The organism is Stenotrophomonas sp. YJH_SMC_20, from assembly GCF_059367845.1.
In genome coordinates this window covers 1-55,568 of the sequence record NZ_JCAFRG010000001.1, presented here as the reverse complement: position 1 = coordinate 55,568, position 55,568 = coordinate 1, and the positions used below count along the sequence as shown (strand labels likewise).

General features: G+C 67.1%; 53 protein-coding genes and 1 pseudogene (1 of these 54 running past the window's edge). 26 read left to right on the top strand and 28 right to left on the bottom strand.

Going from position 1 to position 55,568, the window contains the following annotated elements:
- Positions 1-39, top strand: partial view of a sulfurtransferase gene (locus AC5P6A_RS00270; RefSeq protein ID WP_346714699.1) — the 3' end only. It extends 864 nt beyond the left edge of the window; only the last 39 of its 903 coding nucleotides appear in the window; its start codon lies off the left edge, out of view; the stop codon is at positions 37-39.
- Positions 40-484: 445 nt separating this feature from the next.
- Here the strand turns inward: AC5P6A_RS00270 and AC5P6A_RS00265 are convergent, their stop codons facing one another.
- Complete coding sequence (locus tag AC5P6A_RS00265; RefSeq protein WP_021203541.1) at positions 485-1,051, bottom strand: N-acetylmuramoyl-L-alanine amidase; 567 nt, start codon at positions 1,049-1,051, stop codon at positions 485-487.
- 72 nt (positions 1,052-1,123) lie between these two features.
- Between AC5P6A_RS00265 and AC5P6A_RS00260 the strand changes: the two genes are divergently transcribed.
- Positions 1,124-1,651 (top strand): alpha/beta hydrolase, encoded by a 528-nt coding sequence (locus AC5P6A_RS00260; RefSeq protein WP_019659068.1) that lies wholly within the window; start codon positions 1,124-1,126, stop codon positions 1,649-1,651.
- Positions 1,652-1,796: 145 nt separating this feature from the next.
- On the top strand, positions 1,797-3,935 hold the full coding sequence (gene rlmKL, locus AC5P6A_RS00255; RefSeq protein ID WP_019659067.1) for a bifunctional 23S rRNA (guanine(2069)-N(7))-methyltransferase RlmK/23S rRNA (guanine(2445)-N(2))-methyltransferase RlmL: 2,139 nt from the start codon (positions 1,797-1,799) through the stop codon (positions 3,933-3,935).
- Positions 3,936-4,090: 155 nt separating this feature from the next.
- Here the strand turns inward: rlmKL and AC5P6A_RS00250 are convergent, their stop codons facing one another.
- The 7 genes from AC5P6A_RS00250 to aptA form a co-directional block, all read right to left on the bottom strand.
- Positions 4,091-4,420, bottom strand: coding sequence for a DUF3325 domain-containing protein (locus tag AC5P6A_RS00250; RefSeq protein ID WP_019659066.1), 330 nt, complete (start codon positions 4,418-4,420; stop codon positions 4,091-4,093).
- Positions 4,417-6,045 (bottom strand): PepSY domain-containing protein, encoded by a 1,629-nt coding sequence (locus AC5P6A_RS00245; RefSeq protein ID WP_206621759.1) that lies wholly within the window; start codon positions 6,043-6,045, stop codon positions 4,417-4,419. Before AC5P6A_RS00245 ends, AC5P6A_RS00250 begins: the two co-directional genes overlap by 4 nt.
- Positions 6,042-6,356 carry a DUF3649 domain-containing protein gene (locus tag AC5P6A_RS00240; protein WP_010486186.1) on the bottom strand — a complete coding sequence of 105 codons (315 nt, stop codon included), beginning with the start codon at positions 6,354-6,356 and terminating at the stop codon, positions 6,042-6,044. Before AC5P6A_RS00240 ends, AC5P6A_RS00245 begins: the two co-directional genes overlap by 4 nt.
- Before the next feature lie 106 nt (positions 6,357-6,462).
- Positions 6,463-8,661 carry a TonB-dependent siderophore receptor gene (locus AC5P6A_RS00235; RefSeq protein ID WP_346474587.1) on the bottom strand — a complete coding sequence of 733 codons (2,199 nt, stop codon included), beginning with the start codon at positions 8,659-8,661 and terminating at the stop codon, positions 6,463-6,465.
- A 271-nt stretch (positions 8,662-8,932) separates the two neighbouring features.
- Complete coding sequence (locus AC5P6A_RS00230) at positions 8,933-10,219, bottom strand: DUF445 family protein (RefSeq protein WP_171952246.1); 1,287 nt, start codon at positions 10,217-10,219, stop codon at positions 8,933-8,935.
- A 123-nt stretch (positions 10,220-10,342) separates the two neighbouring features.
- On the bottom strand, positions 10,343-11,221 hold the full coding sequence (locus tag AC5P6A_RS00225; protein WP_019659062.1) for a hypothetical protein: 879 nt from the start codon (positions 11,219-11,221) through the stop codon (positions 10,343-10,345).
- A gap of 63 nt (positions 11,222-11,284) precedes the next feature.
- Positions 11,285-12,637 (bottom strand): omega-aminotransferase AptA, encoded by a 1,353-nt coding sequence (aptA, locus tag AC5P6A_RS00220; protein ID WP_180877518.1) that lies wholly within the window; start codon positions 12,635-12,637, stop codon positions 11,285-11,287.
- Between the two features lie 103 nt (positions 12,638-12,740).
- Here aptA and AC5P6A_RS00215 point away from each other — a divergent pair, with 103 nt between their 5' ends.
- On the top strand, positions 12,741-14,237 hold the full coding sequence (locus AC5P6A_RS00215; protein WP_180877519.1) for an aldehyde dehydrogenase family protein: 1,497 nt from the start codon (positions 12,741-12,743) through the stop codon (positions 14,235-14,237).
- A gap of 170 nt (positions 14,238-14,407) precedes the next feature.
- On the opposite strand, the pseudogene AC5P6A_RS00210 reads toward AC5P6A_RS00215, so the two are convergent.
- Positions 14,408-15,048, bottom strand: a pseudogene (locus AC5P6A_RS00210) (hypothetical protein).
- A 156-nt stretch (positions 15,049-15,204) separates the two neighbouring features.
- Between AC5P6A_RS00210 and AC5P6A_RS00205 the strand changes: the two are divergent.
- Positions 15,205-16,497, top strand: coding sequence for an MFS transporter (locus tag AC5P6A_RS00205; protein WP_180832791.1), 1,293 nt, complete (start codon positions 15,205-15,207; stop codon positions 16,495-16,497).
- Here the strand turns inward: AC5P6A_RS00205 and AC5P6A_RS00200 are convergent.
- Both AC5P6A_RS00200 and AC5P6A_RS00195 read right to left on the bottom strand, forming a co-directional pair.
- Positions 16,478-16,939, bottom strand: a complete 462-nt coding sequence (locus tag AC5P6A_RS00200; protein ID WP_019659057.1) for a bacteriohemerythrin — start codon at positions 16,937-16,939, stop codon at positions 16,478-16,480. The two genes, AC5P6A_RS00205 and AC5P6A_RS00200, sit on opposite strands and share 20 nt — an antisense overlap.
- 86 nt (positions 16,940-17,025) lie before the next feature.
- The gene (locus tag AC5P6A_RS00195) at positions 17,026-18,369 is read right to left on the bottom strand and encodes a diguanylate cyclase (RefSeq protein WP_026346917.1); all 1,344 of its coding nucleotides are present in this window, start codon (positions 18,367-18,369) and stop codon (positions 17,026-17,028) included.
- Between the two features lie 201 nt (positions 18,370-18,570).
- Here AC5P6A_RS00195 and AC5P6A_RS00190 point away from each other — a divergent pair, with 201 nt between their 5' ends.
- Positions 18,571-18,957 (top strand): hypothetical protein, encoded by a 387-nt coding sequence (locus AC5P6A_RS00190; protein WP_478428019.1) that lies wholly within the window; start codon positions 18,571-18,573, stop codon positions 18,955-18,957.
- A gap of 111 nt (positions 18,958-19,068) precedes the next feature.
- On the opposite strand, the gene AC5P6A_RS00185 is transcribed toward AC5P6A_RS00190, so the two are convergent.
- Positions 19,069-20,679: an MASE1 domain-containing protein gene (locus tag AC5P6A_RS00185; RefSeq protein WP_495222194.1), complete on the bottom strand. Its 1,611-nt coding sequence runs from the start codon at positions 20,677-20,679 to the stop codon at positions 19,069-19,071.
- A gap of 213 nt (positions 20,680-20,892) precedes the next feature.
- Positions 20,893-22,170, bottom strand: a complete 1,278-nt coding sequence (locus AC5P6A_RS00180) for an NAD(P)/FAD-dependent oxidoreductase (RefSeq protein ID WP_495222193.1) — start codon at positions 22,168-22,170, stop codon at positions 20,893-20,895.
- A 161-nt stretch (positions 22,171-22,331) separates the two neighbouring features.
- Here AC5P6A_RS00180 and AC5P6A_RS00175 point away from each other — a divergent pair, with 161 nt between their 5' ends.
- From AC5P6A_RS00175 to AC5P6A_RS00165, 3 genes are all read left to right on the top strand, one after another.
- On the top strand, positions 22,332-23,093 hold the full coding sequence (locus tag AC5P6A_RS00175; protein ID WP_180832775.1) for a gamma-glutamyl-gamma-aminobutyrate hydrolase family protein: 762 nt from the start codon (positions 22,332-22,334) through the stop codon (positions 23,091-23,093).
- Complete coding sequence (locus tag AC5P6A_RS00170; RefSeq protein ID WP_019659051.1) at positions 23,090-24,487, top strand: glutamine synthetase family protein; 1,398 nt, start codon at positions 23,090-23,092, stop codon at positions 24,485-24,487. The genes AC5P6A_RS00175 and AC5P6A_RS00170 overlap by 4 nt, the downstream gene beginning before the upstream one ends.
- A 91-nt stretch (positions 24,488-24,578) precedes the next feature.
- Positions 24,579-25,688, top strand: a complete 1,110-nt coding sequence (locus AC5P6A_RS00165; protein ID WP_227843960.1) for a polyamine ABC transporter substrate-binding protein — start codon at positions 24,579-24,581, stop codon at positions 25,686-25,688.
- Between the two features lie 38 nt (positions 25,689-25,726).
- Here the strand turns inward: AC5P6A_RS00165 and AC5P6A_RS00160 are convergent, their stop codons facing one another.
- A complete protein-coding gene (locus tag AC5P6A_RS00160; RefSeq protein WP_346714701.1) occupies positions 25,727-27,109 on the bottom strand; it encodes a flavin-containing monooxygenase in 1,383 nt (460 codons plus the stop codon).
- A 291-nt stretch (positions 27,110-27,400) separates the two neighbouring features.
- Between AC5P6A_RS00160 and AC5P6A_RS00155 the strand changes: the two genes are divergently transcribed.
- The 4 genes from AC5P6A_RS00155 (at position 27,401) to AC5P6A_RS00140 (ending at position 31,753) form a co-directional block, all read left to right on the top strand.
- Positions 27,401-28,537, top strand: a complete 1,137-nt coding sequence (locus tag AC5P6A_RS00155; RefSeq protein WP_227843959.1) for an ABC transporter ATP-binding protein — start codon at positions 27,401-27,403, stop codon at positions 28,535-28,537.
- Positions 28,534-29,466: an ABC transporter permease subunit gene (locus AC5P6A_RS00150; RefSeq protein WP_111097890.1), complete on the top strand. Its 933-nt coding sequence runs from the start codon at positions 28,534-28,536 to the stop codon at positions 29,464-29,466. The genes AC5P6A_RS00155 and AC5P6A_RS00150 overlap by 4 nt, the downstream gene beginning before the upstream one ends.
- Complete coding sequence (locus tag AC5P6A_RS00145; protein WP_021203562.1) at positions 29,463-30,305, top strand: ABC transporter permease subunit; 843 nt, start codon at positions 29,463-29,465, stop codon at positions 30,303-30,305. The genes AC5P6A_RS00150 and AC5P6A_RS00145 overlap by 4 nt, the downstream gene beginning before the upstream one ends.
- Positions 30,306-30,388: 83 nt before the next feature.
- Entirely contained in the window at positions 30,389-31,753 is a 1,365-nt protein-coding gene (locus AC5P6A_RS00140) for an aldehyde dehydrogenase family protein (RefSeq protein WP_164144371.1), read from the top strand.
- A gap of 167 nt (positions 31,754-31,920) precedes the next feature.
- Here the strand turns inward: AC5P6A_RS00140 and AC5P6A_RS00135 are convergent, their stop codons facing one another.
- From AC5P6A_RS00135 to AC5P6A_RS00100, 8 genes are all read right to left on the bottom strand, one after another.
- Positions 31,921-32,943: a magnesium and cobalt transport protein CorA gene (locus AC5P6A_RS00135; RefSeq protein WP_134734922.1), complete on the bottom strand. Its 1,023-nt coding sequence runs from the start codon at positions 32,941-32,943 to the stop codon at positions 31,921-31,923.
- A 6-nt stretch (positions 32,944-32,949) separates the two neighbouring features.
- Complete coding sequence (locus AC5P6A_RS00130; protein WP_019659044.1) at positions 32,950-34,200, bottom strand: lipoprotein N-acyltransferase Lnb domain-containing protein; 1,251 nt, start codon at positions 34,198-34,200, stop codon at positions 32,950-32,952.
- Positions 34,197-35,078, bottom strand: coding sequence for a CorC family transporter (locus AC5P6A_RS00125; RefSeq protein WP_019659043.1), 882 nt, complete (start codon positions 35,076-35,078; stop codon positions 34,197-34,199). Before AC5P6A_RS00125 ends, AC5P6A_RS00130 begins: the two co-directional genes overlap by 4 nt.
- A 64-nt stretch (positions 35,079-35,142) precedes the next feature.
- On the bottom strand, positions 35,143-35,730 hold the full coding sequence (locus AC5P6A_RS00120; protein ID WP_021203565.1) for a hypothetical protein: 588 nt from the start codon (positions 35,728-35,730) through the stop codon (positions 35,143-35,145).
- Positions 35,730-36,338 carry a hypothetical protein gene (locus tag AC5P6A_RS00115; RefSeq protein WP_111102039.1) on the bottom strand — a complete coding sequence of 203 codons (609 nt, stop codon included), beginning with the start codon at positions 36,336-36,338 and terminating at the stop codon, positions 35,730-35,732. The genes AC5P6A_RS00120 and AC5P6A_RS00115 overlap by 1 nt, the downstream gene beginning before the upstream one ends.
- Positions 36,339-36,416: 78 nt before the next feature.
- On the bottom strand, positions 36,417-37,022 hold the full coding sequence (locus AC5P6A_RS00110) for a hypothetical protein (RefSeq protein ID WP_329841626.1): 606 nt from the start codon (positions 37,020-37,022) through the stop codon (positions 36,417-36,419).
- Positions 37,023-37,069: 47 nt separating this feature from the next.
- Positions 37,070-37,555, bottom strand: a complete 486-nt coding sequence (gene ybeY, locus AC5P6A_RS00105; RefSeq protein WP_019659039.1) for an rRNA maturation RNase YbeY — start codon at positions 37,553-37,555, stop codon at positions 37,070-37,072.
- Positions 37,552-38,538 (bottom strand): PhoH family protein, encoded by a 987-nt coding sequence (locus AC5P6A_RS00100; protein WP_019659038.1) that lies wholly within the window; start codon positions 38,536-38,538, stop codon positions 37,552-37,554. Before AC5P6A_RS00100 ends, ybeY begins: the two co-directional genes overlap by 4 nt.
- A gap of 441 nt (positions 38,539-38,979) precedes the next feature.
- Here AC5P6A_RS00100 and AC5P6A_RS00095 point away from each other — a divergent pair, with 441 nt between their 5' ends.
- From AC5P6A_RS00095 to AC5P6A_RS00085, 3 genes are read left to right on the top strand one after another with little or no spacing between them, the layout of a single operon-like run.
- Positions 38,980-39,939: an HlyD family secretion protein gene (locus AC5P6A_RS00095; RefSeq protein WP_495222192.1), complete on the top strand. Its 960-nt coding sequence runs from the start codon at positions 38,980-38,982 to the stop codon at positions 39,937-39,939.
- A 20-nt stretch (positions 39,940-39,959) separates the two neighbouring features.
- The gene (locus AC5P6A_RS00090) at positions 39,960-40,883 is read left to right on the top strand and encodes an ABC transporter ATP-binding protein (protein WP_346714703.1); all 924 of its coding nucleotides are present in this window, start codon (positions 39,960-39,962) and stop codon (positions 40,881-40,883) included.
- On the top strand, positions 40,880-41,992 hold the full coding sequence (locus tag AC5P6A_RS00085; RefSeq protein WP_346714704.1) for an ABC transporter permease: 1,113 nt from the start codon (positions 40,880-40,882) through the stop codon (positions 41,990-41,992). Before AC5P6A_RS00090 ends, AC5P6A_RS00085 begins: the two co-directional genes overlap by 4 nt.
- A 73-nt stretch (positions 41,993-42,065) precedes the next feature.
- Here AC5P6A_RS00085 and miaB read toward each other — a convergent pair whose 3' ends face one another.
- Together miaB and AC5P6A_RS00075 are read right to left on the bottom strand one after the other, a co-directional pair.
- Positions 42,066-43,484 (bottom strand): tRNA (N6-isopentenyl adenosine(37)-C2)-methylthiotransferase MiaB, encoded by a 1,419-nt coding sequence (miaB, locus tag AC5P6A_RS00080; protein ID WP_346714705.1) that lies wholly within the window; start codon positions 43,482-43,484, stop codon positions 42,066-42,068.
- Positions 43,485-43,690: 206 nt separating this feature from the next.
- Positions 43,691-44,311, bottom strand: a complete 621-nt coding sequence (locus AC5P6A_RS00075; RefSeq protein WP_058979542.1) for a glutathione S-transferase family protein — start codon at positions 44,309-44,311, stop codon at positions 43,691-43,693.
- An 80-nt stretch (positions 44,312-44,391) separates the two neighbouring features.
- On the opposite strand from AC5P6A_RS00075, the gene AC5P6A_RS00070 reads away from it, so the two are divergent.
- The 7 genes from AC5P6A_RS00070 (at position 44,392) to AC5P6A_RS00040 (ending at position 50,455) form a co-directional block, all read left to right on the top strand.
- A complete protein-coding gene (locus tag AC5P6A_RS00070) occupies positions 44,392-45,360 on the top strand; it encodes a helix-turn-helix transcriptional regulator (protein ID WP_346714706.1) in 969 nt (322 codons plus the stop codon).
- 45 nt (positions 45,361-45,405) lie between these two features.
- On the top strand, positions 45,406-46,326 hold the full coding sequence (locus AC5P6A_RS00065; RefSeq protein ID WP_171952236.1) for a lytic transglycosylase domain-containing protein: 921 nt from the start codon (positions 45,406-45,408) through the stop codon (positions 46,324-46,326).
- 201 nt (positions 46,327-46,527) lie between these two features.
- Positions 46,528-47,148, top strand: coding sequence for a ubiquinol-cytochrome c reductase iron-sulfur subunit (petA, locus tag AC5P6A_RS00060; RefSeq protein WP_004151998.1), 621 nt, complete (start codon positions 46,528-46,530; stop codon positions 47,146-47,148).
- A complete protein-coding gene (locus tag AC5P6A_RS00055) occupies positions 47,148-48,407 on the top strand; it encodes a cytochrome b (protein ID WP_019659030.1) in 1,260 nt (419 codons plus the stop codon). The genes petA and AC5P6A_RS00055 overlap by 1 nt, the downstream gene beginning before the upstream one ends.
- Complete coding sequence (locus tag AC5P6A_RS00050) at positions 48,400-49,149, top strand: cytochrome c1 (protein WP_058979545.1); 750 nt, start codon at positions 48,400-48,402, stop codon at positions 49,147-49,149. The genes AC5P6A_RS00055 and AC5P6A_RS00050 overlap by 8 nt, the downstream gene beginning before the upstream one ends.
- Before the next feature lie 134 nt (positions 49,150-49,283).
- On the top strand, positions 49,284-49,919 hold the full coding sequence (locus AC5P6A_RS00045; protein ID WP_021203577.1) for a glutathione S-transferase N-terminal domain-containing protein: 636 nt from the start codon (positions 49,284-49,286) through the stop codon (positions 49,917-49,919).
- An 83-nt stretch (positions 49,920-50,002) separates the two neighbouring features.
- A complete protein-coding gene (locus tag AC5P6A_RS00040) occupies positions 50,003-50,455 on the top strand; it encodes a ClpXP protease specificity-enhancing factor (RefSeq protein WP_019659028.1) in 453 nt (150 codons plus the stop codon).
- 46 nt (positions 50,456-50,501) lie between these two features.
- On the opposite strand, the gene AC5P6A_RS00035 is transcribed toward AC5P6A_RS00040, so the two are convergent.
- The 4 genes from AC5P6A_RS00035 to AC5P6A_RS00020 form a co-directional block, all read right to left on the bottom strand.
- Positions 50,502-50,852, bottom strand: a complete 351-nt coding sequence (locus AC5P6A_RS00035; RefSeq protein ID WP_049423257.1) for a DUF3301 domain-containing protein — start codon at positions 50,850-50,852, stop codon at positions 50,502-50,504.
- A gap of 67 nt (positions 50,853-50,919) precedes the next feature.
- A complete protein-coding gene (locus AC5P6A_RS00030) occupies positions 50,920-51,921 on the bottom strand; it encodes a DUF2272 domain-containing protein (protein ID WP_019659026.1) in 1,002 nt (333 codons plus the stop codon).
- A 175-nt stretch (positions 51,922-52,096) separates the two neighbouring features.
- On the bottom strand, positions 52,097-52,948 hold the full coding sequence (nadC, locus tag AC5P6A_RS00025) for a carboxylating nicotinate-nucleotide diphosphorylase (protein ID WP_346714707.1): 852 nt from the start codon (positions 52,946-52,948) through the stop codon (positions 52,097-52,099).
- Positions 52,945-53,214, bottom strand: a complete 270-nt coding sequence (locus tag AC5P6A_RS00020; RefSeq protein WP_019659024.1) for a Trm112 family protein — start codon at positions 53,212-53,214, stop codon at positions 52,945-52,947. The genes nadC and AC5P6A_RS00020 overlap by 4 nt, the downstream gene beginning before the upstream one ends.
- Before the next feature lie 58 nt (positions 53,215-53,272).
- Between AC5P6A_RS00020 and purE the strand changes: the two genes are divergently transcribed.
- The 3 genes from purE (at position 53,273) to AC5P6A_RS00005 (ending at position 55,388) form a co-directional block, all read left to right on the top strand.
- On the top strand, positions 53,273-53,776 hold the full coding sequence (gene purE / locus AC5P6A_RS00015) for a 5-(carboxyamino)imidazole ribonucleotide mutase (RefSeq protein WP_005412808.1): 504 nt from the start codon (positions 53,273-53,275) through the stop codon (positions 53,774-53,776).
- Entirely contained in the window at positions 53,773-54,921 is a 1,149-nt protein-coding gene (locus AC5P6A_RS00010; protein ID WP_346714708.1) for a 5-(carboxyamino)imidazole ribonucleotide synthase, read from the top strand. The genes purE and AC5P6A_RS00010 overlap by 4 nt, the downstream gene beginning before the upstream one ends.
- Before the next feature lie 125 nt (positions 54,922-55,046).
- Positions 55,047-55,388, top strand: coding sequence for a carboxymuconolactone decarboxylase family protein (locus AC5P6A_RS00005; RefSeq protein WP_019659022.1), 342 nt, complete (start codon positions 55,047-55,049; stop codon positions 55,386-55,388).
- The last annotated feature ends 180 nt before the right edge of the window (positions 55,389-55,568 follow it).

Genomic DNA, 55,568 nt, shown 5'->3' with positions numbered 1-55,568 from the left:
GTGAGCGACAGCAGCCGCCCGGTGGCGACCGGCGCCTGAGCGATCCGAGCAGAAAGCAGTCGAGCGCGGAGCCTCTCCAGAGCCGAGCGGCCGGCTCCACGCGCATGGCGATGCCTTCAAATCATCGGCGCCCGCAGGTCATGGAGCGCGGCTCGACTCTACAAAGGCACCCTCCGATCGATTCGACTCCGTGCCGACCAACGGTCGGCACCCACCAACAGCGGCAGAAATCTGTCGAAGGCGGGGTGGGTCCGGTTGGGGGTGTCCGCGGCATGGATGCCGCGGCCAAGCCCCCAGGGGTGAGGGCGCTTTGCTTGCGAAGTACTGCTTCGCGAGCGCCCGAACGCACAGCCGCCAGCGGCTGGGCCGGCCTGGGGATTTACGGCGTCCCCCGCAACCGGGCCCACCCTGCCATCCCACGGATAGCCTGCTGTTGCCGGCCAGCGGCCGGCACTACCGCAGGTGCAGGGCGCAGCCCTGCCGCTTACCCAACCGGCTGCAGCGGCACCTTCGCCAGCACCCGCGCCCAAGGGAACAACGGGCCCGGGTCGCGTTTGCGTGCCACCCTCAGCGTCGGATCATCGCTGGCCGGCACCTGCTCCAGGTCCAGCTGGTCATGCCCGGCAATCCGCTGCAGCGACGGATAGCGCACCACCAGCGCCTGCAGCAGCCGCTCCAGCGCTTTCAGTTGCGCCTCGGTGTAGGCCTCGTCCATCGCCTGGTGACGGCTGTCGAACCAGTGCGGGTAGCGCCCGGTATTGACCAGCTCGATGCCCAGCGTATGCGCGTTCATGCCGCGCACGTGGTGGGCCACGCGTTCGGGCGCAACGTACTGCACCACGCTGCCATCGCGGTCGATGTAGAAGTGCCCGCTGTTGCCGGCACCGCTGTCATACAGCACGCGCTCGCCGTACTCGCGGGCCGTCGCCAGATCGGGCAGCTCGGTGCAGTGGATCACCACCATCTCCAGCGTGGCCGGATCGCGCAGCGGCAGTCGGTCGTGGTAGGGCAGGGGCTGCAGCTGCAGGCCGGGCAGGAGCGGGTTGGGCATCCGGCGATGCTAGCATTGCGGCATGAACCTGCCTTCTCTTTCCTGGTTGGCCCGCGCCCACGGAGCACGCGCATGAGTCGCGGCCACTGCATCCTCTCCCATGGCTTCGAAAGCGGCCCGGAGGCGACCAAGGTCACCGCGCTGGCCGAGGTGGCCCAACGCCTGGGCTGGACCCACGAGCGCCCCGACTACACCGATCTGGACGCGATGAGCGAGGTCAGCCGGGTGGGCGACGTGCCGACCCGCCTGCGCCGTCTGGTTGAACGCGCCGCCATCGCTGCCCGACAGGGGCCGGTGGTACTGGCCGGCTCCAGCCTGGGCGCCTACATTTCCGCCATCGCCTCGCTGCAGGTGCCGGTAGCCGGCCTGTTCCTGATGGTGCCGCCGACCACCATGGGCCCGATGCCGGCGCTGGACGCCGCTGTGGTGCCGACCACGGTGGTGCAGGCCTGGCATGACGACGTGGTACCGGCTGCCGGCGTGATTGCCTGGGCGCAGGCGCGTTCGGCGCAGTTGCTGCTGGTTGACGATGGCCACCGCCTGGAGCGCCACGTGGAGGCCTCTGCGCAGGCCTTCGAGCGCCTGCTGCGGCAACTGTGAAGCCGGGGCGCACGGCGCGCCTGCCCGCATTGACTACAATGGCAGCCCCGCCGCCCCCGGCGCGGGCCTGCCGGCCGTGCCTACGGCCCTCCTTTCCGACCGGCCCGGCCCCTGTGCCGCGCCCGACCACCTGCGAACCGACCCCGTGAAATTCTTCGTCTCCTGCGCCAAGGGCCTGGAATACCTGCTTGCCGATGAACTGTCGGCCCTGGGCCTTGCCAAGGCCACCGCCACCATTGCCGGCGTCAACGCCGAGGGCGAACTGGCGCAGGCGCTGCGGATCGTGATGTGGTCGCGCTTGGCCAGCCGCGTGCTGTGGCCGATCGCCGAGTTCGACTGCCCGGACGAGCAGGCCCTGTATGACGGCGTGCGTGCGCTGCCGTGGCACGAGCACATCACGCCGGAGATGACCCTGGCGGTGGACGCACACGTGTCCGGTGACAAGATCACCCATGCGCGCTTTGCCGCGCAGCGGATCAAGGACGCCATCGTCGACCGGATGCGTGATGAAGGCCTGGAGCGCCCCTCGGTCAACACCGACCTGCCCGATGTGCGCGTCAACCTGTCGCTGCGCAAGGGCCGTGCTTCGCTGTCGATCGACCTCGGCGGTGGCCCGCTGCATCGCCGTGGCTGGCGCGGTGCCGCCCACGAGGCGCCGCTGAAGGAAAACCTGGCCGCCGCGCTGCTGCTGCGCGCGCAGTGGCCGCGCCTGCACACCGCCGGAGGCGGCCTGCTGGACCCGATGTGTGGCAGCGGCACGCTGCTGATCGAAGGTGCACTGATGGCCGCCGACGTCGCCCCTGGCCTGATGCGGCATGGCAGCCTGCCGCCGAGCCGTTGGCTGGGCTTCGACAAGGCGGCCTGGAAGTCCATCCAGAGCGAAGCACGCGAGCGCGAAGCGGCCGGCCTGGCCGCGCTGAAGCCGGTCATCCATGGCAGCGATATCGACCCGGCCGCGATCCAGGCCGCCCGCGAGAATGCAGAGGTTGCCGGCGTCGCCCACGCGATCCGCTTCACCCGCGCCGATGTCGCCGACCTGGCCGCGCCCGAACAGGAGATCGGAGCGGTGGTCTGTAACCCGCCGTACGACGAACGCCTGGCTGCCGATCCGGCGCTGTACCGCGCGTTGGGCAATGCCCTGCAGAAGGCCGTGCCGCAGTGGCGTGCCAGCCTGCTGTGCGGCAATGACGAGCTGGCCTTCGCCACTGGCCTGCGCGCCAGCAAGAAGTACCAGATGTTCAACGGTGCGCTGGAATGCGCGCTGATCGTCTGCGATCCGATTGCCGTGCCGGGCCGTGATCCGGCACAGCCCCGCGAGCTGAGCGAAGGCGCGCAGATGGTGGCCAACCGCCTGCGCAAGAACCTGAAGAAGTTCAAGAGCTGGCGTGCCCGCGAGGACATCACCTGCTTCCGCGCCTACGACGCCGACCTGCCGGAGTACGCGGCGGCCATCGACGTCTACGAGGAAGAGGGGGGCAGGCGGCGTACCTTCCTGCATGTGCAGGAATATGCGGCACCGGCGGCGATTCCCGAGAACGACGTGCGCCGCCGCCGCAATGAGCTGCTGGCCGCCGCGCGCGAAGTGTTCGGCGTGCCACCGGAACAGGTGTCGATGAAATCGCGCGAGCGCGGCAAGGGCGGCAGCAAGTACGGCCGCTTCGAGCAGCGCGACGAGTTCATCGTGGTGCGAGAGAACAACGCGCTGCTGCAGGTGAACCTGTTCGATTACCTGGATACCGGCCTGTTCCTCGACCATCGCCCGCTGCGCCGGATGATGGCCGAGCAGGTGCGTGGCAAGCGTTTCCTCAACCTGTTCTGCTACACCGGCGTGGCCAGCGTGCAGGCCGCCGTGGCCGGTGCCGCCAGCACCACCAGCGTCGACCTGTCGGCCACCTACCTGCAGTGGTGCTACGACAACCTTGCGCTGAACGGGCAGGGGGGCAACCAGCACCTGCTGGTCCAGGCCGACGCGATGGCCTGGCTGGAAGGCGACCGCGGCCAGTACGACGTGATCTTCTGTGATCCACCGACTTTCTCCAACTCCGCCCGCGCCGATGATTTCGACGTGCAGCGCGAACAGGTGAAGCTGCTGCGGGCGGCGGTGGCCCGGCTGGCACCGGGTGGCGTGCTGTACTTCTCCAACAACTTCCGCCGCTTCAAGCTGGAAGAGAACGCCATCGCCGAATTCGCCCAGTGCCGCGAGATCACCGCACGCACCATCGGTCCGGATTTCGAGCGCAACGCGCGCATCCACCGCGCATGGGAACTGAAGCGGCTGGGGTAAGCCCGGTAGTGCCGGCCGCTGGCCGGCAACGGTGTCAGATCCGCAAAGGGTTCATGAGGTGCCGGCCAGCGGCCGGCACTACCCCTGTCTGGCCGGTGGATCCACGCCATGCCTGGATGGTTGTTCAGTAGATCCACGCCATGCGTGGATGGCGGTTACAGCAACGCCACCACCAGCCCCAGCGCCGGCAGCGTGATCGCCAGCGGTGCGATCCACTTCGGCCGGTACGGATACAGCCCGAACGAGAGTGCCACGCCGCACATGGTCATTGCGCCCAGCCACAGCACCGGGCCCATCGCCCAGCCGTGATCGGCCACGCACAACGCGAACGCCACCGTCAGCAGGGCCCAGCCCAGCACCCGCCACTGCGTGCGCCGTGCCGGGCTGGCCGCAGCCTTGCCGTGCAGGTCGTACTGGTGTCTTTCCATCGCCAGCGACAGCGCGGTGAACGCGGAAAACGACAGGGTCAACGCCAGCAGCATCATGCACTGGCCTCCGCTTCGGCGGTTTCGACCACAGCCACTGGCGCCGCAGCCGCCGCCGCACGCTTCTTCTTCTCGGCCGCGCTCAGCGGTGGCGTCCAGCGCTGCATGCGCCAGCCGCACATCGCCAGCATTGCGCCGAAGACGATCATCGAAAGATCGACGCCGGCCAGTACCCAGTCGCCGTTGCGCAGGGTGTTGCCCAGGTGCGCATGCGTGGTCAACGCATTGACCACCGGCACCAGTGCGAACGCGGCCGCGCCCAGGTAGAGCTGCCACGCCCACATCATTCGCTTCGGCCAGATGAAGGCGGCCAGCAGCGCGCCGGCCCAAGCGTAGAAGAATACGTTGGCCTCCGCACTCGCGCGCTCGGCGATGTCCAGCGGCAGCAGGCGGTTGCCCCAGAAGTACGCCGCGAAGGCGATCGGCAGGCCAGCCACGGTGCCGATGTTGAGCGCATCGACCAGGCGAAGGCCGAAGCCGGTGCGTCCACTCTTGGCATGCTTCGGTCGTTCCTTCACCGCCCACAGCACCACGCCGCTGGCGACCATCAGGCAGCCCACCAGACCGGACAGGAAGAACAGTGCACGCAGGCCCCAGTCCGCAAAACGCGCCAGGTGCAGGCCGTACAGCACACCACGGGTGGCGGTGGCACCGCCCGATGGCGGCGTTTCCTCGAGCAGAGCACCGCTGACCATGTCGTAACGCACGGCCGGGGTGTCGATGGACAGGCGCTTGCCATCGCGCTGGCGGATGTCGATCACCGCATTGGCCGCCCCCGGATTGGACACGGTGAAACCGGCCACCTCCACGCCGTGCCAATGCGCGCGTGCGCTGTCCAGCAACTGTGCGATCGGCAGCGGCGTGGCGCGGCCCTCGGCGGGCGAGGTCACTTCCGGAAGGCCGCCGAAAGCCTCGCTGATGAATTTGTCCTCGTCCTGGGGGTAGGCGACCTTCACTCCCCACGGCAGGTACATGATCATCAGGGTGACGATGCCGGTGTAGGTGATCATCGCGTGGTACGGCAGCGCCATCACCGCGCTGACGTTGTGGAAGTCGAGCCAGGAGCGCAGGCCCTTGTCCTTGCGGAAGGTGAAGAAGTCCTTGAAGATCTTCTTGTGGGTGATCACGCCGGTGATGATCGCCACCAGCATGAACATCGCGCAGAACCCGACCAGGTAGCGCGCCCAGTACACCGGGATGTAGTGCAGGTCGAAGTGCAGGCGGTAGAAGAAGTCGCCTCCACGCGTCTCGCGCGCCTTCAGTGCCTGGCCGCTGTTCGGGTCCAGCGTGGCGTCGCCGAAGCCACCGCGGCGGCCACGGCTGGGGTCGGCCAGTTCCGGTGGCAGCCGCCAGAACATCTGCATGGCCGGGTTGCGCGGCTGCGGCAGGGTGACGAACCAGTTCTCGGCGTGGCTCGCATTGGCCTGCAGGTAGGCCACCGCGCGCTGCGCGGCGACGTCGATGCTGACGTTGCTGGACGGCAGCTCCGGGCGCATCCAGCGGCTGATTTCCTCGCGGTAATAGCTGGCGGTGCCGGCCATGAAGATCAGCAGCAGCAACCAGCCGACCAGCAGGCCGGTCCAGGTGTGCAGCCAGGCCATCGACTGGCGGAATCCGTTCTTCATGCCCAGGCCCCCAGCATGCGCGCGATGGCAGCCATCAGCAGGGCGGGAGCGAGAATGCCGACCCACGCACGCAGCGCGCTGCGGGTGGCGAACGCCCACAACGCCGCGCAGGCGGCGACCAGGATCGCCAGCAGCATGCCGGTCAGCACGGTCTGGCCGCGCGCGCCGGGCAGCGCCACCGCGCAGAACACGCTGGTCACCGAGGCCAGCGCATAGCCGCCGAAGATCGCGGCCAACGAACGTGACAGCACGCCCCAGCGCGGGTTGGAGAAGAAGGTGCGGGGACTGGCGGTTGCGGGCGAGCGGTCCACGGCGTTCCTGCAGGTTTCAGTGGAAGAGGGCCGGCGCACCGCAGTGCGCCGGAGGAGGCCATCCCTGGCCTGGCACCGGTCGCAGAACCGGTGCCATCCATCAGGATCAGAGCTTCCAGCGCAGCGTCACGGTGACATTGCGTGGTTCGCCCCAGTACACGCCGTTGTAGAAACCGACGTTGTTGAAATACTTCTTGTCCAGCAGGTTGTTGATGTTCAGCTGGGCGCTGAAGTTCTCGTTGAAGCGGTAGCCGCCGGCGAGGTTGACCAGGTAGAACGCGTCCTGGGTGATCCTGGCCCTGCTGCGGTCGGGTTTGGTGCTGGTGTTCCAGATGCTGCTCTGCCAGGTCACGCCACCACCCAGCCAGAAGCGGCCGTCGATACCGCCAGGGCGCCAGCTGGTGTTGAGCCGGAAGGTATCCTGCGGGGCGGTGGTCCGCTGCAGCACGCCGTCCTTGTTGCGGATGACGGTGTGGGCGAAACCGGCCGAGACGTTCCACTGCTCGCCGATGCTGCCCTGGGTTTCGATCTCCCAGCCCTTGACCTTGTTGCCCTTGCCGGTGGAGCGGTAGGCCTGGCTGCCGTCGGGCAGCGAGTTCACCGGCACCGAATCATCGATCTCGGCGACGTTGTCCTGCTTGCCCTCGAACACGGCGGCCGAGGCATTGAGCAGGCCGCCGAAGAACTCGGCCTTGACGCCTGCTTCGTACATGTTGCCGACCACCGGCTCCAGGTAGTTGCCATTGCGGTCGCGGTAGTTCTGCGGCTTGAAGATGTCGGTGTAGCTGACATAGCCGCTGAAGATCGAATTGAAGTCGAAGACCAGGCCGGCATACGGGGTGAGCATGTCGTCCGGCCTGTAGCCGGTGCGGGTGGTGCGATTGCGGTTGCCATTGGCATCGTAGCCATAGGCCCAGCTGCGGGTTTCCCAGCTGCCGTAGCGCGCGCCTGCCACCGCCAGCAGCGGGTCGGCCAGGCGCAGCCGCGCGGCAACGTAGGCTGCGCGCTGGCGCAGTTCATTCTGCGAAGACAGCCTGCCCAGGCGGGTCACCGGCAGCACCGGCACATTGCCGGTCCAGTGGCGCCAGTCCGGCACCACGGCATAGGCATCGTCGTAGTCGAAGTCCATGCCTTCCGACTCGCCCTTGCGCACCGACTGGCCCAGGCCGAACACCAGTTCGTGCTCGCGACCGAACAGCTGGAACGGGCCGCCGACGTTGACGTCGAACACGTCCATCGTGCTGTGCTCGTTGAAGTGAGAGATGTAGGCGGTGACGCCGGTTCCATCGGCACGCGGATTGCCGGCGGCGCCGTACCAGACGCTGCCATCGGTATCACGCACGGCGTGGCTGATATTGCCCTTCACCGACCAGCCGTTGCCGAGCTGCTGCTCCAGCCGCGCGAAGCTGGTCTTCTCCACGATCGGCCAGGCGCTCCACGACGCCGACAGGTTGGTCGAGCGAGGCAGGTTGGCTGGCGTGCCATCGGCGCCCCAGTACGGCACCACGCCCCAGGTCACGCCGGTGGTACGCGGCGACTGGTATTCGTAGCCCACTTCGAACAGCGTGCTGTCGCTCAGGTCGGCCTGCACGATGCCGTAGAACACATCCTTGTCGAGCGAATAGACATCACGGAATGAATCGCTCTGCTGCTTGGCCGCGACCACGCGCGCACGGATGCGGCCGTCCCAGGCAACCGGACCACCGAGATCGGCTTCCAGGCGGCGGTTGCCCCAGCGTCCCACGGTGAGGTTGGCGCCCATCTGGAAGGTGTCGGTGGGGCGCTTGCGGATCATGCTGATGGTGCCGGAGGGATCGCCGGCGCCGGTGGTCAGGCCGGTGGCGCCACGGATCACCTCGATACGCTCGTAGATCACGCTGTCGGTGTTGGTCTTGACCGAGCCACCGAACGTGTTGAGCATGCCGTCGATCTGGAAATTGTCGATGGTGTAGCCGCGCGAAACATAGTTGATGCGCTCGCTGTCGGTGACCGACACGCTGACGCCGGTCACCTGGCCCATCACGTCCGACAGCGAGAACAGGCCCATGTCGTCCAGGCGCTGGCGGGTGATCACGGTCACCGACTGTGGCGTCTCGCGCAACGACAGGTCCAGCCTGGTCGCGCTGCGCGCGTTCTTCACCGTGTAGCTGTTCGGAATCTCGCCATCGGCGGTCACCTTCACGGTGTCCAGCGTGCGCGCGGAAGATTCAGCGGTGCCGTCGGCGTGTGCCAGCGGAGCGATCATCAGTGCGGTCACGGCCAGGGCCAGCAGAGAGGGACGAGGGAGGTTGAGCGGCATTGCCATCGGTGCGATTCCATGCAGGACGAAACAGGCGATGGAATGCGCAGACGCAGCAACCGCGCGCTCCGCGCACGTCGCCCAGCGAGTCCCATCGACGGTGCGCCACCCGCGCAGTGCGGGCGACCCGGTAGTCGGGGGATGTACACGGGCGAAGGGGCGGGTGGGTGCGTGCTTCCGTGCCCCGCTTGGCTAAGCGTACAACCGATTAGCAAATGATAGGCATTCGCATTTCGTTAATCAAGCGTGACGGCACCGGCTCCCGTGCAGGGAGGCTTCAGAAGTGGAAAAGGACCGTCGTAGCGTGCAGCAGCAGGCCGATCAGCCCGCCGACCAGGGTGCCGTTGAAGCGGATGAACTGCAGGTCACGGCCCACGCTCAGTTCCAGCTGTTCGACCAGGTGCCGCTCGTCCCAGCCCTTCACGGTCTGCGCGATATGCGTGGTGACGCCCTCGCGCAGGCGCCCGGTCAGGCGCTGCGCACCTTCCATCAGATGCTGGTTCAGTGCCTCGCGCAGCGCCGGGTCGGCCTGCAGGCTGGCACCGAGCGAACCCAGGCTGCGCTGCAGGTGGCCGACCAGCGCCGAATCCTCGCGCTGCAGGTCCGCCCGCAGGCTGGCGTGGATGCGCGCCCACAGCCCCTGCACGTACTCCTGCAGGGCCGGGTGGTCGATCATTTCCTGCTTGAGCTGCTCGATGCGCTCGGCCAGCGCCGGATCCTCGCGCAGGCGCTGCACGTAGTTCTGCAACCAGGTCTCGTAGTCCTGGCGCAGCGGATGCTGCGGCTCGGCCAGCACCTGCTGCAGCTCTTCCAGCACCGCGCGGGCCAGGCGTTCGGCCAGGCTGTCGCCGATCTCGTCGATCGGCTTGACCCAGTTCACCGTGCTCGACAGCGTCGGCCATTCGCGCTGGATGTAACGCACGATCAGCTGCGAGGCGCGCTCCTTCACTTCCGGCTGCTCCAGCCAGCGTCCCAGGCGCTGCAGGCCCTCGTCCAGCACGCGCTGGTGGCGCCCATCGGCGGTCAGCAGGGCCAGCAGCTCACCGGCGGTGGCGGCGGCATTCCACTGCCGCAGCTGCTGCACCACAAAGGCGTGCAGCTGGCGGCGTACGGCGGTTTCGTCGAAGAAATCCAGTGCCTGCAGCGCCCAGCCGCGGGCCATGTCGGCCAGCATGCGCGAGCGTGCCGGGTCGGCCAGCCAGCTGCCGAGGCGGCTGGCCGGATCGAACACCTGCAGCTTGGCCAGCAGCACCCCCGGCTCCAGGAACTGGTCGCGCACGAACAGCGCAAGGCTGTCGCCGATGCGTTCCTTGCTGCGCGGGATGATCGCGGTGTGCGGGATCGGCAGGCCCATCGGCCGCCGGAACAGCGCGACCACAGCGAACCAGTCGGCCAGCGCGCCCACGGCCGCTGCTTCGCAGAAGGCCGAGACCCAGGCCCAGATGCCGCGCTCGCCCTGCCAGTGGCTGATCGCGAATCCGGCCAGCATCAACAGCAGCAGGCCCAGTGCGAGGGCTTTCAGGCGCCGCAGCTGGGCGCGGCGCGGATCGTGGGCAGGCGTCATTGCACGAGTCTAACCGCAGCCCGGTGATGCCTGCCTGTAGAGCCGAGCCCATGCTCGGCTGCCTTGCGCGCGGCAAACCGCAGCCGAGCATGGGCTCGGCTCTACATGAGAGGTTCGCGTTTTTTAAAGCGCTTCCAGCTGCTTGCGCAGCGCGGCCAACTGCGCGCGCAGGGTGTCGTTCTCGCGGGTCAACGCGACCACGCGGCGGCGCAGGGCCGGGGCATCCTCGCCCAGCTGTTCCAGCGCCAACAGCACTTCGGCATCGCGGCTGGCGATCTCGTCCTCATTTGCCTCCTCGAAATCCATCTCGGCTGCTTCCGGCTTCGGCGCGCGCGGCTTGCGCTTGGACTCGCGCACGCGCTTGGCGGCCTGCTTCAGCTCGTCCTTGCCACCGGCGGCGGCAGCGCGCTGCTCCTCTTCGGGCAGGTCGGCCACGGCCGCAGCGGCGCTGATCGAGATCACGCCGGCCTTCACCGCCTCCACCACTTCGGGTGCAGCCTGGGCATGGATGCGCTCGATCATGCCGACCTGGCTGGTACTCAGCTTGGCTTCGCGGGCCAGCTCAGCACGGCTGAGCTTCGGGGCCGGCTCCCACGGCGGGCTGTCTTCGCCGCCTTCGTCGGTGATGTCCGCGGTGCCGTCGCTCTCGCGCTGCAGCTGGGCCTGCTCGACCTGCTTGCGGGCGGCCAGGATGTCGCGCTTGCGCAGCGCCAGCACGCCGCGCTGGAAGTCGGACACGCTGCGACGGCCCAGGTGCTGCTCGATCATCCACAGGTGCACGTCTTCCATGCTCTGGAAGCGGGTGTTCTGTACTGTGTTGAAGGGCAGGCCATGCTTCTGGCAGATGCCGAAGCGGTTGTGGCCGTCGACCAGTACGTTGCCCCACAGGACCAGCGCGTCACGACAGCCCTCGGCCAGGATGCTGCGCTCCAGCGCGTCATGTTCGTCCGCAGTCAGCGGGTCGATATAGGCCTTGAGTTCTTCTTTGACGACGATATCCATGGGCACGGCAGCGAGCAGGAGCGGAACCGCCCATTGTACCCGCTCGCCGCCGCCGGCCAGGGCTCAGGCGGTGGCCCGGATCATCTCGCCCAGCGTGCCGGTGATCTGGTCGATCTGCGCCTTGTCCACGATCAGCGGGGGCGACAGCGCGATGATGTCACCGGTACAGCGCACCAGCAGCCGGCCATCGTGGAAGCAGCGCCGGAACACCTCGTAGCCGCGGCTGCCGGGCATGTCCCGGCGTGGCGCCAACTCGACCGCCCCGACCAGCCCGAAGTTGCGGATGTCGATCACGTTGGGCAGGCCCTGCAGCGCATGCAGCCGTTCCTGCCAGTATTCGCCCAGTTCGATGGCCCGCTCGAACAGGCGCTCCTCGGCGTAGACCTCCAGAGTGGCCAGCGCGGCCGCACAGGCCAGCGGGTGACCAGAGTAGGTATAGCCGTGGAACAGCTCGATGGCCTGCGGTGGCGCCTGCATCAGCGTAGCGTGCACCGCATCGCTGGCCAGCACGCCGCCCAGCGGCACCGCGCCGTTGCTGACCGCCTTGGCGAAGGTCAGCAGGTCGGGGGTGACCCCGAAGCGCTGTGCGGCGAAGGGCATGCCGACCCTGCCGAAGCCGGTGATGACCTCATCGAACACCAGCAGGATGCCGTGGTGATCGCACAGCTCGCGCAGGCGCTGCAGGTAGCCCGGCGCCGGCAGGATGACCCCGGCGGACCCAGCGATGGGCTCGACGAAGACCGCCGCGATGGTCGAGGCGTCATGCAGCGCGATCAGCCGCTCCAGGTCGTCGGCCAGTTCAGCGCCCTGGCGCGGCAGGCCCCTGCTGAATGCACTGCGCTGCAGGTCCAGGGTGTGGCGCAGGTAGTCCACGCCGCCCAGCTGCAGGCCGAACGCCCTGCGGTTGTTGGGCAAGCCGCCTAGTGCCATGCCGCCGAAGCCGACGCCGTGGTAGGCCTTCTCGCGGCTGATGAAGCGCGTGCGCTGGCCCTCGCCGCGCTGGCGGTGGTAGGCCAGCACGATCTTCATCGCGGTATCCACCGCCTCCGAGCCGGAGCTTGTGAAGAACACATGGTTCAGGGGCGTTGGTGCCAATGCGGCCAGCCGCTGCGCCAGCGCGAATGCCGGCGGCGAGCCCATCTGGAAGGCGGGCGAGTAATCCAGCGTGCGTGCCTGATCGACGATGGCCTCGACGATGCGCGGCCGCGCGTGGCCGGCGTTGCAGCACCACAGGCCGGCGGTACCGTCGAGGATCTGGCGGCCGTCGACATCCTCGTAGTGCATGCCCTCGGCACGCACCAGCACACGCGGCGCCGCCTTGTACTGGCGGTTGGAGGTGAACGGCATCCAGTACGCCTCCAGTGATTCCGGGCGCTGGGTAGCAAGGTCGTGCAGGTCGCTTCCGGGACGCTTCATGCCAGCTCCGTCGGGTCCGATGGGGGAAATGTAGCGCAGCCACGTCACGGTGAAGTCGCGGTCGCGCCGGTATAACCGGGGAAACTGTTCCGTGGAGCCCGACATGGCCGACTTTCCCCACCGCAGCCACTGGCAGGCGTTGTCGCAGCAGCTTTCGATGCCCGGCCAGGCCTTCATCGATGGCCGCTACACCGACGCCGCCAGCGGCGCCCGCTTCGACTGCATCAGCCCCATCGATGGCCGTGTGCTCGCGGCGGTCGCCGACTGCGATGCACAGGACGTGGAGCGCGCAGTGCTGGCGGCGCGGCGTGCCTTCGATGCGGGCCACTGGTCGCAGGCCAGCCCGGCGCATCGCAAGCGCGTGTTGCTGGCGCTGGCCGCGCTGGTGGAGAAGCACGCCGATGAGCTGGCGCTGCTGGAAACCCTGGATATGGGCAAGCCGGTGCGCGACGCACGCCGTATCGACCTGCCCGGCGTGGTGCGCTGCCTGGCCTGGACCGCCGAAGCGGTGGACAAGCTGTACGGGGAAATCGCGCCGACCGGCCCACACGAGCTGGGGCTGGTCACGCGCGAGCCTGCCGGCGTGGTGGCGGCGGTCGTGCCATGGAATTTCCCGTTGCTGATGGCCTGCTGGAAGATCGCGCCGGCACTGGCGATGGGCAATTCGGTGGTCCTCAAGCCGTCCGAGCGTTCGCCACTGTCGGCGTTGCGGCTGGCGGCGCTGGCGGCCGAGGCGGGCCTGCCGGACGGAGTGCTGAACGTGCTGCCCGGCCATGGTGCGCGCGTGGGCGAGCCCTTGGCGCTGCACATGGATGTGGACGTGCTGGCCTTCACCGGTTCCACCGCCACCGGTGCGAAGCTGCTGGAGTATGCAGGACGGTCCAACCTCAAGCGGGTCTGGCTGGAATGCGGTGGCAAGAGCCCCCACCTGGTGTTCGCCGACGCGCCGGACCTGGACGCAGCGGCCAAGGCCGTGGCGCAGGGCATCTTCTTCAACCAGGGCGAAGTCTGCACCGCTGGCTCGCGGCTGCTGGTGCAGCGCTCGATCCGTGAGGACTTCGTGCACCAGGTGCTTGCCTATGGCCAGCACATGCAGCCCCGCCATCCACTGGAGGCCGATGCACCGATGGGTGCGCTGGTCGACGCCGCGCACGTGGACAAGGTGCTGGCCGATATCGCCCGTGCCGAAGGCGAGGGCGCTCGTCTGCTGATGGGGGGCCATCGGGCCGAGGTGGAGTCCGGCGGCTGCTACGTGCAGCCCACGGTGTTCGACCAGGTGCGTCCGGACCACGCGTTGGCACGCGAGGAAGTGTTCGGGCCAGTGCTGGCCGTGCTTGGTTTCGACGACGAGGCCGAAGCGGTGCGCGTGGCCAATGACAGCCGCTATGGATTGGCGGCGGGCCTGTGGACGCGTGACCTGGGCCGCGCCCATCGTGTCGCACGCCAGCTGCGCGCCGGCAGCGTCTGGGTGAACGGCTGGGACGGTGGTGACATGACCGCCCCGTTCGGTGGCTACAAGCAGTCCGGCAACGGCCGGGACAAATCGCTGCATGCGTTCGACAAGTACAGCGAGATCAAGGCCACCTGGATCCAGTTGTAACGACGCGCCCGCCGAGCGCTTTTCGTAGAGCCGAGCCCACGCTCGGCTGCTGTTTGCTCTTTGTAGAGTCGAGCCATGCTCGACTGCTCTTCGCGAAATGCAGCCGAGCATGGCTCGGCTCTACAAAATGCGAAAAGCCGTCGAGCAAGCTCGACGCCACAGTAATGCGACTACCGGCAACGCGCGCTCACCTGCAGCACCGCCGCACGCAGCATGTCGCGGTCGGCTTCTTCGACGGCGTTCTGGAAATAGTCCATGTCCTGCTTGCCCAGCTCGCACGGGTCGACGATGTAGCCCGGTGGCCACAAACCCAGCAGTTGCGCGACGCCATGCACGATCTGCTCGGGGGTCATCTGCCGACGGATCGGGAAGTAGTTGCGGCGCGCCGCGAATGCCGGGTGTATCTCGCGGCGACCAATAAGACGCGGAGCGACACCCGCAGCGCTGATGCCGTCACCACCGTCGATGCTGCCCGCAGGCAGACTCAGGATCAGTGGCGCCACCGCAGCCGCGTTTTCCGCGGCAGGCTGGGCGCTGTCTGCCTGCGCAACCGGGGCAGGGCGGGCATCACCGATGCGGCCGGACGCGTCATCTGTGCGGAGGGGAAGGTCGGCTGCTTGGCTACAGGCGTCGGCAGTTCCGGTGGCAGCCAACGCAGCAAGACCCGTGGGCCGTCGTCGCTGCGCAGTTCGATCCGGCCGCTGTCCAGCAGCCACAGAGCAAGCCCGCCATGCACCAGCAGTACCACCAGCCACGCCGCCATCCGCGGCAGCTTCGGCGAATCGGACCACGACAGCGCGACTGCAGTCATCGGCAAAGCGTCCATGCAGGGACCGGTGGCGCAGCCTAGCGGGTGGCCCGAAAAATTCCGTTGGCATCGGTGTCGGCTGAAACCATCGCCCCGTGCGGCCATCGGCCCGTGGCAGAATCGGGCGATCCGCCGTTACCCGTGTTGCCGATGTCGACGATCACCGCTGCCGCACCGCCCGTGAATTCCCCCCGTCGTGTCCTGCTGGCCAGCCTGATCGGCACCACCATCGAATTCTTCGATTTCTACATCTACGCCACGGCCGCCGTGCTGGTGTTCCCGCACCTGTTCTTCCCGGACAGCAGCGAGCAGGCAGCCCTGCTGCAGTCACTGGCAACGTTCGCGGTCGCGTTCATCGCGCGCCCGGTGGGCTCGGCAGTGTTCGGCCACTTCGGTGACCGTATCGGCCGCAAGGCCACGCTGGTGGCCGCGCTGCTGACCATGGGCTTGTCCACGGTGCTGATCGGCCTGTTGCCCACCCATGCACAGATTGGCCTGTGGGCCCCCGCGTTGCTGGCGCTGTGCCGCTTCGGCCAGGGCCTGGGGCTGGGTGGCGAGTGGGGCGGGGCGGTGCTGCTGGCCACTGAGAACGCTCCGCCGGGCAAGCGCGCCTGGTACGGCATGTTCCCGCAGCTGGGCGCGCCACTCGGCTTCCTGTTGTCGGCCGGCATCTTCCTGGTGTTGGGCCGTTGCCTGAGCCAGGGTGACTTCCTGCAGTGGGGCTGGCGCATTCCGTTCGTGGCCAGCGCGCTGCTGGTCGGCCTTGGCCTGTGGGTGCGCCTGAACATCCACGAGACCCCCGATTTCAGGCAGGCGCTGGAGCGCAAAGCACCGGTGCGGCTGCCGATGTGGACGGTGCTGCGTGACCACCCGGTGCCGATGCTGCTGGGTACCCTGGGCGCGTTCGCCACCTTCGTGCTGTTCTACCTGATGACCGTGTTCAGCCTCGGCCATGGCACGGCGGTGCTGGGTTACAGCCGCGAGCAGTTCCTGCTGATGCAGATGGCCGGCATGCTGTTCTTCGCGCTGGGCATCCCGCTGTCGGCGCGCTATGGCGACCGCTGGGGGACGCGCCGCACCATGATCGTCGCCAGCGTGCTGATTGTCGGCTTCGGCGTGCTGTTCGCACCGCTGTTCCAGCCGCACAGCCCATGGCTGGTCACTGCGTTCCTGTGCCTGGGATTGTTCCTGATGGGGCTGACCTACGGCCCCTGTGGCACCTTCCTGGCCGAAATCTACCCGGTGGAAGTGCGCTACACCGGCGCCTCGCTATCATTCAACCTGGCCGGCATTCTGGGTGCGGCGCCGGCGCCGTACCTGGCCACCTGGCTGGCGGAACGCTTCGGCCTGGTCGCGGTCGGCTACTACCTGTGCCTGACTGCGGTAGCTACCCTGTGCGCGCTGGTAGCACTGCACCGGCGCGCCCTGCGGCTCAACCAAAGAAGCGCTTGAGCGTGCGCCCCAGCCAGCCGCCGCCCTGGTGTTCGCGGGCGAACTGGTTCAGGTGCGCCTTGACCTGTTCGGCATAGGCCTGGTCATCACCACGGATATGGTTGAACAGCCAGCGCGAGAGCATGGTCCGTAGTTCGTCGCTGATGTCCTCGCCGGCCTGGAAGCGCATGCGGTATTCCGATACCCGCTTGATGAAGACCTCGTGCACGCGCTTGTGCGCGGCACAGAACGGATAGCCCGCCTCTTCCATCAGCTCTTCCTCGAACGCGAAGTGCGACAGGGTGTAGTCCACCACTTCGTCGATCACTTCACCCACCGCCGCACGCTGCATGCTGGCCTGTGCCACGTGCAGGTGGTTGAGCATCTCGATGATGCGGCGGTGTTGTTGGTCGATCACATCGATGCCGATGTTCAGATCGTCCTGCCAGACCAGTAGTGCCATCCCCCGGCTCCCCTTCATGCGTATGTCGGGGCCGACTGTAGAACTGCCGCGCGGGTGCGGCGTTGATCTGGATCAAGGCGGGCCGGTCAAGGCAGGGCAGGCTCGCGGGGGCGCAGCGGGCTGGCCACCGTGGTGCAGCTGACCCGGTTGCGGCCACCGGCCTTGGCCAGGTACAGCTGGCGGTCGGCCTCGGAGATCAGCCGGTGCAGCGCATCGCGCTGCGGGCGCAGGCAGCACAGGCCGATGCTCACGGTCATGCGCAGGGTAGCGCTGCCGATGTCCACTTCCAGCGCAGCGATGCGCTGGCGCAGTTCCTCGAAGTACAGCAGCGCCTCGTCCTGTTCCATGTCCGGCACCAGCAGGCAGAACTCCTCGCCACCGAAGCGTGCGATCAGGTCCTGGCTGCGTGCATGTGCGGCCACCGCGCCGGCCACCGAGCGCAGCGCATCATCGCCGGCCTCGTGGCCGTGGGTGTCGTTGATGTGCTTGAAGTGGTCGATGTCGATCATCGCCACCGCCACGCACTGGCCATGCAGCTGCAGCTGTGGCAGCTGGCGCTGGCTCTGTTCCAGGAAGAAGCGTCGGTTGGGCAGCCCGGTGAGGAAGTCGCGGGTGGCCAGATCCTGCAGAGTGCCGATCAGCTCCAGCTGGTCCACGTTCTGCGAGACGCGGCAGAAAAACTCCTCGCGCGAGAACGGCTTGCGCAGGAAGTCGTTCGCACCGTTCTTAAGGAAGCGTGGGATCAGCGAGGCATCGGTATTGCCGGAGATGCCGATCACCGCCACCTTGTCGCGCGAGCGCAGGGTACGCAGGCGGCGGGTGAACTCCACGCCCTGCATGCCGGGCATTTCCTGATCGACCACCGCCAGGCGGATTGCCGGATGCGCCTCGATGGCAGCCAGGCCCTCGTTGCCGTCGGCGGCTTCATGCACCTCATGGCCGTACATGCGCAGCAGGGCCGCAGCGTAGCCACGCGCAGACGGCGAATCGTCCACCACCAGCGCGGCGATGCGGCGGTTGCGTTCCAGCCGCTGCACCAGCCACACCAGGTAATCGATGCTGCCGGGGGTGTTCTTCAGCACGTAATCGATGATCTGCTGCTGCAGCACGCGCTTGCGCAGGTCCTCGTCGTACACGCCGCTGACCACCACCGTTGGCAGGTCGCGCTTCAGGAAGAACTCGACCACCGCATCACGGTCGCCGTCGGCCAGCACCAGCCCGGTCAGCACCAGGAACCAGCCGGCACCTTCGCTGAGCAGGCGATCGGCCTCGGCGAGGGTGGAAGCGATCACCACCGGCAGTTCCAGGCGCTGTTCGATGGCTTCGCGCAGCATGCCGGTGAACGCACGGGAATTTTCGACCAGCAGGATCCGCTGTGGCAGGGGATCGGCCAGGTCGCCATCGACGGCGGCCTGCGGCAGGACGGGCATGATGCGGTGGCTCACAAAGGAGGGCTCGGCACGGATAGCGGCGGTTTCGGGTGTAACTTTAGGACGAAAACGTCCGTGCTCGTCGTTTGGCCCATTGCTCAGATGGGAAGCGGTTAGTATCAGCTGGAGGTTCTCGATTTCAACTTCGACCTGGAGGTCACTGTGCGATTTTCATGTTTTGGTGCGGCTACTGGATTTCTGATGATTGCCGCTGCCCCGGCAATCGCGGGCGGTCCCTCGGATTTTCATGGAAAGCCATTGGCTACGGCTGGGTTGGGGCAGGCCAGTCCGGCTGCGGTCAATCTCAGCCAGGACCCCAGCTGGCAGCTGTATGGATTCCAGCGTGATGGCATTACCTATTTGCAGGTGAACGACCTCCTCGGAAACGTGCAGCTGATTATCGGCAACGCAGGGGGGACCTACTGGGTGCTGCCGGCAGGTAACAATGCGACCAAGGTTTCGCTGCCTCAGCAGAAGATCCAGATACCGGCAGGCGCCAACCGCTCGCAGATCTACAGCGGCAGCGATTTTTCGCTGGTGCGTTATCGTAGTGGCGGCGAGGTCATCTGGTCGGTTGAAACACCGTAAAGACGTAGAAGTGCGCAGCGGTGTCGGGATATCCTGCGCCGCTGCGCTTGCCGCGATGAACGCGGCAGAGGGCGATTATTGTAGGGCCGGCCCTCTGGCGGACACCGGCAATCAGATCTGGGTCTGCGAGCTTCCCTGCCCGGAGGTGGTCACGTGATCCATAGCGTTGAACGATGCAATGCCGATGGCGGCGGAGTCACCCGTCTCCACCATCGCCATCCGTATCCGATTCCGATGGCACTGCACTGTTCCGCCATAGGCAATCGTGCGGCCAGCCAAGCGCTCGACCGTGGCGGTGACGGTTGACGGTGACAGGCTGCGGTATGAATCCAGCAGTGCGACCGTCATCAGGATGCCGCGGCGTCCTCCTCTCCTGCCGCAACGCACGCGGATGCTGATCTGACCGGATTCCCTGTTGATCAACAGCGAAACGGCATCGGTGAGGGCGCGATAGGCGGCCAGCTGCAGGCCGACACTGAGCTGACAGGGATCGCCGAGCAATCGAGGGCGCATCACGCGATGGCTCAGGTCCCAGGTTTCGCGTACGCCGCCGGCCTGCAGGGCGACGTAGAGCCCAAGATGTTCCAGTGCTGCGGGATAGACCATGCTGGTTTGTTCGCGGAACTGTCGCGAATGGACCGAAGCCATATGCAGGAGACTGTTCGCTATCGTGGGATGGCCATGCGCATTGAGCCAATTCACCACCTCGCTGAGCGAGGTGTCGATGCCGTCCCCCAGCTTCCTCAGGTGTCGCGCGCGCTCACGGAGATCAAGCTCGCTTGCCACCAGTGAATTGCGCGCGTGCTTGAGCGCATCCCTTTCACCCACTTCGCCCAATCGCGAACGGTGGTAGTAGTGGGTGATGCGCGACCCTAACACCAGCAGTGCAGCGCCGGTGACCGCCATGATCTGCTGGGTCGCGAACGCAGCTGGATCGAACGCACCCGTGTAGGGGCTTGGGGTGGTCAGACCAATGATCAGGTTGAGCGACGGTACTCCGATCGCCGCACCTCGCCAGCCATACAGACAGGTGAGCACGACGACCGGCAGCGCCATCAGCAGCTGCATCGATGTCTTGGCGTTGGCTTCGTCCAAGGGCAGCTGTGCGGCATACAGGCCAATTATGGCCATCAGCGTCAGGGCAGCGAGTGCAGGCGGGGCGAAACCTGATGTCCAACGGGCGTTGCCGGTCCGGCGTGTCCACAGCAACGCAAGCGGTGCAAGGGTCAGTATGCCGATGAAGTCGCCAACGACCAGGCGCGCGATGCTCGCAAGCACCGGCATCTCCGGTGGTGTCGGCCACAGGAGATGTGCCAACATCAGATTGAGCGCCGTGACCACCAGTGCCGAAGCCGCCGCGACTGAAATCAGCCATGCATTCTTCGTGGTCACCATCATTTTCCGGTGCAGATGCACGATCAGCATCACTGCAGGCATCAGCAGTGCCGAACCAAGCACTATCCAGGCCAGTCCATACTTCTCGATCATTGGCACGCGCATCTGCGCAAAGTAGGCGTATTCGCCCAGCAGCAGGTACGGCCACCATCGAGGCGGGAACAACAGCACCGCAGCCACGCGGACGCCGGCGGGCAGGTAGAACTGGTCGAGCGACAACTGGCGAGACGCCCAGCATGCGATGGCGTACAACAGCGCAAGGACCAGCCCCGCCGGGCGGATACGCAACTTCAACTGCAGGCCTTCATTCCACCAGTTCAATCGCACATCTCCCTCTAGTACGTTCCCTGTCAGCATCCATTCGCCGCGGGACCCGGTTCTGAGGGACGGTATCGGCATGAAATAGATAATGCAATTGCCGATGCGATCTGCCGATCAAATGAGAATTCCGTCACGCCCTTCTGGATGAGTGCTCTTCACATGCTGTGGAGGTCCGGGAATTGCCAGTTCTTCGGAATCTCTCCGTGTCAGCTCACTGTTTCACCACAACGCATCCCGCAGCTTGTACCACGACATCGCCGCCACCAGCAGTGGCGTGCGCAGCAGCCGGCCGCCAGGGAAGGGGGCATGCCGCAGGCGCTGGAACACGTCCAAGCGCTCACTCTGGCCTGCAATGGCGGCGGCGATCACCTCGCCGGCCAGCCCGGCGGCGGCCACCCCATGGCCGGAGAACCCCTGCGCGAAGTACAGATTGCCGTCCAGCCGGCCCCAATGCGGGGCGCGGTTGCGGGTAATGTCCACATAACCGCCCCAGACCTGCTCCAGTGGCACGTCGGCCAGCTGCGGGAACACCTGGTGCATGCGCCGCTGCATCACCCCGCGCAGGCCGGGTGGCGGTAGTGCTGAATAGCTGGCACGGCCACCAAACAGCAGGCGATGGTCGTGGCTGAGACGGAAGTAATCCAGCGCCCAGGCGGTGTCGGCCACGGCCATGTTGTTGCCGATCAGGGCACGGGCGCGTTCGGCACCCAGCGGCGCGCTGGCCCCGATATAGGTGCCGACGGGCATGATCCGCCGTTCCAGCTCGGGCAGCAGGCCCTGCAACCAGGCGTTGCCGGCCACCACCAGATGCGCAGCGCGCACGCTTCCCTGCGCGGTATGCAGGGTGGGCTGCGGTCCGCGCTGCACGCGGGTCACTGCGGAGTTCTCATGGATCACCGCGCCGGCCGCACGCGCCGCATCGGCCAGTCCGCGGGCATAGGCCAGGGGCTGCAGATGCGCGCTGAGCGGATCGAACATCGCGGCGCGGTAGCGTGGGCTGTCCAGCTGTGCGCGCAGGGCATCACGGTCCCACCACTGCATGGGGTAGTCGTAGTGGCGTTGCAGATGCTCGCAGTTGGCCTGCAGGTCGCGCTCATGGCGTTCGCGGATGGCGACGCTGGCGTGGCCTTCCACCCAATGACAGTCAATGCCGTGCCGATCGATGCGTGCGCGCATCGCCTGCACCGCGTCGCGTGACCAGTCGAACAGGTGGCGCGCATCATCACGACCGAGCTGACGCTCCAGTTCGTCCACCTCGCAGCCATAGCCGACCAGCGCCTGGCCACCGTTGCGACCGGACGCGCCCCAGCCGATCCGCTGCGCCTCCAGCACCACCACGCGCTGGCCGCGCGTAGCCAGTTCCAGGGCTGCGGTCAGGCCGGTATAGCCGGCGCCCAGCACCGCGACATCGGCCTGCACATCCCCCCGCAACGAGGGCAGGGCGGGCGGTTCGGGCAGGCTGGCGGCATACCAGCTGGGCGGGAAGGCGGCGCTCACCGCAGGCCTCGCGGGCGCAGTGCGGGAGGGGGGAGCGGGGGAGGACGATCAGCATTCACCCGCGTAGTTTCGCCGATGCGTGACAGCCATGGTGTGACGGCGACGACTTGCCGCCTTCGCCGGGCGACGGGTAACGTGTCGGCACGTCAAGGAGTTTTTCCATGCGCCGCCTGCCCTGGGTGGGCCTGCCCACCGACAGTACCGTGCTCGGCCATCACCGCTTCGCGGTGGCCGGCGAGAAGTACGTGCGCGCGCTGGCCGAGGCCGCCGAAGTGACCCCGGTGGTACTGCCGAGCCTGCAGCCTGCTTTGCCGGCTGGCGACTGGCTGCAGGGGCTCGATGGCCTGCTGCTGACCGGTGCGGTCAGCAACATCGAACCGCAGCACTACGAGGGCGGCCGCAGCTGGCCGGGCAATCCGCATGACCCGGCGCGTGATGCCAATGCCTTCGCACTGCTGCGCGAGGCGCTGGCGCTGGACCTGCCAGTACTGGCGATCTGCCGCGGCTTCCAGGAACTGAACGTCGCGCTGGGTGGCAGCCTGCATCCGCAGGTACACGCGGTGCCTGGCCTGGCTGACCATCGCGAAGACCCGCAGGCGCCGGTGGAGGTGCAGTACGGACCGGCCCACGCGGTTACCCTGGTTGCCGATGGCTGGCTGGCGCAGTGGCACGGCAGCGACCGGGCGCAGGTCAATTCGGTGCACGGGCAGGGCATTGCCCGCCTCGCGCAGGGCCTGCAGGTCGAGGCCGTGGCCGACGACGGGCTGGTCGAAGCGGCACGCAGCCTGCACCATCGTTTCGTGCTCGGCGTACAGTGGCACCCGGAGTGGCGTGTCATGCAGGCGCCGTTCTATCACGCTATTTTCCGTGCGTTCGGCCAGGCTTGCCGGCAGCACCAACAGAACCGACTGGATTCCCGATGAGTTCCCGAACGCGCCCGCGCAAGACGGCCACGCCCCCCGCACCGCAGGAAAGCACGCTGCTGCGCTGGCTGAAGGAGCGGCGCATCACCGAGGTGGAATGCCTGGTGCCGGACATCACCGGCAACGCGCGCGGCAAGATCATTCCCGCCGACAAGTTCTCGCACGACTACGGTACGCGGCTGCCCGAAGGCATCTTCGCCACCACCGTCACCGGCGAGTTCCCTGATGACTACTACGAGCTGACCTCGCCGTCGGACTCGGACATGATGCTGCGCCCCGATCCGGACACGGTGCGCATGGTGCCGTGGGCGGCCGACGCCACCGCGCAGGTCATCCACGATTGCTACACCAAGAGCGGTGAGCCGCACGAACTGGCGCCGCGCAACGTGCTGCGCCGCGTGCTGGCAGCCTACGCCGAGCTGGGCCTGCGCCCGGTGGTGGCGCCGGAGCTTGAGTTCTTCCTGGTGCAGAAGAACACCGACCCGGACTTCCCGCTGCTGCCACCGGCCGGCCGCTCCGGGCGCCCGGAGACCGCGCGGCAGTCGTACTCGATCGACGCGGTCAACGAATTCGACCCGATCCTCGACCTGATGTACGACTACGCCGATGCGATGAAGCTGGACGTGGACACGCTGATCCACGAATCGGGCGCGGCGCAGCTGGAGGTCAACTTCACCCATGCCGATGCGATGGACCTGGCCGACCAGGTATTCCTGTTCAAGCGCACCATGCGCGAGGCGGCGATGCGCCACGGCGTGTATGCCACCTTCCTGGCCAAGCCGATGGAGAACGAGCCGGGCAGTGCCATGCACATCCACCAGAGCCTGGTGCGGATGAGTGACGGCAGCAACGTTTTTGCCGGTGATTCCGATGCCGAGGGCGAGTTCAGCCCAGTGTTCGGCCATTACCTGGGTGGCCTGCAGAAGTACGCGCCGCAGGCGATGGCGTTCTTCGCGCCGAACGTGAACTCCTACCGCCGCCTGGTGTTCGGCGAGGTCTCGCCGAGCAACGTGCACTGGGGCTTCGACAACCGTACCTGCGGGCTGCGCGTGCCGCTGGATACGCCGGAAAACATGCGCGTGGAGAGCCGTTTCGCCGGCTCCGACGCCAACCCGTACCTGGCAATGGCGGCGACCCTGGCCTGCGGCCTGCTCGGCATCCGCGAGCGGCTGGCGCCGGACGCGCCGGTGACCGGCAGCGCGAAGGAACTGGGCTACAACCTGCCGCGCTCGCTGGGCGAGGCGCTGGACGGGCTGGAGCAGTGCAGCGAGCTCCAGGCCCTGCTGGGCGAGCGTTTCTGCCGCGCCTACATCTCGGTCAAGCGCAAGGAATACGAGACCTTTTTCCGCGTCATCAGCTCGTGGGAGCGCGAGTTCCTGCTGCTGAACGTCTGAGCATCTGGAATAGAAAAATCCGCCGCCGGGGGGTAGGCTGGCACCCGTCGCCGGCCCCGCCGGCCCCCCTTCCCGCATTCTGGAGCACCCGATGAAGCTGCGTATCCTCACGCTCGGCCTGGCCTCCGCCATGCTTGCCGCCTGTGGCGGTGGCAACGGCGGCGCGCAGGACAGCCAGGTCCTGAACGTCTACAACTACAGCGATTACATCGCCGAGGACACCATTCCGACCTTCGAGAAGGAGAGCGGGATCAAGGTGACCTACGATGTGTTCGACAGCGATGAGATGGTCGAGACCAAGCTGCTGGCCGGCAACAGCGGCTACGACGTGGTGGTGCCGACCCTGAACTTCTTCGGCCGCCAGATCCAGGCCGGCGTGTTCCTGCCGCTGGACAAGAGCAAGATCCCGAACCTGGCCAACCTCGATCCGGCGGTGATGAGGCGCATCGCCACCCAGGATCCGGGCAACCAGTACGGCGTGCCGTACATGATCGGCACCACCGGCATCGGCTACAACGTGGACATGCTGAAGCAGCGCTTCGGCGGCAGCACCGACATCGCCAACAGCTGGGACCTGGTGTTCAAGCCGGAGAACATCAGCAAGATGAAGGACTGCGGCGTGACCATCCTGGACACGCCGGCCGACATGATCCCGATCGCGCTGCATTACCTGGGCCTGGACCCGCACAGCGGCGACCCGGCCGAACTGCAGAAGGCGGCCGACCTGCTGAAGTCGATCCGCCCGTACGTTCAGAATTTCCACTCCTCGCAGTACGTGGGTTCGCTGGCCAACGGCGGTACCTGCCTGGTGGTCGGCTGGTCCGGTGACATCATCCAGGCCCGCGACCGCGCCGAGGAAGCCAGCAATGGCGTGCACGTGGCTTATTCGATCCCGAAGGAAGGTGCGCCGCAGTGGTTCGACATGCTGGCGATCCCGAAGGACGCCAAGCACCCGGAAGCGGCTTACAGGTTCATCAACTACCTGCTGGAACCGAAGGTCGCTGCGGCCAACACCAACTTCATCCACTACGCCAACCCGATCCCGACCGCAACGCCGCTGGTGGACGAGGCGATCCGCACCGACCCGACCATCTATCCGCCGGCGGATGTTGCCGAGAAGATGTTCACCTACTCGATCAACACGCCGGAGACCGACAAGCTCTACACCCGGCTGTGGACCGAGGTGAAGACCGGCCGCTGAGCCGGTCTGGCGCCGTCGGGCCTTGCCCGGCGGCTCCCTTAACCTGCGCCGAAGCCGGTACTCCCGCTTCGGCCAAGGTGCTGCAGGATGGCCGGCAGCAGGTCGCGTGCGTCGCGGCCGCCGTTGCACAGGAACGACGAACTCATCCGCTGCAGGTTGTGCATGCCGATGAAGAACAGCCCCGGCTGCGGGGAAACACCGAAGTCGCCAAGCGGATAGCCGTGTGCATCCAGCACGCCCTGCATGTCGAGCCAGGGCCATTCGGCGACGAAGCCGGTGGCCAGTACCACCGCGCGGATCCCCGCAGCCTTCAGGTCCAGCTTGCATGGGGACGGTTCCGGCTCCCAGTGCAGGTAGACCTCTTCGGGAATGTAGCGGGCATCGTCGGTGCGCGGTTCGGGCCGCGTGGCGTAGTACGCGCTGGCCAGCGAATCGAGATAGGCATATTCGGCCCGCGTCGCCTCGATCGCGGTATGCAGCTGCGGGCGGACATCGGCGAAGCGGGCGGTGTTTCCGCTGAATTCCTGCAACCGGCCCAGCAACCTGATGCCTGCGCGGTGCATCGCCAACAGGCTGATCGAACTGCCCAGGCCGGCGCTTCCCTTGCCGGATATCAGCGGGAACTCCGCAGTGCGGGCCTTGCGCAGCGCGTCCGGCCCACCCGCCAGTACTCCCGCCGATTGGCTTACGTGTTGATGGATGCGCCCGGCCATGTCCCACCAGGTCATCGAGTCCTTGCCGCGCAGCCGACGGGTGTGCGAATGACGATCGGCCAATGACCAGTACACGCTGCGACCACCGTCGCGCAGGTCCTGGGCGATCTGCGCGCCGGACTGACCGCCGCCGATGACCAGCACCGCGCCCTCGGGTAGCTGGCCGGGACTTCGGTAGTCGCTGGAGTGCAGCACGGTGAGGCCTGGTGCGGGCGCGAAGGGGGCCCGGGGCAACCGCGCCCGGCGGTATTCACCGGTGGCGACCACCACCGCCTGGGCATGGATCAGCCCCCGGCTGCTGTCGATGGCATAACCACCGGACTCGGGCCCGACCCGATGGACCACGCACCCCTCGCTGATCGGCAATGCGCGCTCGTCGGCATAGTCGCGCAGCCGTCGGATCACTTCCGGGGCCCCCATGAACCCTTCCGGGTCATCCCCGGCATAGGCATGACCATGCAGGGCCATGGTCGCGTTGGCGGTGTTGGTCTGGAACGAATCCCAGCGTCGCCGCCAGCTGGCACCCACGGTTTCGGCCTCCAGCACGCGATGCTCGACGCCGGCCTCCTGCAGGAGCGCGCTGAGCGACAACCCGGCCTGGCCGGCGCCGATGATGACCAGCGGCAGCCGTGCAGGCAGGCAGCCTGGCAGGCGGGGCGGGAAAGGGGAGGGGCTGTCCGGGGAAATCACCAGGGTCGGTCCATGCAAGGCCTAGATCCGGGGCATTGCGCGGGGAATGCCCCGGGCTTTCAATGGATCCCGCTCTGAAAAATGTTGCAGATCGGGCCGCCGCCCGTGGTGTCTGGCCGGGACGGCCGTCCGGGCGTCGAGGAGAGCCCGGGCCTCCCGGCGCACAGGCCACCATGGCGGGGGAAAACCGACACACCTCGGGAGGCCTGGGCGCGCCAGCGGCCGCTTCCACCCACTGCCGTCATATCCCCTTCGGCCCCCGGCCGTTAGAATGGCCGCCGCTGTCCACCGCCCGCTCCCGGAGCCCCCATGCCCGTTGAAGCCCAGCCGGTAGGCGCCGTCGTCGACACGACCGGTGCGCCCGGCTATCTCTCCATTCGTGATCTGCGCAAGGAATTCGACGGATTCGTCGCCGTCGACGACGTCAACCTGGACGTGCGCAAGGGCGAGATCTTTGCCCTGCTCGGTGGCTCCGGCAGTGGTAAATCGACCCTGCTGCGCTGTCTGGGCGGCTTCGAGACGCCCACCAAGGGCAGCATCACCGTCGATGGCCAGCGCCTGGACGCGCTGCCGCCGTACCAGCGGCCGGTCAACATGATGTTCCAGTCCTATGCCCTGTTCCCGCACATGACGGTCGAGCAGAACATCGCCTTCGGCCTGAAGCAGGATGGCCTGGGCAAGGACGCGATCAGCAAGCGCGTCGGCGAGATGCTCGACCTGGTGCAGATGGGCCACCTGGGCAAGCGCAAGCCGCACCAGCTGTCCGGTGGCCAGCAGCAGCGCGTGGCGCTGGCGCGGTCGCTGGCCAAGGGGCCGAAGCTGCTGCTGCTGGACGAGCCGATGGGCGCGCTGGACAAGAAGCTGCGCTCGCAGATGCAGCTGGAACTGGTCAGCATCATCGAGTCGTCGGGCGTGACCTGCGTGATGGTCACCCACGACCAGGAAGAAGCGATGACCATGGCCACCCGCATCGCGGTGATGGATGCCGGCTGGATCCAGCAGGTCGGCAAGCCGGACGAGGTCTACGAGCAGCCGGCCAACCGCTTCGTCGCCGAGTTCATCGGTTCGGTCAACCTGTTTGACGGGGTGATCGACGAGGACCTGCCCGAGTACGTGACCGTGCGCTCGCCGCTGTTCCCGGCGCCGATCTACATTGCCCATGGCATCACCTGCTATGAAGGGCAGCCGGTCGCGTTCGCGCTGCGCCCGGAGAAGGTGATGATCGGCAAGGACGAGCCGGAAGGGCACACCAACAAGGCGCAGGGCGTGATCGAGGACATCGCCTACTTCGGCAGCCACTCGGTCTATCACGTGCGCCTGCCCAGCGGCGCCAAGGTGCTGGCCAACTTCGCCAACTCGCAGCGCTGGGCCAGTGATGGCTTCACCTGGGGCGACGAGGTGTGGGTGCACTGGCGCGACAACGACGGCGTGGTGCTCACCTCATGAGCGTCGCCGGCCTGAAGCGCTGGCTGCCGGGGCTGCGTGCCACGGTGATCGGCATTCCGTACCTGTGGCTGCTGCTGTTCTTCGCAGTGCCGTTCCTGATCGTGCTGATGATCAGCTTCTCGCTCAGCCGGGTCGGCTCGCCGCCGTATACCTGGCTGCTGCAGTACGCCGACGGCGGTTTCTCGCTGAAGCTGAACCTGGAAAACTACCTGGCGCTGTTCCGCGATTCGATCTATGCCCAGGCGTTCCTGAGCTCGATCAGGATCGCGGCGATCTCCACCTTCTTCACCCTGCTGATCGGCTATCCGATGGCCTATGCCATCGCGCGCCTGTCGCCGGCCGCTCGCAACGTGGCGATGATGCTGGTGGTGCTGCCGTCGTGGACCTCGTTCCTGATCCGCGTGTATGCGTGGAAGGCGATCCTGGACCGCAACGGCCTGCTTGACCAGTTCCTGCAGTTCACCGGCCTGCAGGCGCTGATGACGTCGATGGGCCTGCCGAAACTGCAGTTGATCGATACGCCGACCGCCGCCTACATCGGCATCGTCTACTGCTACCTGCCGTTCATGGTGCTGCCGCTGTACGCCAATCTGGTCAAGCATGACCACCGCCTGCTGGAAGCGGCCTACGACCTCGGTGCCAAGCCGTGGCAGGCGTTCCTGCGCATCACCCTGCCGTTGTCGAAGGCGGGCATCATCGCCGGCTGCATGCTGGTGATGATCCCGGCGGTGGGTGAATTCGTGATCCCGGAAATGCTCGGTGGTTCGGAGACACTGATGGTCGGCCGCCAGCTGTGGAACGAGTTCTTCAACAACCGCAACTGGCCGGGCGCGTCGGCGATGGCGGTGGCGATGATCCTGTTGCTGCTGGTGCCGATCCTGCTGTTCAACCGTTCCCAGCAGCGCCTGCTGGAAGGGAAGCAGGCATGAGCCCGCGTACCGCCAAGGGCCTGGGGCTGGGCGTGCTGCTGCTGGGCTTCGCCTTCCTGTACCTGCCGATTCTGCTGTTGATGTTCTATTCGTTCAACAGCTCGCGGCTGGCGATGGTCTGGGCCGGGTTCTCCACCCGCGCCTACAGCGACCTGTTTGCCGACCGCGCGCTGATGGAGGCGATGTGGACCAGCCTGGTGGTGGCGTTCTGGACTGCGTGTACCGCTACTGTGCTGGGTACGCTGGCGGCGATGGTGATGACCCGTTTCAAGCGCTTCCGCGGCAAGCCACTGTTCGGGGCGCTGGTCACCGCGCCGCTGGTGATGCCGGACGTGATCCTGGGCTTCTCGCTGATGGCGCTGCTGGCATCGATGGGCGCGATTCCCGGCTTCCCGGCGCGTGGCCTGGCCACCATCTGGATCGCGCACGTGACCTTCACCCTCTGCTTCGTCACCGTGGTGGTGTCCTCGCGCCTGCAGGAAATGGACCTGTCGCTGGAAGAAGCGGCGATGGACCTGGGCGCCAGCCGGTTGACCGTGTTCACCCGCATCACCCTGCCGATCATCGCGCCGGCGCTGGTGGCGGGTTGGCTGCTGGCGTTCACCCTGTCGCTGGATGACGTGGTGGTGGCCAGCTTCGTCGCCACGCCGGGCTCGACCACGCTGCCGATGAAGGTGTTCGCGTCGGTGCGCATGGGCATCAGCCCGAAGATCAATGCACTGGCCACGCTGCTGGTGTCGGCGGTATCGATCGCCGCGGTGATCGGCTGGTACATCAATGCCCGCGCCGAGAAGCGGCGCCAGCGCGACCTGCAGCTGGCGCGGCAGGACAACGGCTGAGTACACGATCCGTCCACTGTGCCGGCAACACCCGGCTCACGGCCGGCGGCGCACAATGGGGGTCTTCCAGATGGAGATCCCCCATGACCGTCGAGATCGTCGACCCGGCCACCGGCCAGGTGACCTACCGCCATGAACTGATGGGCGCTGCCGACATCGAGCAGCGCCTGCAGGCCGCCGCCGATGCCTTCCCCGGCTGGGCCGAGCGTTCACTGCAGGAACGCGGCGTGATCCTGCGCCAGATCGCGGCGCAGCTGCGCACGCGCCGCGACGACCTGCAGCAGGCGATGACCCACGAGATGGGCAAGCTCAAGGCCGAGGCGCTGGCCGAGGTCGACAAGTGCGCGGCGGCCTGCGAGTACTACGCCGACCACGCCGCCGACTATCTCAAGCCGCAGCTGATCGATACCGAAGCCCAGCGCAGCTACGTGCGCTACGAGCCGATCGGCTGCGTGTTCGCGGTGATGCCGTGGAATTTCCCGATCTGGCAGGTGTTCCGCTTCCTCGCCCCGGCGTTCATGGCTGGCAACGTCGCCCTGCTCAAGCACGCCAGCAACGTGCCGCAGTGCGCCGACCTGATCCTGGCGGTGTGCCGTGACGGCGGCCTGCCTGATGGCGTGTTCGACGTGCTGCACATCGACAACGACCAGGCCGCCGATGTGCTGCGCGACGCACGGGTGAAGGCGGTGACGCTGACCGGCAGCGAGCGGGCAGGGCGCTCGATCGCCTCCAATGCCGGCAGCCAGCTGAAGAAGTCGGTGATGGAGCTGGGTGGCAGCGATGCCTTCGTGGTGCTCGACGATGCCGACCTCGACAAGACCGTGGCCGCAGCGGTGAAGTCGCGCTTCGACAACAGCGGCCAGACCTGCATCGCGGCCAAGCGCTTCATCGTGGTCGAGGCGGTGGCCGATGAGTTCACCCGTCGCTTTGTGGAGGCGGCGGGCGAGCGCCAGTACGGCGATCCCGATAAGCCTGGCACCACGCTGGCACCGATGGCTCGCGCCGACCTGCGTGACGAACTGCACAAGCAGGTGCAGGCCAGCGTGGCCAAGGGCGCGCAGGTGCTGATCGGTGGTGAGCCGATAGCCGGCACCCATGCCGGCTATCCGGCCACGGTGCTCGACCAGGTCGGCCCGGGCATGCCGGCGTATGACGAGGAGCTGTTCGGGCCGGTGGCCGCGGTGATCCGGGTCAAGGATGAGGCCGAGGCACTGCGCGTGGCCAACGACACCCGCTTCGGCCTGGGCGGCAGCGTGTGGACCGGCGATCCGGTACGCGGCGAGCGCTTCGCGCAGCGCATGGAATGCGGTGCGGCGTTCGTCAACGCCATCGTCAAGAGCGACGCGCGGCTGCCGTTCGGCGGCAGCAAGCAGTCAGGCTTTGGTCGGGAGCTGGCTGACCATGGCATCCATGAGTTCATGAACATCAAGACGGTCTACGTGGCTTGATCCCGAGCGGTAGTGCCGGTCGCTGGCCCGCATTGCCCTGATTGCCGGCCAACGGCCGGCACTACCAGAAGCGGGTCATGTGCCACCACCAACGGTCGGGGCCTACCGGATTGCGGGGTATCGACGCCCCCCGTGCATGGTGGGTATCGACCGTTGGTCGATACGCGCTACAACCACTTCGCGCGCTTGAACAGCCGGTACAGCCCTACGCAGACGCCGCCCACGCCAACGATCATCAGTGGGTAGGCCCACGGTTGGCTCAGCTCCGGCATGTGGCTGAAGTTCATGCCGTACCAGCTGGTGATCAGCGTCGGCGCCGCCAAGAGTGCGGCCCACGCACCCAGCCGCTTGACCGTCTCGCCCTGCGCCAGTGTCACCAGCGAAAGGTTCACGCTCAGCGCGGTGCCCAGCATCTCACGCAGGGTGTCGATCACATCGCTGATGCGCACCGCATGGTCATGCACGTCACGCACGTACAGCTTCACTTCGTCCGGGATCAGTTCGCCCTGGTAGCGGCGCAGCTGCGCAAGCACGTCCTGCAGTGGCGCCACTGCCATGCGCATCTTGTTCAGTTCGCGCTTGAGCTCGTACAGGCGCACCACGGTGCTGCGCTTGTAATTCTCGGCGAAGATGTCCTTCTCCAGCAGGTCCAGGGTATCGCGGAAGCGGTGCACGATCGGCAGGTAGTTGTCGACCACGAAGTCGGTCACCGCATACAGGCAGTACGACGGGCCCATTTTCAGCAGCTGCGGCTCGCGCTCGACGCGTGCGCGCACTGGCGCGTAGGACAGCGAGGCGCCGTGGCGCACCGTCACCAGGAAGCGCGGGCCGAGGAAGGCATGGGTTTCGCCATACTGGATGCGCTCGTCGACCATCTGCGCGGTGGTCACCACCACGAACAGCGAATTGCCGTAGGCCTCGACCTTGGGCCGCTGGTGTGCGTTGCGCGCGTCTTCGATGGCCAGGTCGTGCAGGCAGAATTCTTCCTGCAGTTTCAGCAGCACATCGTCGTTGGGATCGTACAGGCCGACCCACACGAAGCCATTGCCACTGGCGATGACATCGCTGATGGCGTCCAGGCTGATGTCGTGGCGTTTGCCCTCGTCATCGTAGTGGACGCAGTTGATGACGCAGGTAGGGTTGGCCGAAGCCGGGGCGGAAGCGGAGGCGGGCAATGACATGCCCGCCATCGTGCGTCAGGGCCGTGTTTCGGACAAGTGAGGACGGCGCCCCAGCACCCACGCCAGGGCCGCGTGCACCGGCAGCAGCAGCACGATCCACTGCACGTTGTACTGGGCCTGCAGGCTCAGCCAGTGCAGCACCAGTGCGGCCACCGCCTGTACCGCCAGCAGCCACAACATGATGCTGAACATGCGTCCCGGCAGGCGCCGGCGCAGCAGCGCGATCGCACCGGGCAGCAGCAGCACGGCCAGCGGCGAAAGCAGCAGCAGGTTGCGGTTTGCCCACGCGGCGTAGTGGATGCTGAAGCCCCACAGGAACACCAGCACGCCACCCAACAGAGCGCACAGCAGCCAGAACGGCAGTGCCAGCCCGGCCAGCAGGCGCGGGCGGTTGCGCAGCGCCAGCACGCCAGCGGCGATCACCAGGCCGCACAGCAGCCACGGCCACCAGCGGCGTGCGAACTCCTTCGGCTCCGGATCGATGCGGTGCGGCAACAGTTCCTGTTCGGCCTGCACCAGCGGCCGGCCATCGCTGTTGCGTGCCTGGCGCAGGGCATCGGCCAGGCGCATCGGGACGAACGCTTCCTGCCAGCGCGACAGCGGCTGGTCGGCGAACGGCCCCAGGCCCACATCGAAGCCCAGCCACATCCAGGGTGCCGGCGAGGCCAGACGGACCGATTCACTGCGATAGGTGTTGCCACGCGAGCGCCCCGACAGCTGCGACTGCAGGCCACCACCCAACGCCTTGTCGAGGGTGTCGCGCACCATCGTGGCGCAATTGGCGGTGTAATAGTCGTAGTGGTAGCGCGCGTTTTCCGGCTTGGCCCGCTCGGCCAGGTCAGCGGCCAGCGCACGCGCCTGGTCCGGGCGCAGGTCCAGCCATTGCACGCTGGCACCGCGGCCGGTCTCGTCGTAGTACGACAGGTCCTGTTGCAGCGGCAGCGCCACCAGGTAATACATCATGTCGCCACGTGCGAAGCGGCTGATGAAATCGTCCTCGGAGGGGTCGAAGTAGCCGAAGTTGTACGAGGTTGCGTCGCCGCTGAGCGGATCGACCACCACGATGGCGTCATGGCCGAAGCGTTCGAAGAACACCGTGCCCGGCTGCATGGTCACCACGCCGATGCGCGGAGCAGGGGCTTCAGCGCTGGCCGCTGGCACGGCAGGTGTGGCCGGCGCCGGCTGCGCGAAGGCGGCCAGCGGCAGGGCCATGGCCAACACGTAGAGTGTCAGCCACACCATGAGGATCAGGCCGCGGCGCTTCAAGCGTCGTCCTGCGCGTCCGGCGGCAGCACGGTCACGTGGAAGGCCTGTACCCGGCGCGCATCGGCGCGGGCCACGCGGAACATGAAGCGGTCCAGTGCCAGCTCATCGCCGACTTCCGGCAGATGGCCCACGGCCTCGGTGACCAGGCCACCGATCGTGTCGTAATCCTCGTCGGAGAACATTGCGCCGAAACGCTCGTTGAAGTCGCCGATCGGGGTCAGCGCGTCGACCACGTACTGTCCGTCGGACTGGATGGCGATCTGCGCCGACGGGTCCTCGGCCTCGTCATGCTCGTCGTCGATCTCGCCGACGATCTGTTCCAGCACGTCCTCGATGGTGACCAGGCCGGCGACACCGCCGTACTCGTCGACCACGATGGCCATGTGGTTGCGCGACAGGCGGAACTCCTTCAGCAGCACGTTGAGCTTCTTCGCCTCCGGAATCAGCACTGCCGGGCGCAGCAGCTCGCGTACGTTGGCCGGGCCGTTGTCGGCGACCACGCCGCGCAGCAGGTCCTTGGCCAGCAGGATGCCAAGGATGTCGTCCTTGTTCTCGCCGTGTACCGGGAAGCGTGAATGGCCGGATTCGACCACCTGCTTCATCAGTTCCAGGAAGGGCGCTTCAACCGGCAGCGAGACCATCTGCGAGCGCGAGATCATCACGTCGCCCACGGTCAGCTCGGCCACCGAAATGGCGCCTTCCATCATCTTCAGGGTATCGGCGGCGATCAGGCCTTCTTCCTGCGCGGTGTGCAGGACAGCGACCAGCTCGTCGCGGGTATGGGGTTCGCCGGAGAAGGCGGAGGTCAGGCGTTCAAGCCAGCCGCGCTTCTTTTCACTGTGCTCCGCAGGGGAGCTACTACTGTCGTCTTCTGACATCTCTGGAAAAAAGGCACCCGGCAGGCCGGGCGTTGACCCAAGTCTAGCAGGATGTGACGGCCTGTCAGTGACTGCCGGTGGCCGGGGCTGGGGCGGCCGCGGCCGGCTCCTCCTCGGGCAGGTCCAGGCTGTAGGTGCAGCCGGCCAGGGTCTTGCCCGGGTGGGAGGCCACGGTGGAGACGCTGAGGATGATCGACTCGATCTGGGCCTCGCCGGTCTTCGGGTCGGTCACGTCGCGGCTGACCAGCTCGCGGCCGGCCATGAACTTGCCGTCCTGGTCGTAGCCGGTCTCCAATTCCAGCCGTTTGGCCAGCGGGCGTGGGTCGGCCTGGTCGAGGACGGCCATGACGCTGGCGCCGGCCACCGCCACCCGATCGGTCTGTTGGCCGAAGACGGTGATCGGGCTGGCCAGCCGGAACTCGCTCATGAACTGGTTGCCCTGCGGCAGCGGCTGCAGGCCCTGGGCCACGGCCTTCAGCGGATCGGCCAGCAGCGGCGCCAGCGCGGCCTGCTCGGCCACGCCCTGGCGGCATTCGATCAGGGCCGGCAGGTCGACGCTGGAAGCGAAGGCGGATGGGACCGCAAGGGCACACAGCAGGGGCAGGCAGCAGCGCAGTGACACGGGCGGTTTCCGCAGGCGAAGGGCACCCATCATAGCTCCGGTGAGCGCCTGAACAGCCCGATGAGAAGGCGCAGGAAACCGGTCATCGCCCGCCGCACGACCATCAGTGAGAGGGTAAACACGACCGCGAGCATGGTGATCTGCATCGATTGCCCCGCGATGCGCACCACCGCCGGCCACAGGCCCGGGCTGGTCAGCCAGGGCAACATTTCCGATGCGGCTGTCCTGGCCACTTTCACGTAGATCACGGCCAGCACGAACAGCACCAGCAACGAGGTGCGGCTCGCATGGAAGAACGGAAGCGCGTTGACCGGCCTGCCAAGCCGCTGCTGCAGCAGCGTTCGCCACAGCACCGGCAGGGTCAAGGCACCGACCAGTACCAGCACCATCGACGTTTCCCACAGCCCGGGCAGGTGGACGGGTTCTGCTCTACCCGTGAGGTGTGGGCCGATCATGCCGGTCGCCAGCCCGGCCAGCAGGCACAAGGGCGAGAGCAGGGCCAGGCTGCGCAGCAGCCACTGCCTGCCGCTGGGGTCGCGGGCGCTGATGCGGCGCACGGTGTACGCGCCCAGCACCAGCAGGCCTGCGAACAGGCCCGCACTCATTGCAATCGCCGTGAAGCTGTTTCCCGAGGTCATCCTTGGTTTCCTTGTGCCGCCATGCCAGGCGGCAAACAATTGCGCAGCGCGCGGACCGGCACCTGCAGCCCGGCTGGGTCAGGGCGATCGGCGCTGCGATGCCGCCGGGTACCAGCGCAGCCTGACCGGGTAGCCCAGCAGCGCCTGCAGGTGGTCGCGCACGGTCGCCGCCGTTGCGCGCGCGCCAGCGGTATCCCGGAGTTCCAGCTCCAGTTCACCGGTCATGACGTCCAGGCCATAGCCGGTCAGACCGGGCAGCTGCGGGATGAACCAGCCCTGCTGCGCCTGAAGACGGCGCTGCATCTCCGCTTCGGTCACTGAAGCGCCGATGATATAGCGCACGCGTTGCGGGCCGTCCGCCCCTGGATGGGTCTCATCCGCCTCGGAGGCTGGGCCAGTCAATCGCACGACGACGGTCCAACCCGTCGCATTGTCCACCCACATGCCGGCCAGGCGTGCCGCGTGGCGCGCCCTCAAGCGTTCCATCAATGCGTGCTGCTGCGCCTCGGCGACCGCCTGGCGGGCCGTCTGTTGGCTGACGTCAAAGAAGGCCTGCACCTCGGCGACTTTGGCGGCAATGTCGGCCGCGCTGTCGCTGGCCGGGAACGGCGACGGTCGTTCCCGGTCGGGGTCGATGCCCGGGGCAGTGGTTACCTGCAGAAGAGCGGCGATGAGTGCGGGCAACAGCGCGATGGGGTTGTCCTCCGTGATGAACCCGGTGTGCGTGGTCGTCAGCGCTCGCCGGCGTAGGGATCGGCGATGCCGAGCTCGGCCAGGATGTCGCGCTCCAGCTGTTCCATCGCCTCGGCTTCCTTGTCGTCCTCGTGGTCCCAGCCAAGCAGGTGCAGCACGCCGTGCACGGTCAGGTGCGCGTAATGGGCGTTGAGCGCCTTGCCCTGTTCGTCGGCTTCGCGGGCCACCACCGGTGCGCAGATCACCAGGTCGCCGAGCAGTGGAAACTTGACGCCCTTGGGCAGGCCTTCGGGCACTTCGGCCGGGAAGCTGAGCACGTTGGTGGCGTAGTCCTTGCCACGGTAATGGCGGTTCAGCGACTGGCCTTCCTTGGCATCGACCACGCGGATGGCCAGATCGGCCTCGCGGATGCGGCCCTTCAACGCAGCGGCCACCCACTTGCGAAAGCTCACGGCCGCCGGCAGGCCGGCACGCGGCAGGGCATAACTGACGGCGACGTCCAGTCGCACGGGACCACGGGTCATGGCGTCGCTCCAGGCTGGATCTGATGCAGGTCGCGGCGGTCGTAGGCGCTGACGATGCGCGCGACCAGCGGGTGGCGGACCACGTCGCGGGATTCGAAGAAGGTGAAGCTGACGCCCTCGACTTCACGCAGCACATCGATGGCGTCGCGCAGACCGGATTTCACGTGCTTGGGCAGGTCGGTCTGGGTCAGGTCACCGGTGACCACCGCGGTGGAGCCGTAGCCCAGGCGGGTCAGGAACATCTTCATCTGTTCGATGGTGGTGTTCTGTGCTTCGTCCAGGATCACGAATGCATCGTTGAGCGTGCGGCCGCGCATGTAGGCCAGCGGCGCGATCTCGATGACGTTTTTCTCCAGCAGCTTGACCACCTTCTCCACGCCCATCATCTCGTACAGGGCGTCGTACAACGGTCGCAGGTAGGGATCGACCTTCTGGCTCAGGTCGCCTGGAAGGAAGCCCAGCTTCTCGCCGGCTTCCACCGCCGGGCGCACCAGGATCAGGCGCTGCACCCGCGATTCGTTCAGTGCTTCGACCGCGCTGGCCACGGCCAGGAAGGTCTTGCCGGTACCGGCCGGGCCGATGCCGAAGTTGATGTCGTGGGTGGCGATCTGGTGCAGGTAGCGGGACTGATTGGCGCCACGGCCACGTACCGTACCGCGCTTGACCTTGATCGCGACCTCCTGCGCTTCGTAGGAGCGTTCGGCGATCTGCTCGACATTGGCCTGCGCCAGGCGCAGATGGATGGCGTGGTTGTCGAAGACGGTCTCGCCGGCTTCGGCGTACAGCGCTTCAACCAGCTTCTGCGCCTCCACGATGGCTTCATTGGGCCCGCTGATGCGGAACACGAAGCCACGGTTTGCGATCTCCACGCCGAGCTTCAGCTCGATCTGGCGCAGGTGCCCGTCGAAGGGGCCGCACAGGTTGGCCAATCGCTCGTTGTCTTCCGGCGACAGGGTGAAGTCTCGATGATCGATGCTTTTCATTGCTTGGGGTGGGGCGGGTTCGCCGTCCACCGCGATGGACTTGGGATGACAAGGTTACGCGCGTACCGGGCATGCGGCCAGCAGCAGGCCGATACGCGGTTTTCCACACCCGGTGTGGACGGGGGGCGCGAAAACCTGTGGATAGGCCTTCGCAGTGCTTGTGCCACAAGGCGTATGAGGCGGTGGTGAAAAAACCGTCACAGCCGGCCGGCTCCTGTGACGGCAGCGCATCTTCCGCTGCCAGGCACCCAGTACGGCCGCCCCCGTTCGGTTCTCCACACCAGCTGTGGAATGATGCTGAATCAAGCTGTGGATAGGTGGAGAGGAGCCTTGCAGCAAAAGGCTCGCCCGTACGTGGCGAAAAAACCGTCAGGGCTGATCGGAATCATTGAGGGTGCACGGGGCAGCTGGCACCGTGTCGCCGTCGCAGGAGGGGATGGTATGGGCATCGGCAACGGGATGCGTGGACTCGGGCTGGCGGCCATCGGCCTGCTGGCAGGCTGTGGGCAGTCAACGCCAACGGCGCTGGGCACACTGGAGTGGGACCGGATCACGGTGCCGGCGCCGGCGGCCGAGGTGATCGCCACGTTGGAGGTGCGCGAGGGCCAGCGGGTCAAGGCCGGGGCCGTGCTGATGCAGCTCGACCCCGCCCGCGGCGACGCGCAGTTCGCGGTGGCGCAGGCCGACACGGCGCGCGCGCAGGCCCAGCTGGAAGAGCTGAAGCTCGGCCCGCGGCAGGAACAGATCGCACAGGCCCAGGCACAACTGGCCGCGTTGCGCGCGCAGTCTGCTGAAGCCACTGCCTACTATCGGCGCGTGCAACCATTGGCACGCCAGCGCCTGATCGCCGCCGCCGAGCTGGACCGTGCACGGGCGGCCGCCGGCAATGCCGCGGCCAGCGTGCGTGCCGCCGAGCAGGCCTGGCTGGAACGGGTGCACGGCAGTCGCGCGCAGGACATCGCCCAGGGCCAGGCGGCCGCCGACGCCGCACAGGCGCAGCAGGTGGTGCAGGGCGTCAACCTGCAGAAGCTGCAGCTGCGCGCACCGCGCGATGGCGTGATCGATGCCTTGCCGTACCGGCAGGGTGACCAGGCACCGATCGGGGCGCCACTGGCGGTGCTGCTGGTTGGCGAGCGCCCCTATGCGCGCGTCTACCTGCCGCAGCCGCTGCGCCTGCAGGTCAAGGTCGGTCAGCCGGCACAGATACAGCTGGAGGGAGGGGGCACCACCGTACTGAAGGGCCATGTGCGCGCGATCCGCAGCGAGCCTTCTTTCACCCCGTACTACGCACTGACCGGCGATGACGTCGAGCGCCTGAGCTACCTCGCCGAGATCGAAGTGGATGAAGGCAGCGACATGCAGACGCTTCCGGCCGGGCTGCCGGTGCAGGTGCGCTTCTGAACACCGGTGCGGACATCGCAGTGCATGCGCAGGGCCTGACCCGCCGCTTCGGCGATCTGCTGGCCGTGGACAAGGTCGACCTGACCGTGCCCCGTGGCCAGGTCTATGGTTTCCTGGGCCCGAACGGGTCGGGCAAGTCGACCACCATCCGCATGCTGTGCGGCCTGCTGGAACCCAGTGCGGGGCAGATCGAGGTGCTGGGCCTGGCGGTTCCCGAGCAGGCCGAAGCACTGCGCCGGCGCATCGGCTACATGACCCAGCGCTTCTCGCTGTACGAAGACCTATCGGTACGCGAGAACCTGGAATTCCTCGCCGCCATTCAGGGCCTGCCGCGCAACCAGGCCCGGCAACGGGTCGATGCGCTGCTGCAGCGGTACCGGTTGCAGGACCGGCAGCCGCAGCTGGCCGGTACGCTCAGCGGCGGGCAGAAGCAGCGCCTGGCCCTGGCCGGCGCCGTGGTGCATTCGCCCGAACTGCTGTTCCTGGACGAGCCGACCAGCGCGGTCGACCCGGAGTCACGCCGCGACTTCTGGGAGGCCCTGTTTGAACTTGCCGACGCCGGTACCACCGTGCTGGTCTCGACCCACTACATGGACGAGGCCGAGCGCTGCCACCGCCTGGCGATCCTTGATCGTGGCGCGCTGGTGGCCGACGGCACCCCGGCCGAACTGTGCGCACGGCTGGAAGGGCGCACGCTGCAGGTCACCGCGTCGCAGCCGCGCCTGGCCAGCCGCGCACTGGCCGATCTGCCCGGCGTGCTCAGCGTGGCGCAGATCGGCACCCATCTGCGCGTGCTGTGCAATGAGGGAGCGGCGGACATCGCAGTGCTGGGCCGTGCGCTGGCCAGTGCTGACCCGCAGGCCAGCATCGAGAAGGTGGCACCGAACCTGGAAGACGTGTTCGTGGCCGCCACCCGTGGTCGTGGCCGGGAGCCGGCGGAATGAACCTGCGCAGGCTGTGGGCGATCATGCTCAAGGAACTGCGGCAGCTACGGCGCGACCGCATCACGCTGGCGATGATCGTCGGCATCCCGGTGATGCAGCTGCTGCTGTTCGGCTATGCGATCAATCTCAACCTGCGTCACCTCGACGCCGGTGTCGCCGATCAGGCCAACAGTGCCGCCTCGCGCGCGCTGGTGCAGGACATGGTCGCCACCGGCGTGATCACGCCGCGCAGCGAGGCGTACACGCCCGACCAACTGATGCAGGCGCTGCGCCGTGGCGAGATCAGTGTCGGCATCGTGGTGCCGGCCGACTTCGAGCGTCGCCGCTTCGACGGTCGCGAAGCAGTGCAGGTGCTGGTCGATGGCAGCGACACCGTGGTGCAGAGTGCGGCGATCCAGCTGGCGCAGGTGCCACTGGATACGCGCCCGACCAGCAATACGCGGCCGCTGCGCGAAGGCAGCATTGCCGGTGGCCAGGTCAGCGTGACCAGTTTCTACAACCCGCAACGGCGCTCGGCGGTGAACATCGTGCCCGGCCTGATCGGGGTGATCCTGACCATGACCCTGGTGATGTTCACGGCGGTGGCGGTGGTGCGCGAGCGCGAGCGCGGCAACATGGAACTGCTGATCGCCACGCCGGTATCGCGCAGCGAACTGATGGTCGGCAAGGTGCTGCCCTATGCAGCGATCGGTCTGCTGCAGACCACGCTGGTGCTGGTGCTGGGCACCTGGCTGTTCCAGGTGCCGATTCGCGGCAGCCTGCTCGACATCTACCTGGCCGCGGTGCTGCTGGTGCTGGCCAACCTGGCGCTGGGCCTGCTGATCTCCACGCGCGCGCGTTCGCAGTTCCAGGCGATGCAGATGACCCTGTTCCTGTTCCTGCCGTCGATCCTGCTGTCGGGCTTCATGTTCCCGTTCGCCGGCATGCCGCGGCCGGTGCAGTGGCTGGCCGAAGTGCTGCCGCTGACCCACTTCCTGCGCCTGGTGCGCGGCATCATGCTGCGCGGCGCCTCGCTGTGGGAGCTGTGGCACGACGCACTGGCGCTGCTGGCCTTCATCGTGGTGATGATGACCCTGGCGATCCTGCGTTTCCGCAAGCGCCTGGATTGAGGCCTGTCATTCGGTAGTGCCGGCCGCTGGCCGGCATCATTTCCGGTAGGTGCCGACCGTTGGTCGGCACACCTTATTCCGCCACCACGCGCCCGCGCAGCGAATTGGTCAGCGCTTCGGTGATCACCACATCCACGAACTGCCCGATCAGGCGCGCCGGCGCCGGGAAGTTCACCGAACGCATGTTCTCGGTCTTGCCGGTCAGTTCGTTCGGATTCTTGCGCGACGGCCCTTCCACCAGCACGGTCTGCACGGTACCGACCATCTTCTCCGAGATGCTGGCGGCGTGCGCATTGATGCGCTCCTGCAGCCGCGACAGGCGAGCGTGCTTCTCGGCATCGCTGATCGTGTCCTCCAGATCGGCCGCTGGCGTGCCCGGGCGGCGCGAATAGATGAAGGAGAAGCTGTGGTCGAAGCCGATGTCCTCGATCAGCTTCATGGTCTTCTCGAAGTCGGCATCGGTCTCGCCGGGGAAGCCGACGATGAAGTCCGAGCTGATCGAGATGTCCGGGCGCACCGCGCGCAGCTTGCGGATCTTCGACTTGAATTCCAGTGCGGTGTAACCACGCTTCATCGCCGACAGCACGCGGTCGCTGCCGGCCTGCACCGGCAGGTGCAGGAAGTTGGCCAGCTGCGGCACGTCGCGGAACGCATCGATCAGCGAATCGCTGAACTCCAGCGGATGCGAGGTGGTGAAGCGGATGCGGCCAACGCCGTCGATCTCGGCGATGGTACGGATCAGCAGGCCAAGGTCGGCGAATTCGCCGTCCCCATAAGGCCCTCGGTAGGCATTGACGTTCTGGCCGAGCAGGTTGATCTCGCGCACGCCCTGTGCGGCCAGCTGCGCCACTTCCACCACCACGTCCTCGAACGGGCGGCTGACTTCGGTGCCGCGGGTGTAGGGCACCACGCAGAACGAGCAGTACTTGGAACAGCCTTCCATGATCGACACGAATGCCGAGGGACCTTCGGCGCGCGGCTCGGGCAGGCGGTCGAACTTCTCGATCTCGGGGAAGCTGATGTCCACCTGCGGGCGCTTCTGCTCGCGGCGTGCGCGGATCAGTTCCGGCAGGCGGTGCAGGGTCTGCGGGCCGAACACCAGGTCAACGAACGGCGCGCGCTTGATGATCGCCTCGCCTTCCTGCGAGGCCACGCAGCCGCCCACGCCGATGATGACCTCGCGGCCCTTGTTCTTCAGGCCCTTCCACACGCCCAGCTGGCTGAACACCTTCTCCTGCGCCTTCTCGCGGATGGAGCAGGTGTTGACCAGGATGACGTCGGCGTCGTCCGGGCTGTCGGTCAGTTCCAGGCCATCGCTGGCGGCAAGTACGTCGGCCATCTTGGCCGAGTCGTACTCGTTCATCTGGCAGCCGTGGGTCTTGATGTACAGCTTGCCCTTGACCTGGTCAGGCTTGCGCGGACCAGCGGGCAGGGCAACGAGCGGGGTACCGCCCGGCGTGACGGGCGGAAAGACGTCTGGCGTCCCGGTCATGGCGCTTAATCCATTCGGGTGGCGGGAAAGCGGGCAATTCTACCCGCATCCCGCGCCAGCCGCCGCGCCCTTGTAGAGCCGAGCCCACGCTCGGCTGCTCTTCCCGCTTCCCATGGGGCAGCCTGGCATGGCCTGGCTCTACTGAAGCCAGCCGAGCGTGGGCTCGGCTCTACAAGGAAAGCCGGCCGGCGCTGCTCCGGCGCTGCTTATGCCGCTGCCAGCTCCGCATCGATCTGCCGCGAACGGTCGAAGGCGGTCATCGCGCTCATCCGCGCAATGTAATCAGCCGTGGCCGGCGCAGGCTGCACCAGGCCGAAGGCCGTGGTCCAGGCCAGCGCATTGCCCCACAGCACATCGGCGGCACTCATCGTCCCGCCGAGCAGGTAGGGACCCTGTGCCAGCTGGGCCTCGACCACCTGCAGCACGGTGTCCGCATCGTTGTACGGTGACATCAGGCGCGGCGGTGGCTCGCGGTGCATCGCCTTGTCGATCATCGCTGGCTCGAAGCAGGCGCCGTAGAAGGCCATCCAGCGAAGGTAGGGCCCGCGCAGGGCGTCGCCGATCGGCGGTGCCAGCCCGGCTTCCGGATACAGGTCGGCCAGGTACAGATAAATGGCGACCTGCTCGGTCACCAGTGCGCCGTTGTGGACGATGGCCGGCACCTTGCCCATCGGGTTGATGGCCAGATAGGCCGGAGCCAGGTTGGCGCCGGCTTTCAGGTCCAGCACCTGCATGCGGTAGTCGGCACCCAGCGCTTCGAGCAGAGCCACGGCGCCGCTCGAGCGGGATCGGGCGGCGTGATACAGGGTGATCTGGCGTGAGGTCATGGCATTGCTCCTTGCGGTGGGTGGTGAACTGGAAGCCATCCTGGGGCACTATTGCGGACGACTTCTGTCCTCGATTCTTCATGCGCCATACCGCCCATCGACTGCTGCGCCTGATCGCCCTGCTGCAGGCCCGCCGCCAGTGGTCCGGGGCTGAGCTGGCCGAGCGCATGGGCGTGGACCGGCGCAGCATCCGCCGTGATATCGAGCGCCTGCGCGAGCTGGGCTACCCGGTCCACGCCTCGTCAAGGGTGGGCGGCGGCTACCAGCTCGGGGCGGGGGCGCCGGTATTGCCGATGCTGCTGGACGAGGAGGAGGCAACCACCCTGGCCATCGCCCTGCGTGCCGCGTCTGCGACCGTCGCCGGCATCGACGACACTGCGCGGGGCTTGTTGTCCAAGCTCGACCCGCTGGTGCCGACCCGCCGCCGCCGGCAGGCCGGGGAGGTGCATGCGGCGACGGCCACCCTGGCCGACCTTCCGTCCACCGACGCACGCCTGCTCGGACGGCTGGCCCAGCACTGTCGGCAGGCGTCGCGGCTGGCCTTCGAATACCGCAGTGCTCAGGACGCGGTCACCCAGCGCGAGGTCGAGGCCCAGCACCTGGTCAATTACGGGCGGCGCTGGTATCTGCTTGCCTGGGACCTGGGGCGGCAGGACTGGCGCACTCTGCGCGTGGACCGCATGGGTGCCGTACGTGAGTGCTCCGAGCCGGGCCTGCACCGGCGCACGCCAGCCCCTCCGGACGTGATGGTGCGGCAGGCGGTCAGCCAGGCGCCGTTCGCACTGCAGGCCATCGTCCGCCTGGCCGGCAGCCGCACCGAGCTGGAAGGGCGCATCCCACCGTGGTGTGGTGTGCTGGAGGCTGATGGTGCCGGCCATTGCCTGTTGCGCATGGGCGCCGAGAGCCGCGGCATGATGCTGGCGCAGATCCTCAGCCTGGACCGGGTGCCGGTGGCGTTGTGGACCACACCGCCGGGCCTGCGCGATGAGCTGGCACAGCGTTTGGCCGGATTGGGCCAGGTGCTGGCTGTGCCGCCGGTCACAGGCTGAGCCACGTCGCTTGGCAAGCCCCGGCGAAGCTGGGACACTCGCGGGATGAAGGGGATACTGGGGACAACGGCGATCATCATCGCTGCGCTGACCGCTGCGCCGGCCAGCGCCGGCACCCTGTACAAGTGCCAGGGCGCCGACGGGGTCACCAGCTACGTGAGCAAGCGAGTGGCCGGCGCGCGCTGCAGCAGCATCAGCTACAGCCGCGATACCCGGCCGGCACCGCGCCCTGTGGTGGTCGCGCCGAAGCCTGCGCCGACCACCGTGGCCAGCATCGAACGCAATCCGGTCGCCGTGGCGGCCAGCGCCGCTGCGCCCACTGCGGTCGCGTCGACGCCTGCTGCCCCCGCGCCTGCTGCGGCACCGACGGCCTCGCGGGCCGGGCGGATGGTCAGCGGCCAGGTCTATTCCTTCATGAAGGATGGGGTGCGCCACTACACCAGTGCGCGGCCAACCCAGGTCGCCAACCTCGGCCCGGTGCGTACCATCCGCTACAGTTTCATGGAGCGCTGTTATGCCTGTGGCGTCAACCCACGCGTGGACTTCGGTTCGGTGCGCTTGAACACCACCGCGTTCCAGACCGAGATCACCTCGGCCGCACGCGAGTTCGGCGTCGAAGAAGCCGTGGTGCGCGCCATCATCCACGCCGAGTCGGCCTACAACCCGACCGCGCTCAGCCGCGCCGGCGCGCAGGGCCTGATGCAGCTGATGCCGCCGACCGCGGCCCGCTTCGGGGTCAGCGATTCCTATGATGCCGGGCAGAACATCCGCGGTGGCGTGCAGTATCTTGCGTGGTTGCTGAAGCGCTTCAATGGCGACCTGACCCTGGCTGCGGCCGGCTACAACGCCGGCGAGGGCGCGGTCGACCGCCACGGTGGCGTGCCGCCCTACAGCGAGACGCAGTACTACGTGCGCCGGGTCGGGCAGCTGGCCGAGCGTTACCGCACCGCATTGAGCAAGCAGTAGCGCCAGGCCATGCCTGGCGAGCGAAGCGGCAAGCAGCCGGTAGTGCCGGTCGCTGGCCGGCAACCCAAAAATCAATGTTGTTGCAATGCGTTGTGTGGCGCGCGACGGTTCCGCTACACTCGACCGCGATTCAATGCGGCTCTGGCCCCCACCGGATCCGCTGGCAGCCTTAAAGCTACCTAATCAATATCGGAGTGCCGGATGGCCAACGATGGGGTACACGATCCAGTCAACACCGGACGTCGGCGTTTTCTTTCTGCCACCACAGCCGTGGTGGGCGCCGTCGGCGTCGGATTCACCGCCGTTCCTTTCATCAAGTCCTGGAACCCCAGTGCCCGCGCCAAGCTTGCCGGCGCACCGGTGGTGGCCGATATCAGCGCCCTGCAGGAAGGCCAACGCCTGATCGTGGAATGGCGTGGCCAGCCGATCTGGATCGTCAAGCGGTCCAAGGCCATCCTCGATGCGCTGCATGGGCTGGACGGCCGTCTCAAGGACCCCGAGTCCGGCGAGAAGGACCAGCAGCCGGACTACGTGCTGAAGCAGAACCCCGAACTGCGCTCGATCAAGCCGGACATCTCCGTACTGGTCGGCCTGTGCACGCACCTGGGCTGCTCGCCGGAAATGGTCGCCGAAATCCGGCCTGAGCCCTACGACCCGCAGTGGAAGGGCGGCTACTTCTGCCCCTGCCACAAGTCGCGCTTCGACATGTCCGGACGCGTCTTCAAGGACGTGCCGGCGCCGATCAACCTGAAGGTGCCCGCGCACCATTACCAGGACGACAACACCATCATCATCGGTGTCGATCCGCAGGGGGCTGCCTGATGGCCAATATCCTCAGCCGTACCGCCAGCGGCGTGGCCGACTGGGTCAATGCCCGCGCGCCGGGCCTGATGCCGGTCTATCGCAAGCATGTGAGCGAGTACTACGCGCCGAAGAACTTCAACATCTGGTACTACTTCGGTTCGCTGGCGCTGCTGGTGCTGGTCAACCAGATCGTCACCGGCATCTTCCTGACGATGCACTACAAGACCAGCGCCGCCGAGGCGTTCGGCTCCATCGAGTACATCATGCGGGACGTGGAGTGGGGCTGGCTGATCCGCTACATGCACTCCACGGGTGCCTCGCTGTTCTTCATCGTGGTCTACCTGCACATGTTCCGTGGCCTGCTGTACGGCAGTTACCAGAAGCCACGCGAGCTGGTGTGGATCCTCGGCATGCTGATCTACCTGGTGTTGATGGCCGAAGCCTTCATGGGCTACGTGCTGCCGTGGGGCCAGATGTCGTTCTGGGGCGCTAAGGTGATCATCTCGCTGTTCGGTGCCATACCGGTGATCGGCAACGGCCTGACCGAGTGGATCATGGGCGATTACCTGCCCAGTGACGCCACGCTCAACCGCTTCTTCGCGCTGCATGTCATCGCCTTGCCACTGGTGCTGTTGCTGCTGGTGGTACTGCACCTGGGCGCGCTGCACGAAGTGGGTTCGAACAACCCCGATGGCGTGGAGATCAAGAAGGGGCCGAAGGGCAACCGCTGGTCGCCGAACGCTCCGGCCGACGGTATTCCGTTCCACCCGTACTACACGCTCAAGGATGGTGTAGGCGCCGGCTTCCTGCTGATCATCGCCGCCTTCATCATCTTCTTCGCGCCTGGTTTCGGCGGCCTGTTCCTGGAGCACGACAACTTCACCGAGGCCAACCGCCTGGTCACCCCGGAGCACATCAAGCCGGTCTGGTACTACACGCCGTACTACGCGATGTTGCGCGTGGTGCCGAACAAGCTCGGTGGCGTGCTGGTGATGTTCTCGGCCATCGCGATCCTGTTCCTGGTGCCGTGGCTGGACAAGGCGAAGGTGAAATCGGTGCGCTACCGCGGCTGGATCTCGAGGGTGATGCTGGGCGTGCTGGCGGTGTGCTTCGTGTGGCTGGGCGTGATCGGCTCCGGCCCGGGCACCGACGTGCATGAAACCTACATCGGGCGGGTGCTGACCTTCCTGTACTTCGCCTTCTTCATCACCATGCCGCTATGGACACGGTTGGACAAGACCAAGCCGGTACCGGAGAGGGTGACCACGCATGACTGAGCGCTGGATGGTCCGGCTGGCCCTGGCGGCCACCCTGATGCTGGGCAGTTTCCTGGCCTCCGCCGCCGAGGGCGGCACCAAGCTGCTGCAGGCAGGCAACGATCTGGGTGACCGCGCCTCGCTGCAGCGCGGCGCACAGTTGTACATGAACTACTGCTCCGGCTGCCATGCGCTGAAGTACCTGCGCTATTCGCGGATGGCGCAGGACCTGGGCCTGACCGAGGAAGAGGTGATGAACAACCTCAACTTCACCGGCTCGGCGATCGGCGACCCGATCCCGGTGGCGATGCCCAAGGAGAACGCGGAGAAGTGGTTCGGCAAGATGCCGCCGGATCTCAGCCTGATCGCGCGCGTGCGCGGCAGCGACTGGGTCTACACCTACCTCAAGTCGTTCTACCTGGACAGCAGCCGGCCGCTGGGCTGGAACAACGCGCTGTTCGCCAACGCCTCCATGCCGAACCCGCTGTGGGAGATGCAGGGCCTGCAGCACGCCGTGCATGGCAAGGCCGAAGGCCCCGGCATGGACCCGCCGGTGACCGGCCTGAAGATTGAAACGCCGGGATCGGTCGATGCCGGGCAGTACGACCAGGCGGTGCGCGACATCACCAACTTCCTCGAATACGCCGGCGAGCCGGCCGCGCTCAAGCGCCAGCAGCTGGGCGTGTGGGTGATCCTGTTCCTGGCCCTGCTGACCTTCCTGCTGTACCTGCTGAAGAAGGAATACTGGAAGGACGTCCACTGATTCGGCCGCCGGCCATCGCACGGGCCTATTGGCTTTTGTGATGGTCGGTTGCACACTCGGCGAGGAGTCGACCGTCGGCACGGTGCCGGCGGCGCCGATGCGGCAGGCGGTCTCCTGTCGTGGGAGAGCCTTTGATGGCGGCGAGCGTACGCATGCGCAATACACTGACGCTGTTTTCCTCGAACGACGATGTGCTGTGCCACCGGGTGCGCCTGGTCCTGGCGGCCAAGGGCGTCACCTTCGACTTCGTTCCGGTCGATCCGCAGAACCCGCCCGAAGACCTGATCGATCTCAATCCGTACCACTCGGTGCCGACCCTGGTGGAGCGCGAGCTGGTGCTCTACGCCGCGTCGGTGGTGAGCGAGTACCTGGACGAGCGCTACCCGCATCCGCCGCTGATGCCGGTCGATCCGCTGTCGCGTGCGCGCATCCGTCTGGCGATGCTGCGCATCGAGCACGACTGGGTGCCGCAGGTGCAGGCCATCCAGCTGGGCAACAAGACCCAGGCCGAGGCCGGGCGCAAGCGCCTGAAGGAACTGCTGACCGCCTCGCTGCCGCTGTTCAAGGCCAGCAAGTTCTTCCTCAACCCGGAAATGAGCCTGGCCGACTGCGCCATGGCCCCGATCATCTGGCGGCTGCAATCGCTGGATGTGCCACTTCCGAAGGATGGCAAGGCGATTGAGGACTACGGTAACCGCATCTTCCGCCACCCCGGTTTCGTCCGCAGCCTGACCGAGCAGGAAAAGAAGCTGCGCGACCTGCCGGCCTGATCCGGCCCGCGTTACCCGTCTGCACGCCGACCGGCGTGCAGGCGATCCGCCCCGGCGGGGCGCCGGGCGCGTACACTTCACGCATGACCGAAGACTTCTTCCACATGACCAGCCACCGCCCGTACCTGCTGCGGGCGCTGGTGGAATGGATCAACGACAACCAGCTGACCCCGCACATCCTGGTCGACGCCGGCGTTCCCGGCGTGCAGGTGCCGCCTTCGGCGGTCAAGGATGGCCGGGTCGTGCTCAACATCGCCGAACGCGCCGTCGTACGGCTGATGATCGACAACGAGATGGTGAGCTTCTCGGCGCGCTTCTCCGGTACCAGCTACCCGGTGCAGGTGCCGATCAGCGCCGTGCTGGCGGTCTATGCCCGCGAGACCGGGCAGGGCATGGCGCTGCCGGATGATATCCCGGGCAGCGAAACCGCGCCGACCAGCGACGAACTGCTGCACGAGGAAGGCACGCCGCCGGACGATACGCCGCCAGCCAGCCCGCCGCCGAAGGGGCGGCCGAACCTGCGCGTGGTCAAGTAACCAAGTAACGGTGGGTGCCGACCGTTGGTCGGCACGCCTTCAGCCCTTACACATCCTCGGCATCCTCCGCATCCGGCCGGATCTGGCTGATCCGCGCCGCGCCGGGGCCGGTGAACGAGATCAACTGGTCGCCACGCAGCACCATGCGACCCACGTGGCGATCGATGCCATCGTAGGAATACTCGAACTTGAAGGTGCGCTCGAACCCAAGCCGGCCATCCTCGCCGCGCGACAGGCGCAGGCCGGTGGCGTGCACCGCCTGATCCAGCCATTGCACATCAGCTGCGCGGCAGGCATTGCGGCCCAATTCAACGGCGCGCTCTGCGGCCGAGCGTGCCGCGTTCCAGAAGAAGTAGATGATTCCGCCGGCAATCAGCAACAGCAGCAGGGTAGGCATGGCGTCAGCCGTCAGAGGTCGATCCCGCAAAGATGGCGGCGAACGCGCGCTGGATCAAGCGCCGCACTCACCGCCGCGGCTGCGGTTCGCTGGACACCGGCTGCGCGGGCACGATGATCGGTTGCGGTGCCGGAGTGTGCTGCATCGGCGTCGCAGTGGGCGAGGGCATCACCAGCGGTGAGGTTGCAGTCAGCTGCAGCAGGGCTGCCCAGTCCTGGCGGTTGAAGCTGCATTCGTCCTCGCGCCCTGGCGTGCAGCTCGGGTCGATGCCGGTGCTGTTGCGTTCGCGCGCCGGTGGCAGCTTGATCAGCCCGGTGCGGTCCAGCGGCAGCAGCCGCATCGCTACGGTGTTCATCACGTTGCCACCGACCAGGTACAGGGTCTGGTCGCCCCCCAGGTTGGCGGCCACCACCACTTCGCAATGCGACTTCCAGTGGCCCACCGAGCCGTTGCCCAGCGCCTGCACCAGCCCGCTGTAGCTGAGCGTGGTGCTGCGGTCGCGCAGGAAGCACAGCAGGTCGCCCGGCGCGGGTTTGGCGGTGGCCGGGTCGACCAGCCGGTACGGCACGCCCGAGGGGCCGCCCTGGTATGCGGCACGGATGTAGTCGATGTGGCGAGGCGAGGTATTGAAGCCAGGAACGCCGGACTGCACCATTACCCAGGAGATGAACGCGGCCGACCACGGGTTGTCGATCAGGAACGCGCGGCAGTCACTGTCGGTGTAGCGCGTGCCCAGCGGTGCCAGGCAGCTGCTGGCGCCGGCGATGCTGCCCATCGCGTTGAGCGTGCCGCTGTTTCGCCAGTAGCCAGCCACGCGCTGCCAGGCGATCAGTCCGTTGTCGGCCAGGTGATCGCTTTCGGCCTCGGTGACGCTGAGGCTGGCGGCACGGCCTTCACGATCGATGAAGGGCCGGTACCAGAGCCGGTGCTCATTGCAGGCGGTGTTGCGGATGGCCACCGCCAACGGACTCAGGCCGAAGCGGGGCGGAACATCGCAGGCTTCGGCGGCCGCTGCGGACAACGGTGCCGCGGCCAGCAGCAGGCAGGCAGGCAAGAGCATCCGGCGCATGCACGGCTCCTGTGGGGGATGCCGGCAGCGTCGCAGAGGCGGCCGTAGCCGAGCCGTGAAGGCGTTCCGGTCGTGCAGAGCCGAGCCCACGCCCGGCTCATCGCGCAAAGCGGGTGCAGGGCGCGCCGCAGATCGAGAAGCAGCCGAGCGTAGGCTCGACAACGTCCCGCAGGCCTCAAGCCGGCGGCGGGCCCAGCTTCAGCGACAGATCGATGGCCTGCACATGCTTGGTCAGCCCGCCGATGGAGATGCAGTCCACGCCGTCTTCGGCGATCGAACGCAGGCCGCCCAGGCCGACGCTGCCGGAGACTTCCAGTGGAATGCGGCCGGCCGTGATGCGTACGGCTTCGCGACGCAGGTCGGGGCTGAAGTCGTCCAGCAGGATGCGTTCGCACCCGGCTTCCAACGCCTGGCGCAGCTGCGCCAGGTCTTCGACCTCCACCACCAGCGGCAGCGCAGGCCACTGCCGGCGTGCGGCGGCCACCGCTGCGGCCAGCGAACCGGCGGCACGGATATGGTTCTCCTTCAGCATCACCGTGTCGTACAGGCCGAAGCGGTGGTTCTCGCCACCGCCGCAGCGCACCGCGTACTTCTGCGCCAGGCGCAGGCCGGGCAGGGTCTTGCGGGTGTCGAGGATGCGCGTGCCGGTACCGGCCACTGCCGCTACGTAGCGGGCGGTGGTGGTGGCGGTGCCGGACAGCGTCTGCAGGAAATTCAGAGAGGTGCGCTCGGCACTGACCAGACTGCGGCTGCGCCCGTGCAGCAGGGCCAGCACGGTGCCGGCAGTGACCGGGTCACCTTCGGAGACACGCCATTCGATGCGCACCTCCGGGTCGAGTGCGCGGTGGGTGGCGTCGAACCAGGGGCGACCGGCGATCACTCCGTCCTGCTTGCACAGCAGGTAAGCGCTGTCGGCCTGGTCGGGCAGCAGCGCAGCGGTGACGTCGCCGCTGCCCAGGTCCTCGGACAGCGCACGCGCGACATCGGCGGCGACAACGGCCGCGTCCGGCGTCGGCAGCGCGCTCATGCGGCCGGGAAGTCGGCGATCTGGGCGGTGGGAATGGCTTCCTCGGCCAGCAGCACCGGAATGCCATCGTCCACGCGGAAGACCTGCTTGCGGTCGCGGGTGACCAGTGCCTCGCGCAGCGGCTGCGCCAGCGGGTTGCCATCGGCCTTGGTCACCGCGCCGGCGGAAATGGCCTTGTTGAGGGCTTCCAGGCCCTTGCCATCCAGCAGGGACAGGGGCTGGCGGGTGTCCGGCGACACCAGCAGGTCGAGCAGCTTGCGATCCATGGTTCTTCGTCTTGCGTGGAAGATGGCTAGAATACGTCTTTAAGGCAGGTGACGGCCAATGACCCCCAACCCGATCGCGCCGCTTGTCGGCATCGTCATGGGTTCCCGTTCCGACTGGGAAACCATGCAGCACGCCGCCCAGAAGCTTGAAGCCCTGGGTGTTCCGTTCGAAGTGAAGGTGGTGTCCGCGCATCGGACGCCGGATGTGTTGTTCAGTTACGCCGAGCAGGCGGGCCCGCGTGGCCTGCGGGCCATCATCGCCGGTGCAGGCGGGGCCGCGCACCTGCCGGGCATGATCGCTGCCAAGACCGCCGTGCCGGTGCTGGGTGTGCCGGTGCAGTCCAAGGCCCTCAACGGCATGGATTCGCTGCTGTCGATCGTGCAGATGCCGGCCGGTATCCCGGTCGCCACCTTTGCCATCGGCAACGCCGGCGCCTCCAACGCCGCGCTGTTCGCCGCTGCGATGCTGGCCAGCGACCAGCCGGCGATCGGCCAGGCGCTCGATGCCTTCCGTGCACGCCAGACCGAAGACGTGATGGCCCACGACGATCCGCGCCAATGAGTCTGACCGTCGGCATCCTGGGCGGCGGCCAGCTCGCCCGCATGATGGTCCTGGCCGGTGCGCCGCTGGGGCTGCGCTTCGAACTGTATGACCCGGCCGCTGATGCCTGCAGCGGCCCGCTGGCGCCGCTCACCGTGGGCGCCTTCGATGACCGCCAGGCCCTGGCGGACTTCGCTGCCAAGGTCGATGTGGTCACCTTCGATTTCGAGAATGTGCCGGCCGACAGTGCGCAGTGGCTGGCCGACCGCGTGCCGGTCTACCCGCCGCCGTCGGCGCTGGCTGTCGCACAGGACCGGCTCAGCGAGAAGACCCTGTTCCAGCAGCTGGGCATTCCGCTGCCGGCCTTCGCCGATATCCGCAGCCGCGACGAACTGGCCGCCAAGGCCGCCGAATTCGGCCTGCCGTGCATCCTCAAGACCCGTCGCCTCGGCTATGACGGCAAGGGCCAGTTCCGCCTGCGCAACGAGGCCGACATCGATGCCGCGTGGGATGCGCTGGGTGCACAGGTCGAGCGTACCGGCCTGATCCTGGAAGGCTTCGTGGCCTTCCAGCGCGAAGTCAGCGTGGTTGCCGTGCGTGGCCGCGATGGCAGCTTCGAGGCCTGGCCGGTCACCGGCAACTGGCATGTCGACGGCGTGCTGTCGGCCAGCGTGGCCCCGGCCGTGCTGGCCGACACCGAGCAGCAGGCCGCGATCGGCTATGCCCGCCGCGTTGCCGAGCACCTGCAGTACGTCGGCGTGTTCGCGCTGGAGCTGTTCTGCCGCGATGGCGAACTGCTGGCCAACGAGATGGCGCCGCGCGTGCACAACTCCGGCCACTGGACCATCGAAGGCAGCGAAACCTCGCAGTTCGAGAATCACCTGCGCGCCGTGCTGGGCCTGCCGCTGGGCAGCACCCGCATGCTGGGTCACGCCTGCATGCTGAACTGGCTGGGCGTGATGCCCGACCCGGCACCGGTACTGGCCCAGGCCAGCGGCCACTGGCACGACTACGGCAAGGAGCCGCGCGAGGGCCGCAAGGTCGGCCACGCCACGTTGCGCGACGATGATGCCGCTGCATTGGCCGATGCGCTGGATCAGGTTGGCCTGGAACTGGACCGCCAGGCCCAGGTGGCGCCGGCGGTACACGCGCTGCGCAATCGCTGAGCCCGGGCGTGCCGGCCAATGGCCGGCACAACCTTGTATGCCTGCAACGGTGTGGCGCGCCGGTGCAGGCATCGGCGCACCATTGCCGGTGGTAGCGTGGAGCTCCTTTCACAGGAGTCACGACCATGCTCGACTGGAATGCCTACCGCAAGGAACTGAAGGGCCGTATCGGCGAGATCGGCAAGCTCTCGCCGGACACGGTCAAGGGCTACGCGACCCTGGCCAATGCCGGCGCCCAGACCAACCATCTGGATGCCAAGACCCGCGAACTGATCGCGCTGGCAGTGGCGGTGACCACCCGCTGCGATGGCTGCATCACCGTACATGTGGATGCAGCGCTGAAGCATGGCGCCAGCCGCGAGGAAATCGCTGAGGCACTGGGCGTGGCGGTGTCGCTCAATGCAGGCGCCGCGCTGGTGTATTCGGCACGGGTGATGGACGCGGTGGCCGCGCACGAGAACGCGTGAAGCGTGATCTGTAGAGCCGAGCCCATGCTCGGCTGGCCGGACAGCAGCCGAGCATGGGCTTGTATGTTCCTCCCGGCTCCTACGCGGTATGTAGGAGCCAGGGTGGAGGGACCGTCAACATGATATCTGCGGATAGCAGCCGACAGACGAGCCGAGCGATCCCCATCCCGCACCTTAACG

Bases quoted from the DNA above. Each gene is read 5' to 3' on its own strand.
- AC5P6A_RS00265 (WP_021203541.1), bottom strand. From the start codon at position 1,051: ATGCCCAACCCGCTCCTGCCCGGCCTGCAGCTGCAGCCCCTGCCCTAC.
- AC5P6A_RS00260 (WP_019659068.1), top strand. From the start codon at position 1,124: ATGAGTCGCGGCCACTGCATCCTCTCCCATGGCTTCGAAAGCGGCCCG.
- AC5P6A_RS00250 (WP_019659066.1), bottom strand. From the start codon at position 4,420: ATGATGCTGCTGGCGTTGACCCTGTCGTTTTCCGCGTTCACCGCGCTG.
- AC5P6A_RS00245 (WP_206621759.1), bottom strand. From the start codon at position 6,045: ATGAAGAACGGATTCCGCCAGTCGATGGCCTGGCTGCACACCTGGACC.
- AC5P6A_RS00235 (WP_346474587.1), bottom strand. From the start codon at position 8,661: ATGGCAATGCCGCTCAACCTCCCTCGTCCCTCTCTGCTGGCCCTGGCC.
- AC5P6A_RS00230 (WP_171952246.1), bottom strand. From the start codon at position 10,219: ATGACGCCTGCCCACGATCCGCGCCGCGCCCAGCTGCGGCGCCTGAAA.
- AC5P6A_RS00225 (WP_019659062.1), bottom strand. From the start codon at position 11,221: ATGGATATCGTCGTCAAAGAAGAACTCAAGGCCTATATCGACCCGCTG.
- aptA (WP_180877518.1), bottom strand. From the start codon at position 12,637: ATGAAGCGTCCCGGAAGCGACCTGCACGACCTTGCTACCCAGCGCCCG.
- AC5P6A_RS00215 (WP_180877519.1), top strand. From the start codon at position 12,741: ATGGCCGACTTTCCCCACCGCAGCCACTGGCAGGCGTTGTCGCAGCAG.
- AC5P6A_RS00200 (WP_019659057.1), bottom strand. From the start codon at position 16,939: ATGGCACTACTGGTCTGGCAGGACGATCTGAACATCGGCATCGATGTG.
- AC5P6A_RS00195 (WP_026346917.1), bottom strand. From the start codon at position 18,369: ATGCCCGTCCTGCCGCAGGCCGCCGTCGATGGCGACCTGGCCGATCCC.
- AC5P6A_RS00190 (WP_478428019.1), top strand. From the start codon at position 18,571: ATGATTGCCGCTGCCCCGGCAATCGCGGGCGGTCCCTCGGATTTTCAT.
- AC5P6A_RS00175 (WP_180832775.1), top strand. From the start codon at position 22,332: ATGCGCCGCCTGCCCTGGGTGGGCCTGCCCACCGACAGTACCGTGCTC.
- AC5P6A_RS00170 (WP_019659051.1), top strand. From the start codon at position 23,090: ATGAGTTCCCGAACGCGCCCGCGCAAGACGGCCACGCCCCCCGCACCG.
- AC5P6A_RS00165 (WP_227843960.1), top strand. From the start codon at position 24,579: ATGAAGCTGCGTATCCTCACGCTCGGCCTGGCCTCCGCCATGCTTGCC.
- AC5P6A_RS00155 (WP_227843959.1), top strand. From the start codon at position 27,401: ATGCCCGTTGAAGCCCAGCCGGTAGGCGCCGTCGTCGACACGACCGGT.
- AC5P6A_RS00150 (WP_111097890.1), top strand. From the start codon at position 28,534: ATGAGCGTCGCCGGCCTGAAGCGCTGGCTGCCGGGGCTGCGTGCCACG.
- AC5P6A_RS00145 (WP_021203562.1), top strand. From the start codon at position 29,463: ATGAGCCCGCGTACCGCCAAGGGCCTGGGGCTGGGCGTGCTGCTGCTG.
- AC5P6A_RS00140 (WP_164144371.1), top strand. From the start codon at position 30,389: ATGACCGTCGAGATCGTCGACCCGGCCACCGGCCAGGTGACCTACCGC.
- AC5P6A_RS00135 (WP_134734922.1), bottom strand. From the start codon at position 32,943: ATGGCGGGCATGTCATTGCCCGCCTCCGCTTCCGCCCCGGCTTCGGCC.
- AC5P6A_RS00125 (WP_019659043.1), bottom strand. From the start codon at position 35,078: ATGTCAGAAGACGACAGTAGTAGCTCCCCTGCGGAGCACAGTGAAAAG.
- AC5P6A_RS00120 (WP_021203565.1), bottom strand. From the start codon at position 35,730: ATGGGTGCCCTTCGCCTGCGGAAACCGCCCGTGTCACTGCGCTGCTGC.
- AC5P6A_RS00115 (WP_111102039.1), bottom strand. From the start codon at position 36,338: ATGACCTCGGGAAACAGCTTCACGGCGATTGCAATGAGTGCGGGCCTG.
- ybeY (WP_019659039.1), bottom strand. From the start codon at position 37,555: ATGACCCGTGGTCCCGTGCGACTGGACGTCGCCGTCAGTTATGCCCTG.
- AC5P6A_RS00100 (WP_019659038.1), bottom strand. From the start codon at position 38,538: ATGAAAAGCATCGATCATCGAGACTTCACCCTGTCGCCGGAAGACAAC.
- AC5P6A_RS00095 (WP_495222192.1), top strand. From the start codon at position 38,980: ATGGGCATCGGCAACGGGATGCGTGGACTCGGGCTGGCGGCCATCGGC.
- AC5P6A_RS00085 (WP_346714704.1), top strand. From the start codon at position 40,880: ATGAACCTGCGCAGGCTGTGGGCGATCATGCTCAAGGAACTGCGGCAG.
- miaB (WP_346714705.1), bottom strand. From the start codon at position 43,484: ATGACCGGGACGCCAGACGTCTTTCCGCCCGTCACGCCGGGCGGTACC.
- AC5P6A_RS00075 (WP_058979542.1), bottom strand. From the start codon at position 44,311: ATGACCTCACGCCAGATCACCCTGTATCACGCCGCCCGATCCCGCTCG.
- AC5P6A_RS00070 (WP_346714706.1), top strand. From the start codon at position 44,392: ATGCGCCATACCGCCCATCGACTGCTGCGCCTGATCGCCCTGCTGCAG.
- AC5P6A_RS00065 (WP_171952236.1), top strand. From the start codon at position 45,406: ATGAAGGGGATACTGGGGACAACGGCGATCATCATCGCTGCGCTGACC.
- petA (WP_004151998.1), top strand. From the start codon at position 46,528: ATGGCCAACGATGGGGTACACGATCCAGTCAACACCGGACGTCGGCGT.
- AC5P6A_RS00055 (WP_019659030.1), top strand. From the start codon at position 47,148: ATGGCCAATATCCTCAGCCGTACCGCCAGCGGCGTGGCCGACTGGGTC.
- AC5P6A_RS00050 (WP_058979545.1), top strand. From the start codon at position 48,400: ATGACTGAGCGCTGGATGGTCCGGCTGGCCCTGGCGGCCACCCTGATG.
- AC5P6A_RS00045 (WP_021203577.1), top strand. From the start codon at position 49,284: ATGGCGGCGAGCGTACGCATGCGCAATACACTGACGCTGTTTTCCTCG.
- AC5P6A_RS00040 (WP_019659028.1), top strand. From the start codon at position 50,003: ATGACCGAAGACTTCTTCCACATGACCAGCCACCGCCCGTACCTGCTG.
- AC5P6A_RS00035 (WP_049423257.1), bottom strand. From the start codon at position 50,852: ATGCCTACCCTGCTGCTGTTGCTGATTGCCGGCGGAATCATCTACTTC.
- AC5P6A_RS00030 (WP_019659026.1), bottom strand. From the start codon at position 51,921: ATGCGCCGGATGCTCTTGCCTGCCTGCCTGCTGCTGGCCGCGGCACCG.
- nadC (WP_346714707.1), bottom strand. From the start codon at position 52,948: ATGAGCGCGCTGCCGACGCCGGACGCGGCCGTTGTCGCCGCCGATGTC.
- AC5P6A_RS00020 (WP_019659024.1), bottom strand. From the start codon at position 53,214: ATGGATCGCAAGCTGCTCGACCTGCTGGTGTCGCCGGACACCCGCCAG.
- purE (WP_005412808.1), top strand. From the start codon at position 53,273: ATGACCCCCAACCCGATCGCGCCGCTTGTCGGCATCGTCATGGGTTCC.
- AC5P6A_RS00010 (WP_346714708.1), top strand. From the start codon at position 53,773: ATGAGTCTGACCGTCGGCATCCTGGGCGGCGGCCAGCTCGCCCGCATG.
- AC5P6A_RS00005 (WP_019659022.1), top strand. From the start codon at position 55,047: ATGCTCGACTGGAATGCCTACCGCAAGGAACTGAAGGGCCGTATCGGC.